At 35.7% G+C, this 44,959-nt stretch carries 46 protein-coding genes; 32 read left to right on the top strand and 14 right to left on the bottom strand.

What is annotated here, in order from left to right:
* Window positions 1–93: 93 nt before the first annotated feature.
* Window positions 94–1,017 (bottom strand): helix-turn-helix transcriptional regulator, encoded by a 924-nt coding sequence (locus tag EKM66_RS09985; RefSeq protein WP_125764169.1) that lies wholly within the window; start codon window positions 1,015–1,017, stop codon window positions 94–96.
* Between the two features lie 91 nt (window positions 1,018–1,108).
* Here EKM66_RS09985 and EKM66_RS09980 point away from each other — a divergent pair, with 91 nt between their 5' ends.
* Window positions 1,109–1,753 (top strand): FMN-dependent NADH-azoreductase, encoded by a 645-nt coding sequence (locus EKM66_RS09980; RefSeq protein ID WP_125764167.1) that lies wholly within the window; start codon window positions 1,109–1,111, stop codon window positions 1,751–1,753.
* A gap of 155 nt (window positions 1,754–1,908) precedes the next feature.
* On the opposite strand, the gene EKM66_RS09975 is transcribed toward EKM66_RS09980, so the two are convergent.
* Window positions 1,909–2,538: a hypothetical protein gene (locus EKM66_RS09975; RefSeq protein WP_125764165.1), complete on the bottom strand. Its 630-nt coding sequence runs from the start codon at window positions 2,536–2,538 to the stop codon at window positions 1,909–1,911.
* A 20-nt stretch (window positions 2,539–2,558) separates the two neighbouring features.
* A complete protein-coding gene (locus tag EKM66_RS12610; RefSeq protein WP_164505120.1) occupies window positions 2,559–2,711 on the bottom strand; it encodes a hypothetical protein in 153 nt (50 codons plus the stop codon).
* 472 nt (window positions 2,712–3,183) lie between these two features.
* Here EKM66_RS12610 and EKM66_RS12605 point away from each other — a divergent pair, with 472 nt between their 5' ends.
* On the top strand, window positions 3,184–3,336 hold the full coding sequence (locus EKM66_RS12605) for a hypothetical protein (protein ID WP_164505119.1): 153 nt from the start codon (window positions 3,184–3,186) through the stop codon (window positions 3,334–3,336).
* A gap of 9 nt (window positions 3,337–3,345) precedes the next feature.
* Here EKM66_RS12605 and EKM66_RS09970 read toward each other — a convergent pair whose 3' ends face one another.
* The 5 genes from EKM66_RS09970 to thrC form a co-directional block, all read right to left on the bottom strand.
* The gene (locus tag EKM66_RS09970; protein WP_125764163.1) at window positions 3,346–3,780 is read right to left on the bottom strand and encodes an ACT domain-containing protein; all 435 of its coding nucleotides are present in this window, start codon (window positions 3,778–3,780) and stop codon (window positions 3,346–3,348) included.
* A 109-nt stretch (window positions 3,781–3,889) separates the two neighbouring features.
* Window positions 3,890–4,279 (bottom strand): winged helix-turn-helix transcriptional regulator, encoded by a 390-nt coding sequence (locus tag EKM66_RS09965; RefSeq protein ID WP_125764161.1) that lies wholly within the window; start codon window positions 4,277–4,279, stop codon window positions 3,890–3,892.
* 64 nt (window positions 4,280–4,343) lie between these two features.
* Window positions 4,344–5,558: an MFS transporter gene (locus EKM66_RS09960; protein ID WP_125764160.1), complete on the bottom strand. Its 1,215-nt coding sequence runs from the start codon at window positions 5,556–5,558 to the stop codon at window positions 4,344–4,346.
* A gap of 172 nt (window positions 5,559–5,730) precedes the next feature.
* Window positions 5,731–6,606, bottom strand: a complete 876-nt coding sequence (gene thrB, locus EKM66_RS09955; RefSeq protein WP_125764158.1) for a homoserine kinase — start codon at window positions 6,604–6,606, stop codon at window positions 5,731–5,733.
* Entirely contained in the window at window positions 6,593–8,080 is a 1,488-nt protein-coding gene (gene thrC, locus EKM66_RS09950; protein ID WP_125764156.1) for a threonine synthase, read from the bottom strand. The genes thrB and thrC overlap by 14 nt, the downstream gene beginning before the upstream one ends.
* Window positions 8,081–8,182: 102 nt before the next feature.
* Here thrC and EKM66_RS09945 point away from each other — a divergent pair, with 102 nt between their 5' ends.
* The 16 genes from EKM66_RS09945 to EKM66_RS09870 all read left to right on the top strand — a co-directional run bounded on the left by EKM66_RS09945 (window position 8,183) and on the right by EKM66_RS09870 (window position 26,272).
* Window positions 8,183–9,355, top strand: a complete 1,173-nt coding sequence (locus EKM66_RS09945) for a homoserine dehydrogenase (RefSeq protein WP_125764154.1) — start codon at window positions 8,183–8,185, stop codon at window positions 9,353–9,355.
* Window positions 9,355–10,659 carry an aspartate kinase gene (locus EKM66_RS09940; protein ID WP_125764152.1) on the top strand — a complete coding sequence of 435 codons (1,305 nt, stop codon included), beginning with the start codon at window positions 9,355–9,357 and terminating at the stop codon, window positions 10,657–10,659. Before EKM66_RS09945 ends, EKM66_RS09940 begins: the two co-directional genes overlap by 1 nt.
* A gap of 437 nt (window positions 10,660–11,096) precedes the next feature.
* Complete coding sequence (locus EKM66_RS09935) at window positions 11,097–12,065, top strand: ABC transporter substrate-binding protein (RefSeq protein WP_125764150.1); 969 nt, start codon at window positions 11,097–11,099, stop codon at window positions 12,063–12,065.
* A gap of 19 nt (window positions 12,066–12,084) precedes the next feature.
* Window positions 12,085–13,062: an ABC transporter permease gene (locus EKM66_RS09930; protein ID WP_125764148.1), complete on the top strand. Its 978-nt coding sequence runs from the start codon at window positions 12,085–12,087 to the stop codon at window positions 13,060–13,062.
* Window positions 12,986–13,759, top strand: coding sequence for an ABC transporter ATP-binding protein (locus EKM66_RS09925; protein WP_125764146.1), 774 nt, complete (start codon window positions 12,986–12,988; stop codon window positions 13,757–13,759). The genes EKM66_RS09930 and EKM66_RS09925 overlap by 77 nt, the downstream gene beginning before the upstream one ends.
* A 222-nt stretch (window positions 13,760–13,981) precedes the next feature.
* Window positions 13,982–16,255 (top strand): L-type lectin-domain containing protein, encoded by a 2,274-nt coding sequence (locus EKM66_RS09920; RefSeq protein WP_125764144.1) that lies wholly within the window; start codon window positions 13,982–13,984, stop codon window positions 16,253–16,255.
* Window positions 16,256–16,450: 195 nt separating this feature from the next.
* Entirely contained in the window at window positions 16,451–18,688 is a 2,238-nt protein-coding gene (locus EKM66_RS09915) for an L-type lectin family protein (RefSeq protein ID WP_125764142.1), read from the top strand.
* A gap of 124 nt (window positions 18,689–18,812) precedes the next feature.
* Window positions 18,813–19,553, top strand: a complete 741-nt coding sequence (locus tag EKM66_RS09910; protein ID WP_225426594.1) for an NAD(P)H-dependent oxidoreductase — start codon at window positions 18,813–18,815, stop codon at window positions 19,551–19,553.
* Window position 19,554: 1 nt separating this feature from the next.
* Window positions 19,555–19,734, top strand: a complete 180-nt coding sequence (locus tag EKM66_RS09905; protein ID WP_125764140.1) for a hypothetical protein — start codon at window positions 19,555–19,557, stop codon at window positions 19,732–19,734.
* Between the two features lie 419 nt (window positions 19,735–20,153).
* Window positions 20,154–20,726 carry a WxL domain-containing protein gene (locus tag EKM66_RS09900; protein WP_125764138.1) on the top strand — a complete coding sequence of 191 codons (573 nt, stop codon included), beginning with the start codon at window positions 20,154–20,156 and terminating at the stop codon, window positions 20,724–20,726.
* A gap of 146 nt (window positions 20,727–20,872) precedes the next feature.
* Window positions 20,873–21,889, top strand: coding sequence for a DUF916 and DUF3324 domain-containing protein (locus EKM66_RS09895; RefSeq protein WP_164505118.1), 1,017 nt, complete (start codon window positions 20,873–20,875; stop codon window positions 21,887–21,889).
* A gap of 456 nt (window positions 21,890–22,345) precedes the next feature.
* On the top strand, window positions 22,346–23,476 hold the full coding sequence (locus EKM66_RS09890) for a helix-turn-helix domain-containing protein (protein WP_125764134.1): 1,131 nt from the start codon (window positions 22,346–22,348) through the stop codon (window positions 23,474–23,476).
* The gene (locus EKM66_RS09885; RefSeq protein WP_125764132.1) at window positions 23,469–23,678 is read left to right on the top strand and encodes a PLD nuclease N-terminal domain-containing protein; all 210 of its coding nucleotides are present in this window, start codon (window positions 23,469–23,471) and stop codon (window positions 23,676–23,678) included. The genes EKM66_RS09890 and EKM66_RS09885 overlap by 8 nt, the downstream gene beginning before the upstream one ends.
* Window positions 23,678–24,586, top strand: coding sequence for an ABC transporter ATP-binding protein (locus EKM66_RS09880; protein ID WP_125764130.1), 909 nt, complete (start codon window positions 23,678–23,680; stop codon window positions 24,584–24,586). Before EKM66_RS09885 ends, EKM66_RS09880 begins: the two co-directional genes overlap by 1 nt.
* A complete protein-coding gene (locus EKM66_RS09875) occupies window positions 24,583–25,347 on the top strand; it encodes an ABC transporter permease (protein ID WP_225426593.1) in 765 nt (254 codons plus the stop codon). Before EKM66_RS09880 ends, EKM66_RS09875 begins: the two co-directional genes overlap by 4 nt.
* A 70-nt stretch (window positions 25,348–25,417) precedes the next feature.
* Window positions 25,418–26,272 (top strand): SDR family oxidoreductase, encoded by an 855-nt coding sequence (locus EKM66_RS09870; protein ID WP_125764128.1) that lies wholly within the window; start codon window positions 25,418–25,420, stop codon window positions 26,270–26,272.
* A gap of 101 nt (window positions 26,273–26,373) precedes the next feature.
* Here the strand turns inward: EKM66_RS09870 and EKM66_RS09865 are convergent, their stop codons facing one another.
* Window positions 26,374–27,735, bottom strand: a complete 1,362-nt coding sequence (locus tag EKM66_RS09865; protein WP_125764126.1) for a DHA2 family efflux MFS transporter permease subunit — start codon at window positions 27,733–27,735, stop codon at window positions 26,374–26,376.
* A gap of 127 nt (window positions 27,736–27,862) precedes the next feature.
* Here EKM66_RS09865 and EKM66_RS09860 point away from each other — a divergent pair, with 127 nt between their 5' ends.
* Window positions 27,863–28,294, top strand: a complete 432-nt coding sequence (locus tag EKM66_RS09860) for a MarR family winged helix-turn-helix transcriptional regulator (RefSeq protein ID WP_164505117.1) — start codon at window positions 27,863–27,865, stop codon at window positions 28,292–28,294.
* 124 nt (window positions 28,295–28,418) lie between these two features.
* On the opposite strand, the gene EKM66_RS09855 is transcribed toward EKM66_RS09860, so the two are convergent.
* Window positions 28,419–29,225 (bottom strand): MerR family transcriptional regulator, encoded by an 807-nt coding sequence (locus EKM66_RS09855; protein WP_125764122.1) that lies wholly within the window; start codon window positions 29,223–29,225, stop codon window positions 28,419–28,421.
* 95 nt (window positions 29,226–29,320) lie between these two features.
* On the opposite strand from EKM66_RS09855, the gene EKM66_RS09850 reads away from it, so the two are divergent.
* A complete protein-coding gene (locus EKM66_RS09850; RefSeq protein ID WP_125764120.1) occupies window positions 29,321–30,265 on the top strand; it encodes a zinc-binding dehydrogenase in 945 nt (314 codons plus the stop codon).
* A 3-nt stretch (window positions 30,266–30,268) separates the two neighbouring features.
* Here the strand turns inward: EKM66_RS09850 and EKM66_RS09845 are convergent, their stop codons facing one another.
* Window positions 30,269–30,709, bottom strand: coding sequence for an Rrf2 family transcriptional regulator (locus EKM66_RS09845; protein ID WP_125764118.1), 441 nt, complete (start codon window positions 30,707–30,709; stop codon window positions 30,269–30,271).
* A gap of 187 nt (window positions 30,710–30,896) precedes the next feature.
* Here EKM66_RS09845 and EKM66_RS09840 point away from each other — a divergent pair, with 187 nt between their 5' ends.
* Window positions 30,897–31,835 carry an ABC transporter ATP-binding protein gene (locus EKM66_RS09840; RefSeq protein ID WP_125764116.1) on the top strand — a complete coding sequence of 313 codons (939 nt, stop codon included), beginning with the start codon at window positions 30,897–30,899 and terminating at the stop codon, window positions 31,833–31,835.
* Between the two features lies 1 nt (window position 31,836).
* The gene (locus EKM66_RS09835) at window positions 31,837–33,360 is read left to right on the top strand and encodes an ABC transporter permease/substrate-binding protein (RefSeq protein WP_125764114.1); all 1,524 of its coding nucleotides are present in this window, start codon (window positions 31,837–31,839) and stop codon (window positions 33,358–33,360) included.
* 186 nt (window positions 33,361–33,546) lie between these two features.
* On the opposite strand, the gene EKM66_RS09830 is transcribed toward EKM66_RS09835, so the two are convergent.
* Entirely contained in the window at window positions 33,547–34,713 is a 1,167-nt protein-coding gene (locus EKM66_RS09830; RefSeq protein ID WP_125764112.1) for an oxidoreductase, read from the bottom strand.
* Between the two features lie 341 nt (window positions 34,714–35,054).
* On the opposite strand from EKM66_RS09830, the gene EKM66_RS09825 reads away from it, so the two are divergent.
* From EKM66_RS09825 to EKM66_RS09805, 5 genes are all read left to right on the top strand, one after another.
* On the top strand, window positions 35,055–36,095 hold the full coding sequence (locus tag EKM66_RS09825; RefSeq protein ID WP_125764110.1) for a MucBP domain-containing protein: 1,041 nt from the start codon (window positions 35,055–35,057) through the stop codon (window positions 36,093–36,095).
* A gap of 105 nt (window positions 36,096–36,200) precedes the next feature.
* Window positions 36,201–36,524 carry a PTS sugar transporter subunit IIB gene (locus EKM66_RS09820; RefSeq protein WP_125764108.1) on the top strand — a complete coding sequence of 108 codons (324 nt, stop codon included), beginning with the start codon at window positions 36,201–36,203 and terminating at the stop codon, window positions 36,522–36,524.
* 155 nt (window positions 36,525–36,679) lie between these two features.
* The gene (locus EKM66_RS09815) at window positions 36,680–38,146 is read left to right on the top strand and encodes an MFS transporter (protein ID WP_125764106.1); all 1,467 of its coding nucleotides are present in this window, start codon (window positions 36,680–36,682) and stop codon (window positions 38,144–38,146) included.
* Between the two features lie 172 nt (window positions 38,147–38,318).
* A complete protein-coding gene (locus tag EKM66_RS09810) occupies window positions 38,319–38,900 on the top strand; it encodes a hypothetical protein (protein WP_191988043.1) in 582 nt (193 codons plus the stop codon).
* A 1-nt stretch (window position 38,901) separates the two neighbouring features.
* Complete coding sequence (locus EKM66_RS09805; protein ID WP_164505116.1) at window positions 38,902–39,762, top strand: alpha/beta hydrolase; 861 nt, start codon at window positions 38,902–38,904, stop codon at window positions 39,760–39,762.
* Between the two features lie 217 nt (window positions 39,763–39,979).
* Here the strand turns inward: EKM66_RS09805 and EKM66_RS09800 are convergent, their stop codons facing one another.
* On the bottom strand, window positions 39,980–40,801 hold the full coding sequence (locus EKM66_RS09800) for a helix-turn-helix transcriptional regulator (protein ID WP_125764102.1): 822 nt from the start codon (window positions 40,799–40,801) through the stop codon (window positions 39,980–39,982).
* Window positions 40,802–40,971: 170 nt separating this feature from the next.
* On the opposite strand from EKM66_RS09800, the gene EKM66_RS09795 reads away from it, so the two are divergent.
* The 3 genes from EKM66_RS09795 (at window position 40,972) to EKM66_RS09785 (ending at window position 42,624) form a co-directional block, all read left to right on the top strand.
* Window positions 40,972–41,277: a hypothetical protein gene (locus EKM66_RS09795; RefSeq protein ID WP_125764101.1), complete on the top strand. Its 306-nt coding sequence runs from the start codon at window positions 40,972–40,974 to the stop codon at window positions 41,275–41,277.
* A gap of 26 nt (window positions 41,278–41,303) precedes the next feature.
* Window positions 41,304–41,579: a hypothetical protein gene (locus tag EKM66_RS09790; protein ID WP_125764099.1), complete on the top strand. Its 276-nt coding sequence runs from the start codon at window positions 41,304–41,306 to the stop codon at window positions 41,577–41,579.
* A 154-nt stretch (window positions 41,580–41,733) separates the two neighbouring features.
* A complete protein-coding gene (locus EKM66_RS09785; RefSeq protein WP_125764096.1) occupies window positions 41,734–42,624 on the top strand; it encodes a hypothetical protein in 891 nt (296 codons plus the stop codon).
* A gap of 46 nt (window positions 42,625–42,670) precedes the next feature.
* Here the strand turns inward: EKM66_RS09785 and EKM66_RS09780 are convergent, their stop codons facing one another.
* The gene (locus EKM66_RS09780) at window positions 42,671–43,444 is read right to left on the bottom strand and encodes a helix-turn-helix domain-containing protein (RefSeq protein ID WP_125764094.1); all 774 of its coding nucleotides are present in this window, start codon (window positions 43,442–43,444) and stop codon (window positions 42,671–42,673) included.
* Between the two features lie 207 nt (window positions 43,445–43,651).
* On the opposite strand from EKM66_RS09780, the gene EKM66_RS09775 reads away from it, so the two are divergent.
* Together EKM66_RS09775 and EKM66_RS12600 are read left to right on the top strand one after the other, a co-directional pair.
* Window positions 43,652–44,320 carry a hypothetical protein gene (locus EKM66_RS09775; RefSeq protein WP_125764092.1) on the top strand — a complete coding sequence of 223 codons (669 nt, stop codon included), beginning with the start codon at window positions 43,652–43,654 and terminating at the stop codon, window positions 44,318–44,320.
* Entirely contained in the window at window positions 44,295–44,447 is a 153-nt protein-coding gene (locus EKM66_RS12600; RefSeq protein ID WP_164505115.1) for a hypothetical protein, read from the top strand. Before EKM66_RS09775 ends, EKM66_RS12600 begins: the two co-directional genes overlap by 26 nt.
* The last annotated feature ends 512 nt before the right edge of the window (window positions 44,448–44,959 follow it).

Below are 44,959 nucleotides of genomic sequence, written 5' to 3'. Positions count from 1 at the left end.
TAATGAACCGCCGTATACGGAACCGTACGTACGGTGGTGTGAGAGGTCGGTAACTAAAGTTACCTCCTACTCGATTATGGTTAATAGCAATTATTAATACATTTCAATAATATTCTTTAATTCATTCAGATAAGCTTGTTTCAATTCTTCCGGATAATTGATCTTTACGTTTTTACCAAGTCCTATCAGATATTCAGTCATGTAATTGAATTCATCCCGATTATATCCGCCATACATTATGAATTTGCTATCTTTTTCTTTGAGATACATATTAGGATAATTATTCTTTTGAAATAATTCTTTACCTAAGGGGGTCAGTTCACATTGGAACTTTATATTATGATAGTTATCTTCGTAATCTTGTTTAAATTGTTTCAATTCTAAATGCGTATACGTGTTTTTTAAGTGATTATTTATTTGGCAAGTCTTGAAACGGTCGCAACGATAAGTTGCCCATTCTTTGGTATTCACATCTATCGCATCACAGAACCAAATGCCATTGCGATATAGTAGATTGAAAACTTGTATTTGCTGTTTTGAATTGTGCTGTTCGATGTCGATGATTTTTTCATCAACGATAGATTGCAAGATCGTACTCAAAAAATTTGGAGTTGTAATAGAAGGAACACGATAATAATTTACACTATCTTGTAATTTGGTCACATATTCTTGTTGTGGTTTTGGCAGGGTGGCGAGTAATTTGTCATAAATATGCTGGTAGGATTTCTCAAATGGAGTAGATGATAATAACGTTAATGCTTGAATAGCGAAGAATATGGCACTTACTTCTTCGAGATTGAAGATGATAGGAACCAGTAATTCCTTTTTCATCAGGTGGTAACCACCATTACGACCATTTTCGACATAAAATGATAGTCCCATATTTTCTAATTCACTGATATCTCTGAGTGCGGTTCGTTTTGAAATTTGGAATTCAGTTAATAAGTCATTTATCTGAAAGAAGTTCTTATCACTAAGAAAAATTAATTCTTGATTGAGTCGTTCTGCTTTATTCATGGTTTTTGTCTCCAATTTATTTAAAGGTGCCATATGTTGTCACCTTTGGATTGTAGAATATATTTATCGATTAGGAAAGAAGACATTAATTATGGAAACATTAGTTATAAATGCTCAACCAGATTTTAGAAATGGAGATCATTATTCAATGAAACTCCAACAACGTTTTATGCAAGACTTTCGAACAAGTTTCCCGGAACAAACTGTTGATTTGATCAACTTATATGATATGGAAATACCACAATTAACGACTGACCAGCTGTTAGGTATCTGGGAAAAGCAAGCAGCACATATTACTTTGAGTAAAGAAGAAAACCGTATTTTTCAAATTAATCAAGATTTGATTCATCAGTTTAAAGAACATAATCGTATTGTTATTGCATCACCGCTTCATAACTTTAACGTGACTTCAAAGATGAAGGATTATATTGATAATGTGTTGGTAGCTCATGAAACGTTCAAGTATACTGCAGACGGATCAGTTGGCCTGATGACAGATGACTACAAAGTCATGTTGTTACAAGCAAGTGGATCTATCTATACTAATAATGATAGATATACTCCACTTGAATTCTCAAGAATGTATCTAAAGGGTATTTTTGAAGAATTAATGGGATTTGATAAATTTTCAATTGTCCGTATCCAAGGATTACAAACCAATGGTGTAGATATCAATCAAGCTGTGGCGCAAGGAATGAATGATTTGGACGTGGAATTTGAAAAGTTTTATGAGTAAATAGTAAAAGCTGTGATGTATCTATAAGATTCGTTGATTTGCAACGCAATGTGCGATAAGGCACAACTAAACAAGACTAGTAATCCGATTTTGGATTACTAGCCTTGTTTGCCTTAATGCTTGAAAGTTGACCATGTGTTATCGCACTCTTTTAATTATCCCAAAGTATTTTCAGGGTCAAGTACTAGTGATTCAGATAGTAAAACTTCACTGTACAAGTCATAAATATATTTTGACTCAATTATGTGCTTCAAAGCTGTTTCATATAAATATTGAGTTTCATGATTGAAAGCACCCATCAAGGCGCGTCGTTCTTGGAGTTCTTGTTCAGGAGTGAATAATGCTTCTCGTGAGCCAGCAAAACTCCATTGTTTGAGAAATGATCCAATAGTATTATCTTTTATTTGATCACGTAAGTCATAGATAACACTTTGTTTTACAGTATCATCGATGTTCATTTTTTGAACGTGCTCAATTCCTAGTTGAACCATATTATTTCTGATTTCATTAATTTTGATTTTTGAATCTAAATCGAACTTATCAGGTGTGAGGATGAATTTGAATAGGATAGTTGGAACAAGCATACTCATGATTATCACAGCTGATTCCACTAGGATAATGAAGTTGAAGGTTGGGAAACTACCCTTGATGCTCGATCCAAGAACTGAGAACGCCATAGCTAATATAACTGCCGTACTGAAAATATTTTTAAGCTTTTTTCTTACGATATATGTTTTGGTTTCTTGCCCCTCAAAGAATAACAATGGAGCAATTATCGCCAGCATAAATATTTCATCGTTAAATGCTAAAACACTGTTATTATTGCGGGAATGAGTCCCATAATAATTCCGATAATTAAGCTAATATAGGTTCCTGAAATTTTTGGGATTAATTTTGAAATTACGATACTAATGGCTACTGCCAATAAAAGAATAATTGATGATTCTGCAAATGCCATGTTTTTCCCACCCTCAATAAATGATATTTAATCTTCATTATTATAACAATAAAAAAGAGTATATCTGAAATTGTACTCAGATATACTCATTAATCTAGGTGGTGCTCATGTGTTTAATCGCCATTTGACACGCTCTGCGAAAATGCGCTTACAAATGGCAAACATCTGCGCTTACTACGAATAATAACTGCGTCACTTCGTGCCACAATTATTATCCTAGGTAATGCTCAATGTTTAATCGCCATTTGACACGCTCTATTAAAATGCGCTTACAATGAGCAACACACTGCGCTTACTACGATTAATAATCACATCAACTACGTTGCTGCAATCATTAATCTAGGTAATGCTCATGTGTTCCCGCTCATTGACGCGCTCTGCGAAAAATAACCACAACTTATTCACTAATTCGTCATACTTTTTCGTTACATTAGTATTAACAGTAATACTAAATATACGGAGGGCACGATACATGAACTTTTTTACTATGGCACTGACTTTTATTATCGGATTGTCATTCCTCTTATCAGCTAGTCACGTTAAAAGTGGTAAGATTGCCAAATTCTTCTATTGTATTGGTACTTTCGGAATAATTATGGCGATGTATATTGCGTGGCCTAAGTAGATTGGTAAATTATTCAACTGAGATCAATTGAACATTATTAATATCGTTAGTTTGTTTCAATGTGTCCATCAAATCGTCTACGGTACCAGTCAAATGACTAATGTCGATTGAAATAACTACACTGGCAATATTATGAATAGGAATATTTTGGTTAATGGTTAGAATACTGGCATTGGTTTCTGAAATGATTGCCAAAACTTTTGAAAGAATTCCTTGTTCATGATTTAACATCATCGATATCAGTGCTTTGCGGTCGGTCATATTATCGTCGGGAAGAAAGACCAAATCTTTGTACTTGTAATAGGTACCACGGCTGATACCCACTACCTTGACTGCCTCACTTACATTACTAGATTTGCCGGTTTCTAGTAGTTCGCGGGCTTGAATGACTTTATCAAACGATTCCGGAAGAATTGAACTATCGACAATATAATATTTTTCCACGGTATCACTCCTTGAATTAAAGCGTTTTATACAATACAAAGTATATCACGATAATATTATTAATAATGCATCAAAAAAGAACAGTTCGCGTCTGAACTGCTCTTTTTGTTTACTCAACGTCAGGTAAATCTTGAGTTTTTACATTTTCACTATTTAACAAGATAATATTTTCACCATTTTGCTTACGGCGCTCAATATTATCCTCGCCCCAAAGGCACAACTCTTCAAGGATGCGATTCAAACTGTCACCATATTCTGTGAGTGAATATTCAACTTTAGGTGGAATTTGATTGTAAACTTTACGATCAACGATACCATCGTCCTCAAGTTCACGTAATTGTTGTGTTAACATTTTTTGCGTAATATTAGGGATTGCTCGACGCAATTCACCTGTACGCATGGTTTGATGTTTAAGGTGGCAAAGAATGATTGGTTTCCACTTACCGCCAATAATATTCATGGTGGCTTCAACACCAATATTATAAATAGCTTGTTTCATTAATCATTACCATCCTTTTTAACTGGTACTAATATCTTAACATCAATCATTTATTACTCAAGTATTAGCAATTTTCTAATTCAATATCTTTAGATTCAACATCTTTTGATGCAACCATCTTTTGCAGTACAACAATCAAGATAATTCCAACTACTAACATTCCAATTCCTAACCATGGAGTGTTAACAATTTGGTTAGCAGCAACGGCCTGTCCACCGATTGATGAGCCAAAGGTAATACCAACATTGAATGCCGAAATATTCAATGCGGAAGCTAGAGAAATCTCATTTGGTGTGAACTTTTCAGCTAATTGAACGATATATAGTTGTAGTCCAGGAACGTTCATGAAGGCGAATAGTCCCATGATTAATGTAGCTATTAAGCCTAAGTAATGCATATTCATGGTAATGCGAACTAGAATCAAAGCCACTCCGAGTCCAACTAGCATTTTTAGTAGGGCGTTCAATGGCTTAGAGTTTGCAAAGCGTCCACCAAGCGTATTACCGATAGCAACGGCGAATCCATAAAAAATCAAGATAATAACAATGGCGGATTCAGACCAGCCCATTTGTTTGTTCAGAATAGTTGTTAGATATGTATAAACTGGGAAAGTTGCACCATATCCAAGTGCTGTAATGATTAGAATCAATAATAATTCAGGTTGTTTAAGAATTTTCCAGATACCTTTTACGTTTGTAGGCTTTGGAAGTGGGAGATTGTTTGGCACTAAGATAATGTTGGTTATCAATCCGACTAGTCCTAGTACAACTAAGAATAGGAAGGATGCACGCCAATTAATATTTTGACCAATAAATGTTCCAAGTGGAACACCAGTAACAGTTGCGACTGTTAAACCGGTAAACATGACAGCGATAGCTGATGCACGTTTATTTGGTTCAACAACATCTGCGGCAATTAATGATGCGATTGCCATGAAGATCCCGTGTGATAGTGCTGTGATAATTCTTCCCAATAGAAGAATCGCAAAACTTGGTGCGAGTGCGGCAATAATATTTCCAATGATAAAGCTGACCATGATGCCGATAAGTAATTTTTTTCGGCTCCAACGGTTAGTTATCAAAGTTAGAACTGGTGCACCTACCATAATTCCGGCGGCATAGATTGAGACAGTCAATCCACCGGTTGCTAATGAAATATCAAATGTCTTTGTCAGTAGTGGCATAATACCGACACTGATGAATTCTGTTGATCCGATGGCAAAGGCTGAGATAGCCAATGACATTAAGATCCATGTTGGTGATACTTGTTTGTTGTTCATAATTTCAACTCCTTATATGTGTTTTTGAACATGAATATCATTATAAGGTGTTAGATCTAATAAACAATTACGTACTTTAAAGTGCAGTAGGTACTAAAAAGTTCCTATAATAAATAGAGCTCATAAGAAACGGTTCTCCTCCCTACCGTTTCTTATGAGCTCTATTTATTTTTTAGACTATTTCGGCAGTTGCACCAACAGTATCGACCGTCAGTGGTTTAACTTGCCAATTTGGGAATTCTTTTGAAACATTATCGAACAAATTATCAATATTTTCTTCTTTGGAGATAGCCATTAGTGTTGATCCACTTCCGCTGATATAGAGGATAGAATTATTATCTTTACATATTTTAGCAATCTTATCATAGTCAGGAATCAAAGCTTTTCGGTATGGTTCATGCATTCTGTCCACAATGGCTGATTGGATCATTTTGAAATCACCGAGTTCTAATGCTTTTATCAGCACGCCAAGATGGCCAATTTGATAAATTGCATCTGCATAACTCATTTTGTCGGGGAGAACTTCGCGTGCTGCATGAGTACTAATAGGATAGTTAGGAATCATGGCAATGAAGTTTAATTTCTTATTTATCTCGTATTGGGCAACATGAATGTCACCATCGTCATTGATGGATGCGCACATGCCTCCGTATATTGCTGGGGAAACATTGTCGGGATGTCCCTCCATTTTTGTGGCAATATTTAGGATTTCTTCATCTGATAGTGCATTCTCAAACCAAACACTGGCGCCTTTTAGTCCAGCTACGATACAGACGGCTGAGCTTCCTAATCCACGAGCAATAGGGATGTCATTATTGACGATGATCTTGAGATTTGGTACAGGTTTCTTAATGTACTTGCAAGCTCTTTTGAAAGCTAGATAAATCAAATTATGGTCATTCTGGTATTTTTTAGGACAACCAACAATTTCTAACTTTTCATCACTTGTATCGAAATAAACTGTTCCATAGAATGACACTGCTAATCCTAGAGCATCAAAACCTACACCGATGTTTGCGCTGGTTGCGGGTACTTTAATTCTTATCATAGAGGTCTTCCTCCACTTTGGATTTGACGTAGTCACGCATATCATTCCTTTCAATTACATCATCATGCAATATAGGTAGATTCCAAACGTTCTTTAAGTTTTGCGGAATTGGTACACCTGTTTTTTGGTTGATATCATTCATTAATTGAAGGTCATCGTTTTTGTCATTGTCTAGAATTGCGTCGGCAACCACCTTAACAAATTTGTATGGACTTGCTGTACTTAGCAGAATAGTAGGGCATGAATTGTCAATTTGTTCGTAATCACGCATTACTTTATATCCGACTGCAGTATGTGGGTCCATCAAATAATCAAACTTTTCATAAACTTCATTAATAGATTGTTTGATTTCATCATCAGTACTATATCCGCAATAGAAGTCTTCTTGGATACTCTTTAATAGTTCATCTGAAACTTGATATTTACCTGTGGATTCAAGTTCGTCCATTAATTGCTTAACGTATTCTGTATTACCGTTGCTCTTATAATATAGAAGCCTTTCAAAATTACTTGAGATTTGAATATCCATACTTGGAGCAACAGTCTTGAAGAAAGGGCGATTACGATCATAGATACCGCTATTGAAGAAGTCAGTCAAAACGTTGTTCTCATTACTTGCAACGATGAACTTGTTAACGGGAAGTCCGAGTTGTTTAGCAAGATATCCCGCTAGAACATCGCCAAAGTTACCAGTTGGTACACTGAAATTTACTTTGTCACCGTTATGAATTTGCTTATTTTCAACTAACTTCTTATATGAATAGAAGTAATAAACAATTTGTGGAATTAAACGTCCAATATTGATTGAATTAGCACTTGATAAACTTATATTACTCCCTAATTGTTCCTTTAAGGATGCATCGTTGAGGATCTTTTTGACATTACTTTGGGTATCGTCAAAGTTACCTTCAATAGCCGCAATTTCTGTATTATTTCCGCCTGTTGTTGCCATTTGAAGTTGTTGTACTTGGCTAACGCCGTTATGTGGGTAGAAAACAGTGATGGCAATTTTATCGGCATCCTTGAATCCCTCAAGAGCGGCTTTACCGGTGTCGCCACTTGTTGCTGTCAGGATCATGACTCGTTTGTTGGCAATAGAATGATTCATCAATTGTGGTAATAATTGGAGACCGACATCCTTAAAGGCGCTTGTTGGTCCGTGGAATAATTCAAGTACATTGAAGTTATCAACACGGGTGAGCGGGGTTACTTCATCAGTGTCAAAACTATTATTATAGGCAGCACTTACACAATCAGAAATTTCTTGATCAGAAAAGTCAGGAAGCAACTGTCTGAGTACAAGTTTTGCAATTTCTTGGTAATTTTTATTTTTTATTTCTTCTATACTAATAGACGAATTGTCAAAGTTCGGAAAAACGAACAATCCCCCGTCAGTAGAGAATCCTTGGCGTATTGCATCTTTTGCTGATATGGCTACATCAGTGTTTCTAGTACTTGTATATAATTTATTCATAATCTTAACCCCTTGCAAATTGAATGTTATTATGATAACTTGTTTTTAAATAAAAAACAAGTGTTTACGATTAATGAACACAGAAAACAGGAGGTTATTACCATGAACATCGCTATTTTAGGTTATGGGACAGTTGGTAAGGGCGTTTATGAAATAGTAAAGAAGGCAAGTGGTAAAACCGAATGCCTTCATGTGAGTCATATTCTAATTAGAAAGAATAAAGAACGAATTTTGCCAGAAATGACAGATGACATGGGAGAAATAGTCAATGACAGTCATTTAGATGTTGTTGTTGAAGCAATTGGTGGTATTGAACCAGCACATAAATATATCTTGAATGCATTGAATCATAAGAAGCATGTCATAACAGCTAATAAAGCGGTTATTGCATTGTATCTCAAAGAATTTACAGAAGCTGCACGCGCTAACGGTGTTAAGTTCTACTTTGAAGCTAGTGTCGGTGGAGGAATTCCTTGGATACAGGGACTAGAAAAGGCTCTGCGAATCGACCAGGTCAGTTCTATTGAAGGAATCTTCAATGGAACAAGTAATTTTATCCTCGATCAAATGAGTAAACGAGGACAATCATTTTCACAAGTGTTGAAAGAAGCTCAGAAACTTGGCTATGCTGAAGCGGACCCTAGTGCTGATATTGACGGCATTGATGTAGCTAACAAGCTATCCATCAGTGCCGATATTGCTTATAACATTGATATTGATAATCAAGACAAGTTACCAATTTTTGGTATTCGTAATATCAGTGCCAAGGATATTGAGTATTTTTCAAAGATGGGTATGTCGATCAAGCTAATTGGTAAAACACATCAACGTGAAAACAAGTTCGATTATGTGGTTGAACCAACACTATTTTTGAGCCATACATTGGAAGCCAATACACCTGATAATTATAATTTGATCTCATTAAATGGCGACACAATTGGCAAGCTTGATTTCTTTGGTCAGGGTGCTGGTATGTTACCTACAGCTAATGCCGTTGTCCAAGATATTCTGGATATCAAAGAAGCCAAAGACCATTTGGTACGTGACTTCGATAGCAAAGTGGAGTATTGCTCAGACTTAACAAAGAGTGATTATCTTGTTCGTTCCTCATACGATGTCAGTGATATTTTTGCTGATTACAAAGTTTATCAAGAAGGGGATTTCCTTAGAGTTGAAGATATTTCAGCTGGTAAAATGCATGATTTGATGAAAGAAATTCTTTCCTTTGACAGTAAAGCCTTTATGGCTAGTTTACCCATGGAGGTAGTCGCATAATGAAAGTAGTTAAATTTGGTGGTAGCTCTGTCGCTGATTCAGAGCAATTTGCAAAAGTTAAAGCAATTATTGATGAAGATGACCAGCGTAAAGTGGTTGTAGTTAGTGCGGCTGGTAAAAGCGTTGCAGAAAAAATCAAAATTACTGATTTATTAATAAGCCTTGATAAGTTGAGATTAAACAATTCCGATTATTCTGAAGTATTAAACAAAATTGTCGAGCGATTCGTACGAATCAAGAATAATCTACATATAAATTTTGATATTGAAAATGAAATAAGTAATATAGAGAATAACTTAAAATCTTGTACAAGTGACTATCTTATTTCTCGTGGCGAGTATTTAACAGCACACTTGATGGCGGCCTATTTGGGATTCAGGTTCATTGATTCAGCTGACTTCATGATTTTTTCGAACGGTGAAATAGATATGTCGGCCACAGCTGACAAGTTCATGAATATTTATCAGAATAACGAAACGATAGTAGTTCCGGGATTTTACGGAAGTAACAAGAACGGTGATATTCAATTAATGCAACGTGGTGGTAGTGATATTTCTGGAGCTATCCTTGCCAATATTTTGGATGCTGATCTGTATGAAAATTGGACAGATGTCTCTGGTATTTTGATGGCAGATCCAAGAATTGTCAGCAAGTGCAAACGGATTGATTCATTGACATATGGTGAATTGCAAGAATTATCATATATGGGATTCAATGTCTTCCAAGAAGAGGCAGTTCAACCGGTGAGAATCAAGAATATTCCAACAAAAATACTCAATACAAATCACCCACATAGTGGCGGTACTTTGGTTGTGGACAAAATCAAACGTGATGATAAGCAATTGATCACAGGGATTGCGGGTAAGAAAAATTACACGATCATTACTGTTAAGAAGTATCAATTGAACAAGCATATTGAGATATTGCAAAAAGTATTATCGATTTTTCAGAAGCATCATCTTGCTGTTGATTCAGTACCATCAGGAACAGATTCATTTAGATTTATGCTTCAACAGAGTGAAGTAAAGGGAATCTTGCAGCTTGTTATGTCTGAATTGAAAAATAATTGTAATCTTGATGAATTTTCAGTAAATGATAATATAGCCTTGATTGCCGCAGTTTCAACACAATTGAGTAGTCGCCCTGCCATTGCTGGTAGGATCATGAGCTTTTTGGATAAGAGCCTTATCAATATCAGATTAGTTATTCAAGAAGGTAGCGATATGAAAATTGTTTTTGGAGTTTCAAACTCTGATTATGAGAGAACAATTTCAAATATTTATAAAAATGCGGTTGGTCAATAATGAGTGTTGATGTAGAGCGGTTTGTCCGCTCTTTTTTATTAGAGAAACACTAATAAGATTTACTGAATATTAAATTAATTGTTGACAGTATAATTTTCACATGTTTTACTAGAAATTGTAAATTAAAGACAGGGAAGGAAATTAACTATGATAAAACTGAATAGAATTAGTCAGACACATTTAAATAGTCAATTTGCCTTTAGCTTTTTCTTTAGATAGCGTTTGTATTCAGTCAATTGGATACGGACGCGTACGCAAGCGTTCGTATCTATTGATTGGCTAAAGTTCTTGAGCATGTCATGAAGCCAGATAGATACGGGTAAAATCTATCTGGAGATAATATATCGGGCCCGATATTAAACCAGATGGATTTTCTATAATCTATCTGGTTTTTTATTTACCTAAAAATTGTGTGCATTATCGGGAGGATATTCAAAATGAAAAAATACTTAATGGGATTAATTACACTAATTATGGCAACTGTGGTTTTGGCCGGTTGCTCAACATCATCAAAAGCAAGTGACAAGACACTCAATGTCGGAATCTTGCAAATTGTTCAACACGGTTCATTAGATGCCGCAAGAAGCGGATTCAAATCAGGATTAACTGCAGCTGTTAATAAGCACGACAAGTCAATGGATGTTAAATACACTTACATGAATGCGCAAGGGGATCAGGCCAATGTAAGTTCAATGAGTCAGCAGCTAACTCAAAAGAAGCCAGATTTGATGTTGGCTATCGGTACACAAGCAGCACAAGGATTAGCAAAGAAAACTAAGACAACGCCAATTATCGTTACAGCGGTAACTGATCCTAAGTCTGCTGGATTAGTTAAATCAAATGATAAGCCACAGACAAATGTGACAGGTGCCAGTGATATTTCACCGGTTGGCAAGCAAGTTAAATTGTTGAAATCAATTGTTAAAAACGACAAACCAATTGGCATCATGTATGACTCATCAGAAGAAAATTCTGTACTTCAAGTTAATATGGCTAAGAAATATGCCAAGAAAAACAACATTGCAGTTAAAACTGTCAGTGTTACAAGTACTAACGATGTTGCCAGTGCTGTTGCTGGGATGAAGAATTCTGTATCAGGTATCTATTTACCAACAGATAATTTGATGGCAAGTTCAATGAAGACTATCGGTAAAAAGGCTAAAGAAGCAAAGTTGCCAGTTGTTACTGGTTCAATTGAAATGGCTCAAGATGGAGGTACAGCAACGTATGGCATCAACTACAAAGATCTTGGCAAACAAGCTGGAGAAATGGCTTATCAAGTATTAGTAAATAAAAAGAATCCAAAAACAATGTCAGTTGAAACATCGAAGACATTGAGATTGTACATCAATAAAGATAATGCCAAAGACATCGGTATTGATGCATCAAGTATTACTAAACCTTAATTAAGAGGAGATCAATAATATGCTTATATCAAGTTTAGGACAAGGATTATTATGGGCTCCGTTAGTTATCGGAGTGTTCATTACATTTAGAATCTTAGATATTCCTGATTTAACTACTGAAGGAAGTTTTCCATTCGGGGCAGCAGTCACAATTAGTTTGATGCTGCATGGTCAATCAACCTTTGTTGCCACAATGGCAGGGTTCTTGGCCGGTTGTATCGCTGGAATAGTGACGGGGATTCTGGATACAAAATTGGGGATTCCGTCATTATTAGCTGGGATATTAACAATGACTGGTTTGTATTCGGTCAATATGCATATCATGGGTAAGTCGAATATTCCCTTGCTTGACCAAAAAGTTTTGATGAATTATTTGCCAGAAAGTATAACACCTGATGTACAGACGATTATCGTTGGCTTGATCATTACATCAATAGTCGTTGGATTACTCTATAGTATGTTCAAAACCAGATTGGGACTTTCATTAATGGCAACTGGTAATAACAAAGCTATGAGTTCTGCGAATGGGATTCAGACCGATGGGATGATAATTTTTGGATATATGATTTCCAATGGTCTGATTGCTTTATCAGGTTCATTGATTGCTCAGAGCAACGGTTATGCTGATATCGGAATGGGAATTGGAACCATCGTTATCGGATTGGCATCGGTTCTAGTTGGTGAAATCTTCCTACGTGGACGAAACATTTTGGTGAGATTATTGGCAATGGTATTCGGTGCGATTATTTATCGCTTGTTATTAACAATTGCCATGGGACTAGGATTCCCACCTGATGATTTAAAGATTCTTTCAGCGATTATCTTGGTGATCGTAATCTGTGTACCAATTATTCAGAATCGAATTAAAACTAAAAAGCAATTAAAACAATACTTATCACAGCTATCGGAAGGTGAAGAATATGAACAACAATCAGAAATCAGAAACATTAGTAGTCAAAAACTTACAAAAGGTATTCTTTCCGGGGACCGAGAATGAAAAGCATATTTTAAAAAATGTTAGTTTGAAAGTTTACGATGGTGATTTTATCTCAGTGATTGGTAACAATGGAGCCGGCAAGTCAACGTTGTTGAATACAATTGCTGGAACGTTGTCTGCCGATGCAGGTGAGATTGATTTGGCAAGTCATAGTGTTGTGAACAAGTCGATTACCTACCGTTCTCGCTGGATGTCGCGAGTTTTCCAAGATCCGAAGATGGGAACTGCAGGAGATTTGAGTGTTGCTGAAAACTTGGTTTTGGCACAGAGCCATACACATACCACAAGTTTGCGAAGATATAAGAAAGCTGACAGATGGAACAGGTATCAGGAGTTACTCAAGACCTTGAATATGGGATTAGAAGATAGATTAGAGACACAGGTAAAATATTTGTCCGGTGGTCAACGTCAGGCATTGTCACTACTTATGGCAACATTGAGTAAGCCGAAGCTATTATTGTTGGATGAACACACGGCTGCACTTGATCCTAAGACAAGTCGAGATGTTATGGAGATAACTCAAGATATTGTTACTCGTGAGGGTTTAACAACTATGATGATCACACACAAGATGTCGGATGCTTTGAAGTATGGGAATCGTTTGATCATGGTTCAAGATGGTCAGATCAAACTCGATGTCAGTGGTGAAGACAAAAAGAATTTGAAGTCTGAGGATCTAGTGGGACTATTTGCGTAGTAAATGCGGGTATTTTTAGTTAAACACAAAAAATTGTGTATTTCTGTGTGTTTACGCCGTAAATTTGATGAATTTTATAGTTATATCACAGCCATATTTTTCATATACCTTAATGATTTTATTTGATTTTTATATGACAAAACAAATAACATTTGCTACTTATCGTCTGATACAATGTAATTCTGAAAATGCTTAATAGAGGCGATAGCAAGGGTTAGATTAATGAAAAATGAAAATCGTAGGGATTCTAGATTATATTTTTGGCTGATTATTATAATATTCTTTGGAGCTTTGTTTGTTGAAAAGAAACAAGAAGTATTTGCGGCAACGGTATTGCCAGTTGATTCTCCACCAGCTGATGCGGAAGATCTACAGCATGCTCTGGATACAGCTCCACGTGGAATGGATATTCTTACTGAGAGTTTTATTCAAGGCAAGTTCTATAAGACTAACGATAAAAATAAGCTGAGTAATTTGAATGCCTCGAAGGTTATTCATCGTAATCAAAACGATTTGAATGATCGAACTGGAATATTGCGAGTTACTCATGGTAATAATCAATTGGGCTCGATTTGGAGTAATATTGATGGAAATAATTATTTTGATGTAACAAGACACCAAACAATGTCGATGTGGATGTATTTTGGACGAGAAAAAGATCCCGTGAATCCTAATTCTGTCGGGGACGGAATGGCATTCGTTCTCCAAAATGATCCTCGTGGTGTCGATGCTATTTCTTCTTTTAAAGGTAATCCAGCATATGGGGAGACCTTAGGAGTCTGGGGAGCTGACTTTAACAACAGCACCCAATTACCAACTTCCGAGATAGCAAAAACAGCAATTCAAAAGAGCTTTGCAATTGAATTTGATACGTATCTAAACAAAAAAAGTTATCCTTTTCAATTGAATGGTGAAGGGGTGTCATTTGATATTGATAAGAATTCCAAACATATTGCGATGAATTATCCCGATTCTCCACTTACATATGAAGCTTGGTACACGCCAGCATCGCGAGATAGAAAGTACTATTTCAAAATGATGCACAAGTCTGCCAAGGAATCCATGAAAATGACTGATGCTAACTGGCATCACATAACGATGAAATGGGAACCGAGATATCAGTCACTATACATGAGTTATGACGATAAGAACCTTGATGGAACGCGTAAACCTACTTTTTATGAATGGAATCAACAGATTGATATCAGTCATTTTGATTTGAAGAATAGTAATAAACTCCGTTGGGGATTCACTGGGTCTACAGGTGGACAGATGGAAAATAGTCTGATTGTTTTTGAATCTATTCCTTCATTTGTAAGTGGTGATGCCCATGCCGCAATTCGAAACAATACCAAGAATAAACTGATAACCGATGAAGACTTTCATGTTGATGCTGATGACGATCTGAGTTTCATTTATAACTTGAATTATCAAGAGGGCTCAAAGGATTGGGAGAATATTTTGGCTGATATTAACCTGCCTGAAGAAGTAGAATTTACATCGGGAACAATAATCTATGAAGATGATACTGATGATCCTGAAATAATATCTCTTAGTGAAGTTAATGGTAACAATGTTCAACATATATTGAACAAGCACCTTTCTGACAAGTCTAAGCATGCAATAATTGAATTGCATGCGCGGGTCAAGCCAGTAGCGAACGCTACAATGGTTCCATCTTCTCATGCCAGATTTGAGAGTGATAATTTGATTGCCGATACTGATACGCCGAAGTTTTATATCGACACTGAAGTTTTGCGAATGACAATGAATCCGGATGGAACTTTGGAATATTCCTCAATGAGCCAGTTGGAAGATCAGATCCATGTTCAAGTAGAAGTTCATTACATGGGTGGACAAACAATATATCCTAAGAATATTACACTGTATAGCGAAATTGTCGGTGCCAATCAACAATCTGCTAAGACTTTGCAAGGACCACCAGGAGATACAGCTCCATTTGATCTGTATATTGATAAGAAGAATTTAAAGGTAGGTCAGAATACTATCAAAGTCTACGCCAAGAATTTTCGAACCAAGTGGACTAAGACACATACAATAATTATTAATATTGGGGGTGCTTTAGAATTCGGAAATATTCAACAAGATGTCTTCTTTAAGCCTATTCATGTTGATCAACCTGAACAAGGACGCTTGATTCCACGTCAAAATGGTTGGCAAGTAGAAGTAGTTGATGGGCGTCCAAGTGGAGTCGGATGGACTCTTCAAGCACAAGCTGATGATATGATCGATAAAGCTAAGAATCAAAAATTAAATGGGAATATGATTCATCGAGATGAAGATGGAAATATCAAGCCTCTTGGTGAATTAACCAATATATATTCTAATGTGAAGCATTGTGAGGAAGTTGAAACAATTGATGTAGCCGGTAAATGGAGTGAAGACAGCGGTATATTATTACAACTGAATGATCAATGTTTGGCAGGAAATTACAATGGTTTGATTCACTGGAATCTGGTCGACAGTGTTCAATAGGAAGATAGCCTCGTATTTACGTTACAGAGTAAATGCGAGGCTATTTTTATATATACGTTCAAGCATATATTTATTTTAATTTGATTCCAAAATATCAAATTGTTTTTTACATAATTTGATTAATTTAATATTCATTAATTTGATACAATGTATTTGCCAAAATAAATATATATCACAGTTGAGAAGGGTGATTATATGGGGAAATATAAAAAAATAAATAAATTGCTGTGCACATTTTTTGTGATTATTGCTGCAATTACTACCACAATTGCAGCGAATAATTATATAAATGTTAATGCTGATACCACATCAGGAGACCCGAATGATTTAGCTAATGCACTTGCTACCGCACCTAGAGGACTTGATATTTCTGATCCAACCTTTAGATTAGGTGAGTTCCATTTGAATAATTATCCACAATATAATGTTAATGCTTCCAAAGTTATTAAACGTAATCAAGGTGTTGATGACAAAACAGGAATACTTCGTGTTACCAACGACTTCGGCCAATTGGGTGCTATTTGGAGTAATATCGATGAAGCAAATTATATTGATATTTCACGTGATCAAACTATGTCCATGTGGCTGTACTTTGGTAGACCAATAGATTCCACCAGACCCAAAGAAGTTGGTGATGGTATGGCGTTTGTTCTGCAAAATGACGACAGAGGAATAGGTGCTATTTCAACATTTAAAGGAGATCCTGCGTATGGTGAGACATTAGGTGTTTGGGGAGCTGATTTTGATAACGAAAATTCTGAGGTTACAAATGCTACTATCGCAGGTACAAGTATTCAAAAAAGTTATGCAATAGAGTTTGATACTTTTGCCAATAATTTGGTTACTTACGGTAATCTTAATGGAAAAGGTGTCTCGTTTGATGCTGGTATGATCACTCAACATATTGGGATGAATTATCCTGATGTACCTGGAACATATACTCGACAAGATGTTAATAACATGGTTCCTTATAGGCATTATTTTTCGATGCATCACACGGTTGATATGAAAAATATGAACTTAACGGATGCTACCTGGCATCATATGACGGTTAAGTTCGAACATGCCACACATACGTTGTCATTTGACTATGATGATAAGAATCTTGACGGAACATACAAAGCACCTGATAAGTCAGCATCTACGGTGCTTGATATGGATCACTTCAAATTGGGCGATAGTCAAAAGTTGCGTTGGGGATTTACCGGTTCAACTGGTCAATACATGGAGAATAATTTGATTGTGTTTGAATCGATTCCTTCATTTGTTTCAGCCGATACTAGTGCTTCGATTAAAAATGTCACTAAGAATTACACGATTGGTGCAGGTGATCATGTTGATATTGGTGATAATTTGGACTTCACTTATAATTTGAATTACGAAAGTGGTTCTAAGGAATGGTCTGATATTTTGGCAAGTATGAACCTACCATCTGAAGTCACTTTCCACTCAGGTTCTGTTATTTACAATGATAATGCTGGAGATGTTGAAGAAATACCATTTTCGGAATATTCAAATAATAATGTACAACATCTGCTATCAAAGGATTTATCTGATACTAATAAAAAAGCCACGATTGTCTTGCATACCACGGTAAATTCCGTTGATAGACAGACTGACGTGAAAGAGTCGTTAGCGAAGTTCTCTAGTGATAATTTCATTATTAACGATCAAACTCCCAACTTTGTTATCGACGTGGATGCACTGAATATCAGTACTGATCCGTCTGGAACGGTGAATTATGGAAGTTTGAGCGAGATTCCAGATACGATACCTGTAACTGGTAATATTTGGTATTCAAAAGTTTCGACCATTAACCCAGCAACTATCAAAGTTAAGAGTAGTTTCAATGGTGGAGCAACCGTAACTACGTCGGCTACAGGAATAATTGGTGCAACGGCTCCATTTTCACTGTCTATTGATAAGTCCCAATTGCATATTGGTCAAAATACACTGACCCTTTATGGACAAGATAATGCTGGCAAACGTACTAAAGAAGTTACGATAATCTTCAATGTTGGTGGAGGATTATCATTTGGTAAGATAGCTACTGATGTGTTCTTTAAAGATGTGCATCTTGGATATAAAGGAGAAATTGTTCCTCGAAAACCAGGATGGCAGATTGAGGTAATTGACGGGAGATCGACTCGAAAAGGGTGGACTTTGCAAGCAAGAGCGACATCTTTAGTTGATGAAAAAACAAGTAGTCAGTTAATTGGAGAAATCGTTCATCGTAATGATAGTGGTACCGTGTCTCCATTGCTGAACTGGACAGATATCTATTCTCATGTGAAAGATACTGATGACGTTGAAACATTCGATGTAGCCAATGCTTGGACGCAGAATAACGGCGTCTTACTTCAACTTAATGGTAAAAATAAAGCAGGTTCTTATTCTGGTAAGATGGAATGGAACTTGTTAGATAGTATTTAATTTAAATTAGTGCGTGGTAAAACATGTTTAACAATCTAAAAGAATCTCGTATTTACTAATTAAATACGAGGTTCTTTTTAGTAAAACGGAAGTAGATATTGAGTAATAGGATTTCAAATGTGTAATGAAATTTGAATTATGTTATTCTGAGAACATTATGGAGGTGCAGATCATTAAGACATTAATAGTAGTTTCGCATCCAGAAATTGATAATTCTCAAACACAACAATTTTTGAAGAAGGGTTCTGAAGATGTTAAGGCAGTTTGGCATCATGTTGAATCTTTAGATGAGATTGATGTTGATGCAGAGCAAAAGTTACTAAAAAGTGCTGACAGAATAATTTTCCAGTTTCCACTATATTGGTATGCTGCACCTTATGGGTTGAAAAAATGGGAAGACGAAGTCTTAACCCGTAATTTTATATATGGTGATGGTACCTTTCCACTTCAAGATAAAGAATTCGGATTGGTTGTCACGACCGGTATGCCTCTAAAAGATTTTAAACATGGGGCAACTGAGAATATTACTTTAGATGAAGCAATGGCACCATATCGAGCCATCGCTAATTTAGCTAAAATGCAAATATTACCATTATTTTCAGTTCCACAGTTTTGGTATATGAACGAAGAGGAACAGATGCAGTTACTGATTGATTATCAACGATATTTAAGTCAGACAATGCCTGATTCTTTGGCTAATCGTGGAGAATGGTTTGATGAACACCTACAGAGATTTGTTGAAGAATTAAAAGATGAAGACCAATTCACGGGTAACCTGATTCTGGATACTTTTAAGAATAATAAGGATGATTTGGATCAGCTGAGTGCTACTTTGAAGATGATCAAAAATGGGGATGACGATTAATATGGATGAACAGTCAGAATGGTTACTGAGTCAAGTGGATCAATTAAAAGATAAGCAGCCGGAATATGAAAAAAGAGCATTTTTAACTGCCTTAAAAAAGGTTGTGATTGAGCAAGTTATCAGAACTGATCAAATTCAACATGAACTTGATGGTCGTTTGTGGAATCATGATAAGTGGTAGACTTTTGCTTTGGTTTCCGGTTACAAAATATTTCATCTGCCGTGGGGAACGTCTTCAGCCAAAGAGCGGTCTGAAGACTCGCCTTGAAGCTTTGCTTCGCAAATCTCCAAGCTCGTCCCATGGTGTAATGAACGATGAATCATCGTTCAAACACCATTTTCACGGCTGATAAAATATTTTGTAACCTCCAGCCATATTCCAGCTTTAATTATTGATTTGAGTTGTAGGCGGCAAACACAACAATGAATTAATATAAACTAACGGTATTTTTATAATACTGTTAGTTTATTTTTTTTGAGCGTTTATTTTGATAACCAATACCAAAAGGACTATAAAGACGGTGGATGTTTAAACAGATAAACGGCATCCAAATATAATAGTATTTTTACGAGAAAGCTTTTTTATTCGAGGATTAAATCATGAAAAATTTAATTAAGGGAACGGCCATATTGGGAGCTATAGCCCTTGGAGCTGCATCGACGCTTGTCACGGCAGCAGCTGCCACGACAACACCCATAACTTCGACTTCATCATCAACGGCTACTTTAAACCAATATGGATCATTAACATTGGATAAAGTGCCAGCAATTGATTTTGGATCACAAAATTATTCAGGTGCAAAAATTACATATCCAGCAACTTCTGTTTCTCCTTTGCATGTTACTAACCCTGCATTTGCAACAGGTTGGAATGTAACTGCTGCTGCAACATCATTTACAACTACACCAACAACTACAGGTGGTGCAACAAGTACATTGCAAGGTGCAACGTTAACGCTTGATACAACGTCAGGAGATCCAATAACTGCCGATGATAGCACCAACGTTTCAACACCACCAACAGCTGTTACACCAGTAACACTTTCAACAACGGCTTCAAAGATTGAATTTGCTGATGTAGATCAAGGTATTGGTGCATATACTACACAATATACTGATAGCGATGTTTCATTATACGTACCAGCTGGTAATTTACCAGGTGCATATACATAAACCGTTACATGGACATTAGCCGACGCACCAGCATAATCTTTTAAATATTTTGAAAGACAATACCGATTTGTATTGTCTTTCTTTTATCGAAATTTGAGGCGTGTAACCTCAACATCTCGTTCTTAAACTTGGAAGGATGGATGATAATGATAAAGAAAATATTTCTACCAATAATTCTTGCCGTTACATCTTTGTTTGTATTTTTAACGTTTGGGTCATTGAATGTGAAGGCTGACACTTTGAATTATACGGTTGGAGCTGATTTGCCGGATAATCAAATTGAAAAAAATGGTTCTTACTTTGATTTGAAAGTTACACCTGGTCAAAGTCAGGATTTGACTGTCAAAATAATGAATAAAGATAATGAAAGTCATCATTACGAAGTTTCGGTAAATCGTGGTTTGACAAACAATAATGGTGTTATTGACTACAGTAGTCATGGATCTGCCAAGAGTGACGGATTGGAATATAATATCGAATCCCTAGCTACAAGTCCCCAAGACGTTGTAGTGAATGCTAATTCAACCAAATTAGTTACTGTACATTTGGATACTCCAAAGGATAGTTTTTCAGGAATAATTCTTGGTGGTATTAGGGTTCAAGAAATAACTTCGACACCTAAATCGAAGAAAAAAGGTATTCATATTAATAATGAATATGCTTATGTGATTGGTTTGGAACTGAGACAAAGTTCGGATAAAATTAAACCAATAGTTAAGTTGGGAGACATTAGTGAGAAACAGTTTAATAATTATAACTATGTTGCCGCTAATTTAATTAATCCAACCCCTTCAATTATTGATAATATCTCAGTCAATGCAACAATTAAGGATAATAAGGGTAAAGAGATTTATACACAAAGTAAGAGTAGTTTATCTATGGCACCAAATAGTGACTTTGATTATTTGATTGGTAGTCCAAAACAGACCTTGAAGGCCGGAACTTATGAACTTGTTTTGAACGCAAAGTCTGGCTCAACAACTTGGCATTTTGATAGAAAGTTTGCTATAACAACTGAAACCGTCAAGAAGTTAGCTAAGACTACTATTACCCCTAAGACAAATAACGGACCAAATTACTTGTTGATCGCCTTTATCATTGCAATTCTATTGATCATGATTCTTGTGATTTTGGAATATCGTAAGAAGTATAGAAAGTCATAGAGCGTGACAATATCTGAGAACATCTGAGCATTACCTAGAATAATGGATTTATCACGAAGTGATAAAATCATTATTCGTAGTAAGCGTAGGATGTTAGATATTGGAGCGCATTTAGTAGAGCGTGACAAAACACGTTATAACTTCTGAGTATAACCTAAAGAAATCTCGTATTTACGTAGTAAATGCGAGATTTCTTGTAGTTAAACGGAAGAAGTTGTTTTTTGTTACGCGTTTACGCTGCAATTTTAGTGATCTATGTAGTTATTGTCACACAGCTCATTATTCTTAGTCAGCGGAAGATGCTAAATATTATAAATACAAGAAAAGACTGCAGAAATGCAGTCTTTTTTGTATCTTATTAGTTGATTTTTCACATCAATAGTTAACTAAGTATCGCTATACTTAACTTTGTTTACCACATATAATTGATTTATAGAAAAGTGAGTGGTGACTAATATGAAGCTAAATATGGGAACAATTATTTCTTCAAAGCGCAAAGACAAACAAATAACACAACAGCAATTAGCTGATTTCATGGGAGTTTCCAAAGCATCCGTATCTAAATGGGAAACGGGTCAATCATTTCCTGATATTACTTTGTTGCCGCTTTTAGCGGGTTATTTCAATATAAGCATTGACGAATTGATGAATTATAGCAATGATCTTTCGACAGAACAAATTCGCAAGATTTATACCTCGATTTCTAATGAGTTTGATACCAAAGCGCCAGAAGAGGTATGGAATTCAATTGAAGATGTTATTCATCGTTACTACTCATGTGCACCCTTGATTCTGGAAATGGGTCAATTACTGATCAATCATGGTGACTTATTACCGGGAAATTCTCGTGAGAGCAAGATGAAGAAGTATCTTGGAAAGGCACAAGAATTATTCACCCATGTTTTGGAGATATCTAATGACCCAGTCATCCTTGATAAGGCAACTGATTATTCTGCATATTGTTCATTGATGCTTCAAAAGCCTGAAGAAGTTCTAAGTATTCTTGGTGAGTATATGCCGGAGTATTATCCTACAGAAAGCCTAATTGCATGGGCGTATCAGTTGAAGGGTGACAAGGATAGAGCTATTTCGACGATTCAAAGTTCGTTGTTTCAATATGTAGTAGTTTTGATGAGTCAAATCAATAACTACTTACAGCTATTAATTGATCAACCAAACAAGTTCAACGAGACTTATTTACGTGGTCAGACGTTAATCAAATCCTTCTCGCTCAAAGAATTGAATCCAACGGTTGTCGTTAATTTTCTAAACTCAGCTGCCATGGGATTCGCACAAATGAATGATTCTGATGAAGTGATGGATTGTTTAGATGAATATGTTGATTTGTTAGGTCGTATGCAGTTTCCACTTAGTTTGCATGGAGACAGTTACTTTGACCAGATTTATGGTTGGCTTAATCAGACCGATTTAGGTCATTCATTACCTCGTGATGAGAATCAGATTAAGACAGACTTTGTGACAATAGTTACCGATAATCCATTTTTTAAGCAGTATCAAAATGATGACCGATTCAAAGAAATATTGAATCAACTAAATACGATTAAGGAGCGTTTTGAAAATGAATAATGCAAATATAGTTATGGATAATCTTCCATTGTTTATTCCTTTGATTTTACTTGAAGTTGGTTTAGATTTAGCGGCACTGATACATATATTTAGGCACAAGAACTATCGCTATGGTAATAGGATATTGTGGGTATTACTAACGTTATTTATTAATCCGATTGGCGCTATATTGTACTTTGTCATTGGACGGGAGACGTACTGATGGCAATATTGGAATTGCATGATGTATCGAAACATTTTGGTGATAAATCAGTATTGAATGGATTGGATTTTTCAGTACCAGAGGGTTCAATATTTGGTTTTGTTGGTGAGAATGGTGTAGGTAAAACTACCACAATGAAGATGATTCTAGGATTAGAAACGATTTATTCGGGATCAATTTTGATTGATGAAAAACAAGTTCATTATGGTGATTCCATTGCCAATAAGGTTGTTGGATATTTGCCGGATGTTCCTGAATATTATGGTTATATGACACCAATTGAATATTTGACACTTTGTGGTCGTATAACGGGAATGGATTCAGGATTACTTAAGACTAGGATCAATGAGATGCTTAAGACGGTTGACTTGCCGATAGATAAGCACCGTATCCATGGTTTTTCAAGAGGGATGAAGCAACGACTTGGGATTGCTCAAGCTTTGTTAAATGAGCCGAAATTATTGATTTGTGATGAGCCAACTTCAGCGCTGGATCCTATTGGACGAAGTGAATTTTTGAATTTATTAGCGAGCTTACGTGGTAAGACTACGATAGTCTTTTCAACTCACATATTAACTGATGTTGAACGTATTGCTGACAGAGTTGGAATATTACATGATGGAGTATTGAAAGCAAATGATTCGTTGGCTAATTTGAAGCAACAGTTTGCCAAGCCGCAGATTGTTTTGACATTTGCATCTAAAGATGACGCCACACAGGCTGGCATTGTATTAGGCAATAATATTCAGATTGCTGATAAAAAGGTTATTTTGAACTACACCGGGAAATTTGAAACCGTGGCAGAAGTAATTCTAAGCTCATTATTGAAAGAACATTTGATTCCAACTTCGATGAATGGGCAAGATACCACATTGGAAGATATCTTTATGGAGGTGACTACTTCATGATTTCAACTTGGTATTTTATCCGCAAGGAAGTTATGGAAGCATGGCGTAATTATCATATTTTGATGATTACAATAGTTTTTGTTATCTTTGGAATTTCAAGTCCGCTATTCGCTAAGTTAACTCCGGAAATTTTGAAGATGGCATCTGGTAGTGGTATGACGATTAAAATGCCAGATCCTACCAGCGTTGATTCATGGCAGCAGTATTTTAAGAATATTATCCAGATTGGTATTTATGTTTTGACAGTAATTTTTAGCAGCACTATTAGCAATGAAATTTCTCGTGGAACTTTGGTCAATTTGGTTGCTAAAGGATTACCAAGGTATGCAATTGTTTTGTCAAAATATATCGTGGCATACGCACAGTGGTGCTTAGCTGTTCTGATAGCATTTCTTATAAGTTGGGGTTACACACTCTATTATTTCCCAGATAGCAAGAGTCCAAATGTGTGGACGGGAGTGTGGCCATTATTAGTATTTGGATTGATGTTTGTCGCAGTTACAGTTTTTGGATCAACATTAGGCAAAAGTAATTATTTAGGTTTTTTGGCATCAGTGATTGTTTTCATTATTTTAACGTTGTTGAATTTGTTTAAGGATATCAAAAAATACAATCCAATAGCATTGGTCACGGATAATATGTCACTCGTAAAAGGAACAGAGAATATTTCTCATATTATGCCTGCTATTTGGATAACAATTGTCTTGGCGTTAGTGACCGTGTATTTATCAGTGCTGGTTTTGAAGCAGAAGAAACTTTAAAACTTCATACTTGCAAACATGTAACTAATGAAATAACATGTCTATATTGAATAGAGGAAGGTTGATAAATATGAAATATATCATTACTGGTGCGACAGGCCATTTAGGCTCACAAATTCTAAAAGGAGTTATGGAACTTGTACCTAACTCAGATATAAGTGTTGGGGTTCATACTGTAAGTAAGGCTAAGAATCTTGCTGATGAAGGATTAGAAGTATTACCAATCGATTATATGAATGAAGATATGATGGTCAGTGCATTGACTGGCAAAGATGTCTTCGTTTATGTTCCAAGTAAGAGTCATGATAGTTTCAGCCGTGTAACTGAATTAGAAAATGTAGTTGCGGCGGCTGAAAAGGCCAAAGTTGGACATATCTTAGCTATGGGATTTATAGCCGATCAAGAGAATAATCCTTTCGATTTGTCAGCATTCTATGGTTATCTACCACGTAGATTGGCTGAGTCCAATTTGAAATTTACCATTATTAAGAATGCTTTATATGCTGATCCATTGGTTCCATATTTACCAGAATTGATTGAACGTAAAAATGTTATTTATCCAGTTGGTAAAGAAGCATTATCATTCATCAGTTTGGAAGATAGTGCTAAGGCTTTCGCAAAGGTTGCTACGACTGAGGAATTGCGTCAAGATGGCAAAATTTTTACATTGACTCAAGATAGAAATTACACCATGCCAGAATTAGCAGCCGTATTATCTGAAGTTTCTGGTCATCAAATTGGTTATAGTCCAGTTTCATTGCAGGAATTCTCTGATATGTACAACCAAGGTGGCGAAGGTCATATGCTTGGTTCAATGTATAAAGCTGGTGGAATGGGCTTGCTTAACGTAGTTACAGATGATTATCAACAAATTATGGGACATGTTGCTACTGGTTTGAAGGATTTTTTGGTTTCTAAGCTGTAGTTGGTTTTCCGCCTACGGTTTGAAACAATATATTCCGCCATTTAATTGAACGTGTTCTAGGAATATTACATCGTTCCCATAAATAAATCTGTATTATTGGTTTATGATACGTGTTCGCTTGGCTTAAGCATTAATGCAATTACAAAGCGAATTAAACCGATTAAAATAATACTGGCGAAGAATGTCCGAACACCGATAAATTGTGAGTAGGTACTAAAAAATGATTGAATGATTACTAATACTCCAGTACCGATGGATCCTCCAACTTGGCGAAATGTATTAACCATAGCCGTACCATGGTCTAGCAACTTTACCGGTAAGACGTTTAATGCTTCGGTTGTTAAAGGTGTCATTACTAAAGAATTACCAATCATTTTTAGGACCAGACAAACTGCCATCATAATAAGCGAAGTATGAGCTGTGAGAAATAGAAAAGGAAGCATGGAGACTGATACAATAAGGCTTCCGATAATGCCTAATATTTTTCCACCGACATGATCATATAAACTTCCTGCAATCAATGATGTCAGGCCACTGGCGAGCGCACCAGGCAATAACACAAAGGCAGATGTTAAAGCAGTGTAGTGCATTTCGGATTGTATTAACGTAGGAATAACGGCTTGGGGTCCAATCAAAGTAATAAAAGATAACACGACTAGGATCAAGGACAATGAAAATTGTCGATTTCTAAAAACGTGAAAGTCAAGCATTGGTTTAGACAATTGCAACTCGCGATGGATGAAAATCACAATGAATATTCCACCGATGATGATTGAAAAAATTCCAAGCTGCATATTTTGATTGAGACTACCAGTACCGTAAAGCAATAATCCGAATCCAAGTGTTGAGTAGATAACTGAATTATAGTCTATTTTATTTTTTGAATTAGGTGTACCAACATTTTGCATTTGAAAAGTGGCCGCAATGATTAGTCCAATACCAATAGGGAGGACTAACCAGAATAAGAAGCGCCAAGATAACTTGCTGATGATAAATCCAGCAATAGTAGGACCAATCAATGGTGCAAAACCGGTAGTAAGACCGATAATCCCCATTACGGTGCCATGTTGACTTTTCGGAACAATGGTAAACATGACCACTTGCATTAAAGGAATGATTATACCAGCACCGATAGCTTGGATAAGGCGGGAAATTAATAACATACTGAAAGTAATGGATAGAGCTGACAATAAGGTGCCTAGTGTAAAGGCACCAAGTGCGAATAACGTCAGTTGACGGGTAGTAAAACGACTAATTAAAAAGGCTGTAACCGGTATCCATATACCATTAACTAACATATACGCAGTTGTCAGCCATTGGACAGTGCTATTATTTATCGAAAATGTTTTCATGATATCCGGAAATGCTGTAAAAAGTAGAGTCTGATTCAAAATTGTAATAAATGCACTCATCATAAATATAACGAGAATAGTTTTAATATGATACGTTTTGGTGACAGGCATGGTATCTCTCCTTTGTAACTAATCAGCTCAGTTGTAAATACAACTTCAATAACTGAAATCGTACACTGCTTGACTTTGGAAGTCAATTAATCTAAGTTTTAATTACAACATGGAAGTAGGTGATAAAATGTCTAGACAACATGCAGTAACCACAGCGGAATTGATTTATCAAGCCGGGCAGCTAGAAAGTAAAATAATTCAACGAATGCTATCTGATATTGGAATTAGAATGGATCATGCACGTTTATTGCACTATGTGGGGGATATACCTGGTACCAATCAAGCAAATTTGGCCGAATATTTGAATATACAACCAGCTACACTGACTAATATGATAAAAAAGCTTGAAAAGCAAAATTTTATTATCAGACGTGTCGATCCAGATAATCCACATATGAAACAGATTTTTTTATTACCAGAAGGTGAAAGTGCCGCACGTAAAATCAATAGTATTTTTAACCAATTGAATAATATCGTTGCATCTGTGCATTTGGAAAACCCTGATCTTCTTCAGCAACTCATTAATCTTTTGGAGGATAAGTATAGAGAACAAAATTGAATAGTGTGCGGATAATGGTGCACTAGTATATAGATTTATGATTTAGGTATACTTTCATATGAGTTGATTGAGTAAGCTTTAATCCAATAAAAAAGTTGAGAACATAAACTGTTCTCAACTTTTTTTATTGGATTTTATATTGTAAACAAACGAGATTAGAAGCTCCCTTACTGGTAAATTTCTCATCTAGATTCATTTGCCAAAGGTTGTCGTTAATTTTAATGTGATTTTTCTTGATGTACTCATCTAATATCTGTAATGAAATACAAATATTCTTAGTATCATTGGTTGTGTTGATTGAGATATAATTTCCCGCCGGTTTCTCGATAATAGGCAGGTCTCCAGTATCAGTACGAGCAGAAACTTCTTTCAAAATACAAAATGATGCAGTGTGATAAAGATTTGCATTACTGTTAGGTAATTGAGTAAGAAATCCAGAGTCTTGTTTATTTACCAGCTTGATCTTGCCTAGTTGCTCATAAAAGTCAGCGTAAATTTCGGCTATTTCTTCTTCTGTACATGATACTGACTGCTTAGATCGACAAAATTGTGCACTCTTACATTTGTCAGTGAACGGACGATTTTTGATGATAGGTTCATCATTATCAGTTTGATTAAATCTTGTATTCAAGGTTTCCTTTAGGATGGTTAGATTATCTAATTGATTATTGATCTGAGCCATTATATCTTTCAAATTATCATTTAAGGAGTCACTATCTGAGCGATCCTGTAATGATTTGATTTCAGAGATTGATAAGCCCAAACGTCGTAATTCCAAAATGAATGTGAGGTCATATAGTTGATCGTAATCATAATATCGATAGCCGTTGTCCATGATTTTTTTTGGCATAAATAAACTTTTTTCGTCATAAAAATTTAGCGTACGCTTAGTGGTACCGGCTAAATCAGCAAACTTTTGAATTGTTAACATGAAATTTCTCCAATCTATACTTGACTGTAACGTTACGTTACACTCTATACTGAATTTATTGATCGAGCAACAAATAAAGATTGGAGAATATAAATATGAGAGCAGTTGTTATTGATAAACCTGGAGATTCTAGTGTTATGAAGATTGTTGAGAGACCGATTCCTGATGCTACTAAACATCAATCCGTCATGCGGATTCATGCATTTGGTGTTCACCGTTATGAGGTATTGACACGTGAGGGTGGTTCACCTTCTGTCAAGTTCCCACGTGTAATTGGCGTTGAAGCTGTTGGTGAAATAGCACAAGTATCTGAGGATAGTAAATTAAAAGTTGGCCAAAAGGTTATCACTATGATGGGTGGATTTGGTCGAGAAGTCGACGGGAGTTATCAAGAATATGCACTTGTAGATGATAAGAATTTATATCCAGTTAAATTTGATGGTGATTGGGTAACTTTGGCTGAATATCCTGAAAACTTCTATACAGCATTTGGTACTCTTAAGTCACTTAATCTGAAAAAAGGACAGTCACTATTGGTTCGTGGTGGAACTACCGCCGTTGGATTGGCAGCAATTCAATTGGCAAAAGTCATGGGCTTGAAAGTCACTGCTACAACAAGACGTGAGAATATGCTTCAGCCATTACTTGATAATGGTGCAGATGATTCAATCATTGATGCTGATAACAAATTACAGACAGAGAAAACTTATGATGGCATTATCGACATGGTTGGAACTGTCAGTTTGACTAATTCAATTGCACATCTTAGTGATAATGGAACGGTTTCTCTAATTGGCTTATTGGCGGGTGAATGGATCGTAAAGAATTTTAATCCATTTACTTTGGCAGGTAAGTATCTAACATGTTTTGATTCAACTGATGTTCGTCAAGATTGGGTAGATGAAATGTTCGAAATGATTTCTCAAAATGATTTAAAAATCCCAATTCCACGAGTATTCAAACTCAATGAAATTGGGAAGGCACATGACTATGTAATGGAGAGTCGTGATATGGGCCAAGTCATCGTTGATAATGACTAGTATTTAATTATTTGATTTTTTAGACTTTTCTTTGACCAGAATTGTTTCAATCAAATCCTGTAAGGTGGTGTCATTGAGTTTTCGTTGTGCTGCGATTTTAGCTTCCTCGTAGTAATCGCCAAGAACTCCTTGAATATTTCCACCAACGATACATTCAGGGTTTGTTTTTTTGTCCAATTCAAATAATGGTTTATTACCTTCGGTTGCAAAATAAATATCCAGTAAGGTAATTTCTTTTGGATTACGGGCTAACTTTGGTTCGGCTGATCCTTGTTTAGTCGCTATTAAGCCGGCTTCTCGAAGTACCCCCATCAATCGTCTAATAACAACAGGGGATGTTTCAACACTGCTGGCAATGACTTCACTGGAGAGCCTAATATCTTTATATATTTCAATGAACGCCAAGATATGAATGGAATCACTGAAACGAGTCGACACACGCATCAACTCACCTCCCAACAATTGTAACTTTATTAATTACAATAAATAATAAATTAAGATATTTGTTTAGTCAACTTATAGCACTTCATATCTCAGTGTATGTGCATATCAATTGACAACAAGTATTCAGAATTATATCATATTTGTAACTTATTGAGTTACAGAAATTGTTTTTCAAAAGGGTGTCTATATGATTGAATTTAAGAACGTTTACAAGAAGTATGAACATAATGATAATACGGCTATTAATGACCTAAATCTTCAAATTAAAGATGGAGATTTTTTTGTGTTGGTTGGTCCCAGTGGTAGCGGTAAAACTACCACATTAAAAATGATTAATCGATTAATCAAGCAGACTTCAGGTAATATAACCATCGATGGTAAGAAGATTGATGACTTTAACCTTCAAGAAATGCGTCTGCAAATGGGATATGTTTTACAAAATATTGCACTATTTCCAAACATGACTATTGAAGATAATATTACAATTCAACCAGAATCACTCAAATGGTCAAAGGAACGTCGTCATCAAGTTGCTTTTGATTTATTGAAAAAAGTTGGACTTGATCCTGAAAAATATGCAAAGCGTTTGCCCCATGAACTATCAGGTGGTGAGCAGCAACGTGTTGGTATCGTTAGAGCGCTGGCTTCTAATCCCAAAATTGTGTTGATGGACGAACCCTTTAGTGCTTTGGATCCAATTTCACGTAATCAATTACAAGAGTTGGTTTTGAAGCTTCATCAGGAAATGAAAATGACTTTTATTTTTGTTACTCACGATATGAATGAGGCCTTGAGACTTGGGAATACCATTGCAATCATGCGTACTGGACATCTAGAACAGATCGGTAGTCGTGATGAAATCATAAATAACCCTAAGAATAACTTCGTTGATGGATTTTTCAAGAATCAGCATAATGACGACAAGAAGATAAAATTGATTATTGATAGTCAGGATTGTTCAGAGGTTGATAAGCAGGCTGCTGATCTGAATGAGGAAGATAACATTTCTGATTTGGCACGCTTATTAAAAGAAAAGGATTTTGTATTAGTTGAGAGTTCGGATGAAAGAATTTGGAAGCTGACTACTCAAAGTCTCTTAAATTATTTAGCAAGGGATGGTGAGTAGAATGTCAGGCATTATTCATATTTTTCGGACCCAAGGGAATGATATTCTTAATTCGGTCGGACAACATATTTCCATTTCATTAGTTTCATTGTTAATTGCAGCAGTCATTGCCATTCCTTTAGCAATAATTTTAATGAAGCACAAGCGTGCAGCTGAGTTTATTTTGAATGTAACTAGTGTGTTGCAGACCATTCCAAGTTTGGCATTACTAGGAATTTTGATTCCATTAGTCGGAATTGGTACATTGCCATCTATTATTGCGTTAGTTGTATATGCGGTTATGCCAATTTTTCAGAATACGTATTCTGGGTTGACCACGATTGATCCGGACTTGGAAGAAGCAGCTGAGGCGTTTGGACTTTCCCGTTCAAAGAAGTTGCTAAAAATTGAAATACCGTTAGCTATGCCAATGATAATTTCTGGATTACGTATAGCCATGGTTATGATAATTGGTACAGCTACATTAGCCGCCTTGATAGGTGCTGGGGGATTAGGAACGTACATTATTCTTGGTATTGAAACCAATAATAATTCACTGTTGATAGTTGGTGCAGTTCTTTCTGCTATTCTAGCCTTGATATTTAGTGCCTTGATTCGTGGTATTTCCAAACTGTCGTTAAGAAAAATTGGAATTATTTTTGCAGCGCTAGTTGTTTTAATTGGTGGAGTTGCTGGTTATCGTGCAGTGGTTCAACCAACAACTAATATAACTATCGCTGGTAAAATGGGAAGTGAACCAGAAATATTAATTAACATGTATAAGGATTTGATTGAACAGGATAATCCTCACATCAAGGTTACAACAAAGCCTAACTTTGGTGGAACTTCCTTCCTATATAAAGCTTTGAAATCTGGTTCTGTTGATATATATCCAGAATTCACTGGAACTGTCTTGGAATCATTAGTCAAAACCAAGAAGAGTGCCAGCCATAATCCTGAAGCAACGTACCAGTTGGCAAAGTCATTATTGAAGTCACAGGAGAATCTAGAATACTTGAAACCAATGAAGTATGAGAATGGCTATGCCTTGGTAGTTAAGAAGAGTTTCGCCAAAAGATATAACTTGAAGACCGTGTCTGATTTGGTTAGGGTTGAAGATAAAATAAATGCTGGATTTGATCCAGACTTTTATCAACTAGGTGATGGCTATCCCGGAATCAGTAAAGCCTACAATTTGAAGTTTGGTAAAATACAAACTATGGAATCGTCGATCCGTTATAAAGCAATTGCAAACGGTAAGATTAACTTGGTGGACGGATATACGACGGACCCACAGATTCAGGAGTACAAGTTGGTAGCGTTGAAAGATGACAAGAGTTTCTTCCCACCATATCAAGGTGCACCTTTGGTATCTGAGAAGTTATTGACCAAGTATCCTGGAATTCGTAAGACTTTGGATAAGTTGGCTGGCAAGATCAGCGTGACTGATATGCAAAAGATGAATTATCGAGTATCTGTTAAGCATGAAAAAGCTGCTAAGGTTGCACATGAGTACTTGGTAGAACATGGTTTATTAGACAAATAATTTAAAATACGCTCAATGCTGTAATTTAACTATGGAATTAATTAAACTTGCAGTGTAAACACGTAACAAAACGTAATTTCTCCCATTTAACAACAAACACCCCCGCATTTACTATGTAAATATGGGGGTGTTTTAGGTTATATTCAGAAGTTAAACGTGTTTTGCAACGCTTTTTTGGTACTTATTCTACATTTTTACTGGTGTCATCCAATTATCGACATCACCGCTTAATTGTGGGAATGGAATGATACCACTACGCAAGTAGAAGTCTATCATTCCTTGCGGAAGTCCCCAATCATCAATTTTATCAACTGGCAACTCAGTAATGATTTTGTCTTCTTGATTGTTTTCGACTTTGATTAACCAATCGGGATCCACCAAAGCTTCACGTGCCAATAATACGAAATCGGCGTAGTTATTGTTGATGCAATCTCTAGCTTCATCTGGTGTATGCACACTACCGCTGACGAAATGAGGTATACGTCCAGCAAGTTTTTCATTTATGAGCTTGTTAATAATTTTGGTCTGACTAGTGATCGATGTATCTTTGAATGATGATTCTCCGACCGAAATATCGATGAAGTCAATATCTTTGGTAATTAAAGTGTCAAGCCATTGAAGCGTATCTTTGATGGTAAAACCAATATTGCCACCATGAACTTCTTCAGCGTTTAGCTTGATTCCAATAATGAAATCAGGCTTTTTCATTTCTCTACGTGCAATATTGAATTGATCAATGACTGCTAATAAGAAGTTGAGACGTTTGTCAAATGTTCCACCCCAGCGATCAGTACGTCTATTTGAGTAAGAAGATAGAAACTGCTCTACCAAATCACTATTGCCACCATGCAATTCGACACCATCGAATCCGGCTTCAATCAGTCTCTTAGCAGCGTCGTGGTATTCTTTTAGAATATCAGTGATTTCTCCATCAGTTAATGCAACGGTATAGAAGTTATTCCATGGAAACTTACCATTGTCTGGTCCGGCTGATGGTGCAAAAGAATGGCCATATTTTTTGGCAACAAGCGGAGCGTCTCGTCCAGGAGAGACTAATTGTACTAATGCTTTGTTACCTTGGGCTTTCATTGTATTGGCAACTTTTTTAAAACTTGCAAGGGTATCATCGTTATCAATCCTAGGTGTAGCCTGGAATACTCCTAATTCTGAAAAAGTTACGGCACCTGTAATCAATAGATTTCCGACGTGATTTAATCTTCCATATGATTTGATATCTTCGTCAGAAAAATTACCATCGGGGAGGCTGGACATTGTTTGCATTGGTGAGAGTCCAATACGATTCTTTAGTTCAACTCCGTTGGGCAGTGTTATTGATTGTTGTAAAACATCCATATAATATTCCCCCAGTTAATGAATTTGTTTAATCACTTCCATTATAGTCTGAAACCGCTTAAACATAACATGATATTTAAAATAAAAAGTAATTATTTGATTTTTTAAAATTATTTAGTAATTAAAATGTAATCGGAATCTTCATAATTAATTCAAATATGATTATTACAATTTAAATGTAATGTAAATTTTTACTGATTTAACCGAGAGGGTGTAAAAAGTCGTTAGATTACGAGGATTGACTAAAGTAAGGAAAATATCACGTAGTGGTGTATTTCTTACTTGTAGCAAACGCAGTAATCTGACTCTTGCAACCCGTTTACGGAGAGGGAGTTTTGGTTATGAATTTCAAGAAATACGCAATACTGTCAATGGGATTGTGGGTTCTGGGGTTCGGAGTATACGAGTCTCAACCTGCGATTGCACACGCAGATGAACAAACTACGACAAGCAAACAAGTAAAAACTACATTATCTGGTGGTACTAATGTTTATTGGTATGATGGTTCCGCTAAATTACCAATCGTTGTCGGCGATAGTGCTAGCAATAAAGTCGTAGCGCATTTTACTGATGGACAATCTGATATTGGTGAAAAGGACGTTACAATAACGGTTGATCCAGCAAAAAACACTAGCTATAACTTTGGCAATGCTGTTGATGCCGATGGATTAATATATTTACAAGGTAAAGTTATAGTTGGGGATGTCAAAGTTAAGTATGTTGACACTGACGGTAACGAAATTGCGGCAAGTACTGAAGCAACTCATTCTGATGATCCAGCATCAAGTAATTACTTGAACTACACCACTAAACAATTGGATATCAATGGCTATACTTTTGTCAAAATGGATGAAACTAGTCTTCCTGCGAATGGGACTTTGAGTGGAATTGGTGGAACGGTTATCTATGTTTATAAGGCTAATAAAGCTGAAAGTGAGTCCGGTAACAGTAATCCGAATAATTCTGAGAGTGTGACTAATGCCGCAAGCTCAGAGGTGACAATCGCTGAATCGTCTGGTACTTCAAAGACTGCTGGTTCTAATGTTCAAGAATCTGTGAGTGATTCTGATGATTCAAGTGATAGTAATCAAATAAATGACTCGACAAGTCTGTTGAATACTGATGCCTCTAATTCAGGAACTCAACAAACACAACAGAGTGGATTGTTACCATCAACATCTACAACTAGTAGTCCTAACACTGCCACAACTGTCTCAAAATCTGCTGTTAATAATCCAAGTCAAACAACAGGTTTGACGGCAGAGGATCAAGGAGTTTTACCGCAGACTGGTTCAGGCAGGTTAAACTTTTATATAACAATAGCTAGTTTTTCACTAGTTTCTTTAATGGGATTAGTTGGAATTTTTATAATTAAACATTAGTAGTTCTATTTTTGTTATTGTGTGGCAGATTTTCACAGTTTATATAATTTTAATTATTACCTAATCCATGGGTGTACAATTACTTTAATAAAGGAAGTAATTGCCATGAATAAAAAAGTGATTATGTTATGTTGTGCTGGAGGGATGTCGACCAGTTTATTGGTTACCAAGATGCAAAAAGCAGCGACTAAGGATGGAATTGAAGTTGAAATTTTTGCTACTGGTGCTGCTTCAGCCGAATACGATGTTTCACAGAGGCATCCTGATGTAATTATGGTTGGACCACAAATTAGATTCCTAGAAAAAGAATTCAAAGAAAAGTTTTCAATGCCTGTCGAAGTTATCGGTATGCACGATTACGGAACAATGAATGGCGAAAAGGTTCTTAAAAGATCATTGGAATTAATATCTGATGAAGCAACAAAATAATCCATTGATGAGGTTTTTAACTTCGTCAATGGATTATTTTGATTGAAATACATTATACCTGCCACTTATTATCGAAAGATAGTGACGGGTATACTGATTAAGTGATAACATTAATTGAATCAATTAATTGCCAGTTCAAAAGGGGGATTTGAATCATGACGCAATCAAAAACCAGTGTAATTGCTGTGACAATCGCAATTTATATTGCGACCTTTTTTAGTTCTGTAGAGGGAACTTTATTATCAACCGCCTTACCGACAATTGTTAGTGATTTACAGGGAGTATCATTGATGAGTTGGGTATTCTCGGCCTTTTTATTGGTTACTGCAATGTTTACTCCTATAATTGGTAGGTTAACGGATTTAATTGGCAGAAAACCAGTTATTCAATCGGGCTTAGCCATATATATCATTGCTTTAATAATGAGTGGATTATCAAATTCAATATATGAATTAGTATTCTGGAGATCAGTTCAAGGTATTGGAGCTGCATCTTTGGCAGTGGCCACCATTACACTTGTCGCAGATCTGTATCCATATGAAGAGCGTCCCAAAGTTTTGGGGTTAAATAACTTGATTTGGGCGGTTGCAACTCTATCTGGTCCGTTAATTGGCGGAATTGTTGTGAATGAATTTAGCTGGCACTGGATATTTTTTGTTAGTATACCGTTTCGTTTACTGATGATGGTAATTATCCAAGTGTTCTTGCATGAGCCAAAGAAACGCCACAAAGTGGATCTCGATCTTTTAGGGAGCTTTTGGTTAATGATCAGTGTATTATTCTTGATGCTGAGTTTTCAATATTTAGGACGTAGAGGTGTTGATTGGATCGGTGTGTTGATATTTTGGATAATCAGTGCTGTAACTTTATGGATTTTTGTTAGACATGAAAAACGTGTTAAGGAGCCGGTAGTTCCGCTTAAACTATTTAAGAACAAGCCTTTCATGAGGCAAAATATTATTTCAGCACTAGTTAACGGATATTTAGCGGTAATTACAGTGTATATTCCTATCTGGGTCCAGGGTATTTTGGGTACACCTGTATCGATTGCGGGATATGCAGTAACTCCCAATTCAATTTTTTGGGTAGTTGGTTCATTTGTAACTAGCTATTTATTAGCTAGATGGACACCACGTCGTATTCTAAGATTTGGTTTATCATTTATTTTGTTAGCTGGGCTTTTGTTGGTATTTATCCCGATGACTACTGGGTTTGGTTGGTTTATGGTTATAACTTCAATTAGTGGCTTTGGAATTGGTATCGCAATGGTAACTACTACAGTCGAAGCTCAGCACTTGGTTTCAAAAGAAGACGTCGGATTGGCAACGGGATTCAACACGTTATCTCATACTCTGGGTCAAACAGTGTTGGTTTCAGTTTTTGGAATATTGATGAATGTTGGTATAAATAACGGTATTGATACTCATCCTGGAACTAATCTTAAGCTCGTGAATGAGGTTATAAATCCAAAGAACGTCATAGCTTTGCCCAAGAATATTGTTCCAATGTTAAGGGAAGTATTATTTGTTGGACTTCATTGGATATATATATTCGGTGTGATAGTAATTATTCTAGCAATTATCATTAATCATTTTGGTGTTAAATCGAAAGTTAAAGAATAAGCAATCATGATATTCCATATCAATTGATTGCTTTTTTTGTGCTATGATGATCACTATTGATTAAGTAGAAGGAGTGATATATATCAAGAATTCATTACAAACTAGAATTATTGCGTTAGTTATTGGATTGGTATTGAATGCGTTTGGGAATGGATTGACCATTACTTCCAATATGGGAAGTGGAATCTGGACTGCTTCGGCAGTTAATTTGAATCACTGGTTAGGCGTCAATGTTGGTACAATGCTATTTGTTTATGGTGTACTCAACGCTACAACTAATTTAATTTTGATTAAAAAACTTGATATTAAGAGATTTGTTTCAGAAGTTTTATATATTACATTTTTCAGTTATTTTGTAGATGTATTTACTAATTTACTGACCAATATGGGTGTCCAACAATTGCCAATGTTAGTCAGAGCACTGTTGTCATTTGCCGGTGTAACATGTTTCTGCGTCGCAATTTCATTGTATCAACGTGCAAATATTGTTATGCATCCTAATGATGATACGACTAATATTTTGAGATTTATGTATTTAAAGGGTAATTCCACAGCCGCACAAATAATTGATTTTGTTCCACCAATTATTGTTGTTCTTATATCAGTAATTGCTACACATTCTATCTATGCGGTGAATGTCGGTACGTTATTTTCTATCCTATTAAATGGTGTGATCATTGCGGAAGCTGACAAAAGAATTTGGCCTAGTTTGAAACATAATTTTAAAGCAGATGGAATTGAGGAAGAAGAATAGTATGAAAGTAGAAGTTACAGTTCCAAAGGTAAATGAATACCATGATGTTGCTTACTCACAAATTAAAGAACACGATACTGTTAGAGAGATGCATATGTCATTGCTTGTTCCTAACACAGATGTTAAGAAGCCGGCAGTGATTTATTTTCCGGGTGGTGGATTCACATCAGCCAATTATCATAAGTTTATCCAAATGCGTACAGCAATCGCCCAACGGGGTATTGTTGTGGCGGCAGCAGAATATCGTGCGGTACCAGATGCCTTTCCCGCTATTTTGAACGATGGTAAGAATGCACTAGCCTATATCCGTGATAATGCTAAGAAGTACGGAGTTGATCCTGGTAGAATTGCTGTAATGGGTGATTCAGCCGGTGGATACTTGGCGCAATTTGTTGGAACTACTGCCGAAAAGAGTGAATATATGCCTGACACTGGTGTAGTCGCCAATACCACCGTATCCGCTGTTGTATCGTTATATGGTATTTCAGATTTGTTGACGATCGGTAAGAATCTGAATGCTGACTTCCACAAGTCAACAACTTCTACTGAGGCATTGTTGGTAAATGGTGTTTCATTTGGTGAGGATACGGCACACGCTATTACAGATGTTGAAGAGAATGCTAAGTTTGCTAGTCCAATTGATCATGTTAAAAAGGGTCTGGCGCCATTCTTATTGATGCACGGTGATTCTGATACCATCGTTTCACCATATCAAGCTGAGGAAATGGAAGCTCGTTTGAAGGAAAATGATGTTCCGGTTGATCGGGTAACTATCGAAGGTGCTGACCATGCGACCGTTGAATGGTATCAACCTCAAGTAATTAATTATGTTTGTGATTGGTTAGTTGATAAATTATTCTAGGAAAAAATAAGCGCCACTAGAAACCAATTGGTTTTTAGTGACGTTTTTTTGTTTGGTTGCTATTAAAAAGAGCATAAAAAAACAGCCAGGTGACCACACCTGACTGAATCCCGATACAAAGTAACTGAGATTGTCACTTATAAAAGCTGTATCAACTACTAGTATAACAATAAATGTAACTAATAGATAGAGTCAATTGACATAAATAAGCGATATTTTACTTGAATACTTTTTCGTGAAACAAATCAGTGAAAATCTGAGATCTATTTTGATAATCTAGGGCTAATTCTGATTTGTCGGTGTCCATTAATATTTTTGCCAATAAATAGTACATGTTTGCCAACATATAATGTGAATCATGATTTGATGCAAAATCAATACCTTGATTGAGCCATTTTATTGCTTTCAATTTATTATTAATCAGTAGATTAGCGTAGCCGGCCAAATAAAATAATGCCACTTGATTTGTTTCAAAAGTTGCCGAGTTAAATTGTTTGAAGGCTTTTTGAATATACATGTCGGAAAGATTGGGTTGTTGCTTGGTGGCATAAACAACAGCACTTGAAATTAAAACCAGTCGATCAAGTGTAGTCAAATTGGAATGTTCTGTTGGGTTTGTCATTGCAAGTTTTAAATTAACTTCTGCTTGATCCAGGTCATTATCTGATTGTAAGAAGGCGATGCCAAGATAATAATAGTATGCTTGTAGCTGATTATCAGATGCGATACTTTCTACGGTTGATTTCTTTAATAGAAATTCTTTCAATTCGAAGTATTCATGATTGTTGCACAGGTGAGTGACCGTATTGTTGAATATTTCAACTGAACTAATTTGATAATTATTGTTCAAACTCAACTGATTCATATCTATTTTTAATCTTTTACACAATAAAATTAGAATTTCTGAATTGGGGATGTATTTACCTTTTTCAATTGAAGATAGCATTGGTTGAGAACAGATATTATCAGATGCAGCTGACTGGGACATATGAAGTTCCAGTCTTCTATGCTTAAGAATGTCACCAAGATTATTCATCATATTTCTACTTTCTGTTTAAGTATTTTTATCATGCCACAGCAATTATTTTAATGAAAGTATTAAGGCCTATTTAAGAATTATTGTGAAAGCGTTATCATATATGTAGACATAGAAAGTACTATGTTGTAAGATTGCATACAAATCATAAGAAGATTGGCAGGTGAAGCCCATTGAAGCTAGAAGATTTGGAGGGGTTGAAGCTAATCCTTTCAAAATTGTACGAAACTCTGGACATGGCTTTGGACAGTAATAAAGCTGCTGGTAAAGCAATCGTAGATGTCTATAGAGAATTAGATGATTCCAATGATTTGAGTGGTAGGACACTTATTTCCTTAGAATCATACTTGGGGCGACTATCTTTGTTTGATGGCTTTGAGTTAACTGATGAGGGAAAGAACTTATATAAACAAATTGAAAATTTAGATCAGAAGTATACTACCAATATTTCGGTTAATAACGCATTTAATGGACAGTAAAAAATTGAGGAGCAGGTGTATATATTATGAAAATGACAGACAATACAGAAGCAAAGAAGATTTTATCAGAACTATATACGGACATTAATAATAACAAAGAAGTAGACAAGGACGACTACTCAAAGAACTTAGTATTGAGAACTTACAACTTACTTGATAAGAATTACTCATTCAGTTATCTATTTGGACGACTTAAGGATGACACTCAGATCACTAGAACATTGGGTGCCATCGAGAATGGTAAGGATTACGAAGAGAAGATTATGTACATGGCCAAAGGCGCCAATTACGCAATCTACTAACATTTGAATATATAACAAAACCACTGTGAGCAAGATTCACAGTGGTTTTATTTACAAATAGTACAAGTCAGAATACTTTAATTGTTATCTGCCTCTATCTTGGGTTAAATAGGGTCGTGAACTACAAATATTTGTTCACCATAGAGGTAAGATTATGAAAAAGAAATTATGGGGTGTATTAGTAACACTACTAGCTTTCTTATTCGTAGCCGGATGTGGAACACAGAAGAGTGCTTCTGCGAAAACGGCCAAGCCTGAAGAGCGCTTGCAGGCTACAAGTTATCAAGATCTATCTAAGCAAGAGAGAAAAGATGTTAAGTTTAAGTTCTATGCTGTCAAGGATTCGACTGGTTATGCAGTCTATATGAATGTAATGAACAAGACGGCTAAGAATATCAAGTTTAACTTGGCAGACTTTAAGATTTTGAATCCAGAAGATCCTAGTTTCAAAGCTGATTCCCGTCTCAAGAAAGAATGCACAATCGATATTGGCGATGATACCAGCATCGATAAGTTATTTGATCATATTTCTGCAGAAGACTTCGATAGTCAAAGTGCTTATTATTATATGAATAAGAAATATTGGTTAGGTAGCCTTAAAGATACAAGTGGATTAACTGAGCAGAAAGAAGACTCTGATCAAGCATCAACTTATGCGAATAATCCAGATGTTGATACTTCAACTGCCCAAGTCAATGTAGTTCCAGAAGGTAGTTCAACCAGTGCTGCATCAGCAAAACCAAGTACAGTAGTAAAATTGACGACATCTTCTAGTAGTACAAAAAATGTGATTACTAATTCAGCACAAGCAGTTGCTTTGTACAAACATGCAATGGCATTGGCTGGTCGTAATGATATTCAAGCAACTCCGGTAAATGGTGGATTTGCTATTTATAGTACTGAGAATCCGTCAATTGGCAATAATTTTATTGCATATGATGGCAACATCGATACTAATGGTGAAGTAACATCGTATTCACAAGCATCAAAACAGACTTACAATGATCAACCTGGAGATGGACAATTTAATCCAAGTAATTATTAAGACAAAACAAAACGGATATTCATTCGGATATCCGTTTTGTTTTGTCTTAAGAGTAGGTACTATCCAAAGTTTCAAATAAAGATTTACCTTGAATAATACAATTAATAATATGTTTTTCATCCACGATCGAAACATTTTTACGTTCTAAGAAACTCACAAATTTGGGCAGAAAATCATTCGAGGTAGAGTTCAAAGCAGATGCAGAATTCAAATCTAGTTTGAAATTGGCTGTTGATGTATTGACGTTTAGATAAAATTGATCAGGATTAATATCAAATGGCGATGTGCGTTTTCTGTTTATGTACAGAATCTCAATTTGTTTAATTTGTTGATATTTTATAGTGGTTGTTTGAGGATTGCCAGTGAATATTTCAATTAGTTTGTTTAAATCGTTAGTTGAATAACTTTTTGCAATTATTGAATTATTGGTAATTATCCAATAATCATCAACGGTGGCGGGTAACACAATAAATGGTCCAAGTAAAAATACTATGACAAAAATCCATAAAGGCTGATATCCGAATCCAGTGAATAATAGACTTATGAAGAGCCAAATGACCATAAAGGTTAAACACTTTTTCCAATTGAACTTTCTTCCAACTTGGAGTGGCTTTTTAAAAAATGGACTTCCTTGAACAAGTTGATCTATGGAAATATTATACATATCTGATAGTGAAATTAGATTATCAATTGATGGCACAGCTTTTCCGTTTTCCCATTTTGAAACGGCTTGGACTGAAACAAATAATGAATTTGCTATATCTTCTTGAGTTAAATGCTTTTTCATTCTTTGTATTCTTAATATGTCTTTTAATAACATATGGATCACTCCCTCGCTTGATTACATCAAGTATATATGTTGGGTGGATAAAATAGTATCAACTCATGGTTGAACGTGTAATATTAGGACGTTATAACGGCTAAGCATACATCCCGTACATCTTGATATACATTAATTGTTATCCCTGACAGTGGTGGTTAAATGTGGTCGTGGAGTATTATATTTATCCACCGAGAAGGAATTAATATGAAAACGAAGTATTGGGGTATTTTAACCGTACTTACATTCGTGGTAATTGCCGGTTGTGGTGAGCGAAAAAAATCCGTGACGCAAGCTACCAAGTCAGAAGATAAAACTGAAATTTATAATTATCAAAGTATTAATAAACCTGAGAAAAATAAGATTTTATTTGAATTTAAAACATCCGAAGATGCGTACAACGATTATTCAGTCGACATGTTAATTAAGAATAAATCCAAGCAAGATGCTAAGTTTTATCTATCCAAATTTATGATTTTGTTGCCAGATGATACAGATTTTCAGATCAATTCAAATCTTAAATCAACGATTATTGTTAAAGCTGGTGAGACTAAGAAAATTGATCATATTTTTACTCACTTATACCAGACTATTCTTGATGGTAACGGAGGCTATTACTATCTGAGCAAGAATTATCGTTTGGAAGGTCTAAAAGAATCTGTTTCGATGCAACATAATAGTGCCGGAGTCTCATCTAAATATAGAGTTAACAATCCTAAAGAAGCCATTGAATTCTATAAAGAGTCAATGGCATTTCCAAGTAGAAGTGATATTGAAGCCTCACCAGCAGAAGGTGGATTCAATATTTTTAGTAGTTCAGATCCGACTTTTGAAAGGAGTCTGATCACATATGATGGCAGTATTGTTCTCAGTTGAAGGCGTGTGTAATCTTATAGATTCGACTATGATGTATGTGGATAATACATCTAGTAAACCCATTTCGTTTGATGGAAATGTGATTTCTAACTGTGAAGTTATACCATCTGATACAAGTAAATATTAAAAAAACCATTGCATAATTTTTTGTGTACTTCTCCCTGTAAAGTGACAGATTAAATAAATAAAATTTTAGGCAACCATATTCCGCATTTCTTTGGCTCTAAGTCAAATCGTAAATGTATAATTTGAAGTAATCACTTGCTTCAAATTTGTTTTACTTAGAACTATCTATAATTGCAATTTTTGTAAGATTAGTTAAATTTAAAAAGATAAAGGTAATCAACTAATTCATTATTAATTTAGGCGGAGGCCGTTCAACACTATGGACTATAAAAGTCCACTGAATCCGAATAAATAGTTGGTTTTTGAAATTTAAATAAAATTCCCTCTAAAAAATTGACATGGGTGTTATTGTTTGAATATAAAGTTAATCGTGAATTGTAAAATTAATCCGAACACCTAATCAAAAAAAAATACCCATAGTAAATGTTTTACAATGGTAGTGACTAAACAGACCATGAAAGAAGACATTTACTATGAGCATATCTACTTTAACACAGTATCACCGTGGTGCCA

The organism is Companilactobacillus hulinensis (assembly GCF_003946555.1).
Taxonomy (GTDB): domain Bacteria; phylum Bacillota; class Bacilli; order Lactobacillales; family Lactobacillaceae; genus Companilactobacillus; species Companilactobacillus hulinensis.
Note: the sequence above shows the minus strand (reverse complement) of the source record. Positions and strands in the feature narration are given on the sequence as shown.

Bases quoted from the DNA above. Each gene is read 5' to 3' on its own strand.
- EKM66_RS09895 (WP_164505118.1), top strand. From the start codon at position 20,873: ATGATAAAGAAAATATTTCTACCAATAATTCTTGCCGTTACATCTTTG.
- EKM66_RS09810 (WP_191988043.1), top strand. From the start codon at position 38,319: ATGGGAAGTGGAATCTGGACTGCTTCGGCAGTTAATTTGAATCACTGG.
- EKM66_RS12610 (WP_164505120.1), bottom strand. From the start codon at position 2,711: ATGGCATTTGCAGAATCATCAATTATTCTTTTATTGGCAGTAGCCATT.
- EKM66_RS09850 (WP_125764120.1), top strand. From the start codon at position 29,321: ATGAGAGCAGTTGTTATTGATAAACCTGGAGATTCTAGTGTTATGAAG.
- EKM66_RS09790 (WP_125764099.1), top strand. From the start codon at position 41,304: ATGAAAATGACAGACAATACAGAAGCAAAGAAGATTTTATCAGAACTA.
- EKM66_RS09875 (WP_225426593.1), top strand. From the start codon at position 24,583: ATGATTTCAACTTGGTATTTTATCCGCAAGGAAGTTATGGAAGCATGG.
- EKM66_RS09885 (WP_125764132.1), top strand. From the start codon at position 23,469: ATGAATAATGCAAATATAGTTATGGATAATCTTCCATTGTTTATTCCT.
- EKM66_RS09815 (WP_125764106.1), top strand. From the start codon at position 36,680: ATGACGCAATCAAAAACCAGTGTAATTGCTGTGACAATCGCAATTTAT.
- EKM66_RS09775 (WP_125764092.1), top strand. From the start codon at position 43,652: ATGAAAACGAAGTATTGGGGTATTTTAACCGTACTTACATTCGTGGTA.
- EKM66_RS12605 (WP_164505119.1), top strand. From the start codon at position 3,184: ATGAACTTTTTTACTATGGCACTGACTTTTATTATCGGATTGTCATTC.
- EKM66_RS12600 (WP_164505115.1), top strand. From the start codon at position 44,295: ATGATGGCAGTATTGTTCTCAGTTGAAGGCGTGTGTAATCTTATAGAT.
- EKM66_RS09920 (WP_125764144.1), top strand. From the start codon at position 13,982: ATGAAAAATGAAAATCGTAGGGATTCTAGATTATATTTTTGGCTGATT.
- EKM66_RS09890 (WP_125764134.1), top strand. From the start codon at position 22,346: ATGAAGCTAAATATGGGAACAATTATTTCTTCAAAGCGCAAAGACAAA.
- EKM66_RS09835 (WP_125764114.1), top strand. From the start codon at position 31,837: ATGTCAGGCATTATTCATATTTTTCGGACCCAAGGGAATGATATTCTT.
- EKM66_RS09935 (WP_125764150.1), top strand. From the start codon at position 11,097: ATGAAAAAATACTTAATGGGATTAATTACACTAATTATGGCAACTGTG.
- EKM66_RS09800 (WP_125764102.1), bottom strand. From the start codon at position 40,801: ATGATGAATAATCTTGGTGACATTCTTAAGCATAGAAGACTGGAACTT.
- EKM66_RS09805 (WP_164505116.1), top strand. From the start codon at position 38,902: ATGAAAGTAGAAGTTACAGTTCCAAAGGTAAATGAATACCATGATGTT.
- EKM66_RS09985 (WP_125764169.1), bottom strand. From the start codon at position 1,017: ATGAATAAAGCAGAACGACTCAATCAAGAATTAATTTTTCTTAGTGAT.
- EKM66_RS09840 (WP_125764116.1), top strand. From the start codon at position 30,897: ATGATTGAATTTAAGAACGTTTACAAGAAGTATGAACATAATGATAAT.
- EKM66_RS09945 (WP_125764154.1), top strand. From the start codon at position 8,183: ATGAACATCGCTATTTTAGGTTATGGGACAGTTGGTAAGGGCGTTTAT.
- EKM66_RS09930 (WP_125764148.1), top strand. From the start codon at position 12,085: ATGCTTATATCAAGTTTAGGACAAGGATTATTATGGGCTCCGTTAGTT.
- EKM66_RS09780 (WP_125764094.1), bottom strand. From the start codon at position 43,444: ATGTTATTAAAAGACATATTAAGAATACAAAGAATGAAAAAGCATTTA.
- EKM66_RS09845 (WP_125764118.1), bottom strand. From the start codon at position 30,709: ATGCGTGTGTCGACTCGTTTCAGTGATTCCATTCATATCTTGGCGTTC.
- EKM66_RS09880 (WP_125764130.1), top strand. From the start codon at position 23,678: ATGGCAATATTGGAATTGCATGATGTATCGAAACATTTTGGTGATAAA.
- EKM66_RS09905 (WP_125764140.1), top strand. From the start codon at position 19,555: ATGGATGAACAGTCAGAATGGTTACTGAGTCAAGTGGATCAATTAAAA.
- EKM66_RS09855 (WP_125764122.1), bottom strand. From the start codon at position 29,225: ATGTTAACAATTCAAAAGTTTGCTGATTTAGCCGGTACCACTAAGCGT.
- EKM66_RS09965 (WP_125764161.1), bottom strand. From the start codon at position 4,279: ATGAAACAAGCTATTTATAATATTGGTGTTGAAGCCACCATGAATATT.
- EKM66_RS09785 (WP_125764096.1), top strand. From the start codon at position 41,734: ATGAAAAAGAAATTATGGGGTGTATTAGTAACACTACTAGCTTTCTTA.
- EKM66_RS09915 (WP_125764142.1), top strand. From the start codon at position 16,451: ATGGGGAAATATAAAAAAATAAATAAATTGCTGTGCACATTTTTTGTG.
- EKM66_RS09980 (WP_125764167.1), top strand. From the start codon at position 1,109: ATGGAAACATTAGTTATAAATGCTCAACCAGATTTTAGAAATGGAGAT.
- EKM66_RS09925 (WP_125764146.1), top strand. From the start codon at position 12,986: ATGAACAACAATCAGAAATCAGAAACATTAGTAGTCAAAAACTTACAA.
- EKM66_RS09975 (WP_125764165.1), bottom strand. From the start codon at position 2,538: ATGCTGGCGATAATTGCTCCATTGTTATTCTTTGAGGGGCAAGAAACC.
- EKM66_RS09865 (WP_125764126.1), bottom strand. From the start codon at position 27,735: ATGCCTGTCACCAAAACGTATCATATTAAAACTATTCTCGTTATATTT.
- EKM66_RS09870 (WP_125764128.1), top strand. From the start codon at position 25,418: ATGAAATATATCATTACTGGTGCGACAGGCCATTTAGGCTCACAAATT.
- EKM66_RS09900 (WP_125764138.1), top strand. From the start codon at position 20,154: ATGAAAAATTTAATTAAGGGAACGGCCATATTGGGAGCTATAGCCCTT.
- thrB (WP_125764158.1), bottom strand. From the start codon at position 6,606: ATGATAAGAATTAAAGTACCCGCAACCAGCGCAAACATCGGTGTAGGT.
- EKM66_RS09940 (WP_125764152.1), top strand. From the start codon at position 9,355: ATGAAAGTAGTTAAATTTGGTGGTAGCTCTGTCGCTGATTCAGAGCAA.
- EKM66_RS09820 (WP_125764108.1), top strand. From the start codon at position 36,201: ATGAATAAAAAAGTGATTATGTTATGTTGTGCTGGAGGGATGTCGACC.
- EKM66_RS09825 (WP_125764110.1), top strand. From the start codon at position 35,055: ATGAATTTCAAGAAATACGCAATACTGTCAATGGGATTGTGGGTTCTG.
- thrC (WP_125764156.1), bottom strand. From the start codon at position 8,080: ATGAATAAATTATATACAAGTACTAGAAACACTGATGTAGCCATATCA.
- EKM66_RS09910 (WP_225426594.1), top strand. From the start codon at position 18,813: ATGAAATTTGAATTATGTTATTCTGAGAACATTATGGAGGTGCAGATC.
- EKM66_RS09830 (WP_125764112.1), bottom strand. From the start codon at position 34,713: ATGGATGTTTTACAACAATCAATAACACTGCCCAACGGAGTTGAACTA.
- EKM66_RS09960 (WP_125764160.1), bottom strand. From the start codon at position 5,558: ATGAACAACAAACAAGTATCACCAACATGGATCTTAATGTCATTGGCT.
- EKM66_RS09860 (WP_164505117.1), top strand. From the start codon at position 27,863: ATGTCTAGACAACATGCAGTAACCACAGCGGAATTGATTTATCAAGCC.